Annotated in this window: 54 protein-coding genes and 3 tRNA genes (2 of these 57 cut by a window edge); 32 read left to right on the top strand and 25 right to left on the bottom strand. The window is 68.5% G+C overall.

Annotation, left to right across the window (positions count from 1 at the left end):
- Together M9980_RS06355 and M9980_RS06350 are read left to right on the top strand one after the other, a co-directional pair.
- Positions 1–408: the 3' portion of a squalene/phytoene synthase family protein gene (locus tag M9980_RS06355; protein WP_250754528.1), read on the top strand. It extends 204 nt beyond the left edge of the window; 408 of the gene's 612 nt are visible here — the last part of the coding sequence; its start codon lies off the left edge, out of view; the stop codon is at positions 406–408.
- Positions 409–465: 57 nt separating this feature from the next.
- On the top strand, positions 466–942 hold the full coding sequence (locus M9980_RS06350; RefSeq protein ID WP_250754526.1) for an EF-hand domain-containing protein: 477 nt from the start codon (positions 466–468) through the stop codon (positions 940–942).
- Here the strand turns inward: M9980_RS06350 and trmFO are convergent.
- The 4 genes from trmFO to M9980_RS06330 all read right to left on the bottom strand — a co-directional run bounded on the left by trmFO (position 878) and on the right by M9980_RS06330 (position 4,770).
- Positions 878–2,245, bottom strand: a complete 1,368-nt coding sequence (gene trmFO / locus M9980_RS06345; RefSeq protein ID WP_250754525.1) for a methylenetetrahydrofolate--tRNA-(uracil(54)-C(5))-methyltransferase (FADH(2)-oxidizing) TrmFO — start codon at positions 2,243–2,245, stop codon at positions 878–880. The two genes, M9980_RS06350 and trmFO, sit on opposite strands and share 65 nt — an antisense overlap.
- Positions 2,246–2,623: 378 nt before the next feature.
- Positions 2,624–3,448 carry a fatty acid desaturase gene (locus tag M9980_RS06340; RefSeq protein WP_250754523.1) on the bottom strand — a complete coding sequence of 275 codons (825 nt, stop codon included), beginning with the start codon at positions 3,446–3,448 and terminating at the stop codon, positions 2,624–2,626.
- A 119-nt stretch (positions 3,449–3,567) separates the two neighbouring features.
- Complete coding sequence (locus tag M9980_RS06335; protein WP_250754521.1) at positions 3,568–4,140, bottom strand: hypothetical protein; 573 nt, start codon at positions 4,138–4,140, stop codon at positions 3,568–3,570.
- Positions 4,141–4,224: 84 nt separating this feature from the next.
- Complete coding sequence (locus M9980_RS06330; protein WP_250754519.1) at positions 4,225–4,770, bottom strand: GbsR/MarR family transcriptional regulator; 546 nt, start codon at positions 4,768–4,770, stop codon at positions 4,225–4,227.
- A 44-nt stretch (positions 4,771–4,814) separates the two neighbouring features.
- Here M9980_RS06330 and M9980_RS06325 point away from each other — a divergent pair, with 44 nt between their 5' ends.
- The 3 genes from M9980_RS06325 to M9980_RS06315 are packed head-to-tail and all read left to right on the top strand — an operon-like array spanning position 4,815 to position 6,248.
- Positions 4,815–5,441: a lysoplasmalogenase family protein gene (locus M9980_RS06325; protein WP_250754800.1), complete on the top strand. Its 627-nt coding sequence runs from the start codon at positions 4,815–4,817 to the stop codon at positions 5,439–5,441.
- The gene (locus tag M9980_RS06320; RefSeq protein WP_250754517.1) at positions 5,438–5,842 is read left to right on the top strand and encodes a VOC family protein; all 405 of its coding nucleotides are present in this window, start codon (positions 5,438–5,440) and stop codon (positions 5,840–5,842) included. The genes M9980_RS06325 and M9980_RS06320 overlap by 4 nt, the downstream gene beginning before the upstream one ends.
- Positions 5,817–6,248 carry a DUF488 domain-containing protein gene (locus tag M9980_RS06315; RefSeq protein ID WP_250754515.1) on the top strand — a complete coding sequence of 144 codons (432 nt, stop codon included), beginning with the start codon at positions 5,817–5,819 and terminating at the stop codon, positions 6,246–6,248. The genes M9980_RS06320 and M9980_RS06315 overlap by 26 nt, the downstream gene beginning before the upstream one ends.
- A 131-nt stretch (positions 6,249–6,379) precedes the next feature.
- Here M9980_RS06315 and M9980_RS06310 read toward each other — a convergent pair whose 3' ends face one another.
- The 4 genes from M9980_RS06310 to M9980_RS06295 form a co-directional block, all read right to left on the bottom strand.
- Positions 6,380–7,051 (bottom strand): spermidine synthase, encoded by a 672-nt coding sequence (locus M9980_RS06310; protein ID WP_250754513.1) that lies wholly within the window; start codon positions 7,049–7,051, stop codon positions 6,380–6,382.
- A gap of 97 nt (positions 7,052–7,148) precedes the next feature.
- The gene (locus M9980_RS06305; protein WP_250754511.1) at positions 7,149–7,499 is read right to left on the bottom strand and encodes a DUF952 domain-containing protein; all 351 of its coding nucleotides are present in this window, start codon (positions 7,497–7,499) and stop codon (positions 7,149–7,151) included.
- Positions 7,496–10,261 carry a DNA gyrase subunit A gene (gyrA, locus tag M9980_RS06300; RefSeq protein ID WP_250754510.1) on the bottom strand — a complete coding sequence of 922 codons (2,766 nt, stop codon included), beginning with the start codon at positions 10,259–10,261 and terminating at the stop codon, positions 7,496–7,498. The genes M9980_RS06305 and gyrA overlap by 4 nt, the downstream gene beginning before the upstream one ends.
- Before the next feature lie 252 nt (positions 10,262–10,513).
- Entirely contained in the window at positions 10,514–11,212 is a 699-nt protein-coding gene (locus tag M9980_RS06295; RefSeq protein ID WP_250754508.1) for an SDR family NAD(P)-dependent oxidoreductase, read from the bottom strand.
- A gap of 176 nt (positions 11,213–11,388) precedes the next feature.
- Here M9980_RS06295 and M9980_RS06290 point away from each other — a divergent pair, with 176 nt between their 5' ends.
- Positions 11,389–12,690 carry a tetratricopeptide repeat protein gene (locus M9980_RS06290; protein WP_250754506.1) on the top strand — a complete coding sequence of 434 codons (1,302 nt, stop codon included), beginning with the start codon at positions 11,389–11,391 and terminating at the stop codon, positions 12,688–12,690.
- A 91-nt stretch (positions 12,691–12,781) separates the two neighbouring features.
- Here the strand turns inward: M9980_RS06290 and M9980_RS06285 are convergent, their stop codons facing one another.
- Positions 12,782–13,243 (bottom strand): Lrp/AsnC family transcriptional regulator, encoded by a 462-nt coding sequence (locus M9980_RS06285; protein WP_250754799.1) that lies wholly within the window; start codon positions 13,241–13,243, stop codon positions 12,782–12,784.
- 170 nt (positions 13,244–13,413) lie between these two features.
- Between M9980_RS06285 and M9980_RS06280 the strand changes: the two genes are divergently transcribed.
- From M9980_RS06280 to M9980_RS06265, 4 genes are all read left to right on the top strand, one after another.
- Entirely contained in the window at positions 13,414–15,141 is a 1,728-nt protein-coding gene (locus M9980_RS06280) for a sensor histidine kinase (protein ID WP_250754504.1), read from the top strand.
- Positions 15,142–15,143: 2 nt separating this feature from the next.
- A complete protein-coding gene (locus tag M9980_RS06275) occupies positions 15,144–16,181 on the top strand; it encodes a polysaccharide deacetylase family protein (protein ID WP_250754502.1) in 1,038 nt (345 codons plus the stop codon).
- Positions 16,172–16,248: transfer RNA gene (locus M9980_RS06270), tRNA-Ile, on the top strand. The genes M9980_RS06275 and M9980_RS06270 overlap by 10 nt, the downstream gene beginning before the upstream one ends.
- 218 nt (positions 16,249–16,466) lie before the next feature.
- Positions 16,467–16,543, top strand: a tRNA-Pro gene (locus M9980_RS06265).
- Between the two features lie 5 nt (positions 16,544–16,548).
- On the opposite strand, the gene M9980_RS06260 is transcribed toward M9980_RS06265, so the two are convergent.
- The 7 genes from M9980_RS06260 to M9980_RS06230 form a co-directional block, all read right to left on the bottom strand.
- On the bottom strand, positions 16,549–17,310 hold the full coding sequence (locus M9980_RS06260) for a phosphoadenylyl-sulfate reductase (RefSeq protein WP_250754500.1): 762 nt from the start codon (positions 17,308–17,310) through the stop codon (positions 16,549–16,551).
- Positions 17,303–17,728: a DUF934 domain-containing protein gene (locus tag M9980_RS06255; RefSeq protein ID WP_250754498.1), complete on the bottom strand. Its 426-nt coding sequence runs from the start codon at positions 17,726–17,728 to the stop codon at positions 17,303–17,305. The genes M9980_RS06260 and M9980_RS06255 overlap by 8 nt, the downstream gene beginning before the upstream one ends.
- Positions 17,721–19,346 (bottom strand): nitrite/sulfite reductase, encoded by a 1,626-nt coding sequence (locus tag M9980_RS06250; RefSeq protein WP_250754496.1) that lies wholly within the window; start codon positions 19,344–19,346, stop codon positions 17,721–17,723. Before M9980_RS06250 ends, M9980_RS06255 begins: the two co-directional genes overlap by 8 nt.
- Complete coding sequence (locus tag M9980_RS06245) at positions 19,346–19,642, bottom strand: DUF2849 domain-containing protein (RefSeq protein WP_250754494.1); 297 nt, start codon at positions 19,640–19,642, stop codon at positions 19,346–19,348. The genes M9980_RS06250 and M9980_RS06245 overlap by 1 nt, the downstream gene beginning before the upstream one ends.
- The gene (cobA, locus tag M9980_RS06240; protein WP_250754493.1) at positions 19,639–20,427 is read right to left on the bottom strand and encodes a uroporphyrinogen-III C-methyltransferase; all 789 of its coding nucleotides are present in this window, start codon (positions 20,425–20,427) and stop codon (positions 19,639–19,641) included. The genes M9980_RS06245 and cobA overlap by 4 nt, the downstream gene beginning before the upstream one ends.
- A gap of 99 nt (positions 20,428–20,526) precedes the next feature.
- The gene (astD, locus tag M9980_RS06235) at positions 20,527–21,954 is read right to left on the bottom strand and encodes a succinylglutamate-semialdehyde dehydrogenase (protein ID WP_250754491.1); all 1,428 of its coding nucleotides are present in this window, start codon (positions 21,952–21,954) and stop codon (positions 20,527–20,529) included.
- 42 nt (positions 21,955–21,996) lie between these two features.
- Complete coding sequence (locus M9980_RS06230; RefSeq protein WP_250754490.1) at positions 21,997–23,364, bottom strand: protein adenylyltransferase SelO; 1,368 nt, start codon at positions 23,362–23,364, stop codon at positions 21,997–21,999.
- An 18-nt stretch (positions 23,365–23,382) separates the two neighbouring features.
- Between M9980_RS06230 and M9980_RS06225 the strand changes: the two genes are divergently transcribed.
- The 5 genes from M9980_RS06225 (at position 23,383) to M9980_RS06205 (ending at position 26,812) form a co-directional block, all read left to right on the top strand.
- Positions 23,383–24,276, top strand: a complete 894-nt coding sequence (locus M9980_RS06225; RefSeq protein ID WP_250754488.1) for an alpha/beta fold hydrolase — start codon at positions 23,383–23,385, stop codon at positions 24,274–24,276.
- A gap of 34 nt (positions 24,277–24,310) precedes the next feature.
- Complete coding sequence (locus tag M9980_RS06220; RefSeq protein ID WP_250754486.1) at positions 24,311–25,069, top strand: SDR family oxidoreductase; 759 nt, start codon at positions 24,311–24,313, stop codon at positions 25,067–25,069.
- Positions 25,066–26,181, top strand: coding sequence for a glycoside hydrolase family 130 protein (locus M9980_RS06215; protein ID WP_250754484.1), 1,116 nt, complete (start codon positions 25,066–25,068; stop codon positions 26,179–26,181). Before M9980_RS06220 ends, M9980_RS06215 begins: the two co-directional genes overlap by 4 nt.
- Positions 26,178–26,690: a 2'-5' RNA ligase family protein gene (locus tag M9980_RS06210; protein WP_250754483.1), complete on the top strand. Its 513-nt coding sequence runs from the start codon at positions 26,178–26,180 to the stop codon at positions 26,688–26,690. The genes M9980_RS06215 and M9980_RS06210 overlap by 4 nt, the downstream gene beginning before the upstream one ends.
- Positions 26,691–26,735: 45 nt before the next feature.
- Positions 26,736–26,812 (top strand) — tRNA-Met (locus M9980_RS06205).
- A 14-nt stretch (positions 26,813–26,826) separates the two neighbouring features.
- On the opposite strand, the gene M9980_RS06200 is transcribed toward M9980_RS06205, so the two are convergent.
- A complete protein-coding gene (locus M9980_RS06200; RefSeq protein WP_250754481.1) occupies positions 26,827–29,661 on the bottom strand; it encodes a M16 family metallopeptidase in 2,835 nt (944 codons plus the stop codon).
- Between the two features lie 261 nt (positions 29,662–29,922).
- Between M9980_RS06200 and M9980_RS06195 the strand changes: the two genes are divergently transcribed.
- Both M9980_RS06195 and trxB read left to right on the top strand, forming a co-directional pair.
- Positions 29,923–30,705, top strand: coding sequence for an enoyl-CoA hydratase-related protein (locus M9980_RS06195; RefSeq protein ID WP_250754479.1), 783 nt, complete (start codon positions 29,923–29,925; stop codon positions 30,703–30,705).
- Positions 30,706–30,727: 22 nt separating this feature from the next.
- The gene (gene trxB, locus M9980_RS06190) at positions 30,728–31,696 is read left to right on the top strand and encodes a thioredoxin-disulfide reductase (protein ID WP_250754477.1); all 969 of its coding nucleotides are present in this window, start codon (positions 30,728–30,730) and stop codon (positions 31,694–31,696) included.
- Positions 31,697–31,760: 64 nt separating this feature from the next.
- Here trxB and M9980_RS06185 read toward each other — a convergent pair whose 3' ends face one another.
- Genes M9980_RS06185 through M9980_RS06175 form a run of 3 tightly spaced genes read right to left on the bottom strand, consistent with a single transcriptional unit; the run spans position 31,761 to position 33,552 of the window.
- Positions 31,761–32,582: a hydrolase 1, exosortase A system-associated gene (locus tag M9980_RS06185; protein WP_250754475.1), complete on the bottom strand. Its 822-nt coding sequence runs from the start codon at positions 32,580–32,582 to the stop codon at positions 31,761–31,763.
- On the bottom strand, positions 32,570–33,283 hold the full coding sequence (locus tag M9980_RS06180; protein WP_250754473.1) for an alpha/beta hydrolase family protein: 714 nt from the start codon (positions 33,281–33,283) through the stop codon (positions 32,570–32,572). The genes M9980_RS06185 and M9980_RS06180 overlap by 13 nt, the downstream gene beginning before the upstream one ends.
- Positions 33,280–33,552 carry a phosphopantetheine-binding protein gene (locus M9980_RS06175; protein ID WP_250754471.1) on the bottom strand — a complete coding sequence of 91 codons (273 nt, stop codon included), beginning with the start codon at positions 33,550–33,552 and terminating at the stop codon, positions 33,280–33,282. The genes M9980_RS06180 and M9980_RS06175 overlap by 4 nt, the downstream gene beginning before the upstream one ends.
- A gap of 91 nt (positions 33,553–33,643) precedes the next feature.
- Here M9980_RS06175 and M9980_RS06170 point away from each other — a divergent pair, with 91 nt between their 5' ends.
- From M9980_RS06170 to M9980_RS06115, 12 genes are all read left to right on the top strand, one after another.
- Positions 33,644–35,131, top strand: a complete 1,488-nt coding sequence (locus tag M9980_RS06170) for an AMP-binding protein (protein WP_250754470.1) — start codon at positions 33,644–33,646, stop codon at positions 35,129–35,131.
- Entirely contained in the window at positions 35,128–36,327 is a 1,200-nt protein-coding gene (locus tag M9980_RS06165; protein ID WP_250754468.1) for a pyridoxal-dependent decarboxylase, exosortase A system-associated, read from the top strand. Before M9980_RS06170 ends, M9980_RS06165 begins: the two co-directional genes overlap by 4 nt.
- Before the next feature lie 168 nt (positions 36,328–36,495).
- Positions 36,496–37,071, top strand: a complete 576-nt coding sequence (locus M9980_RS06160; RefSeq protein WP_250754798.1) for an XrtA/PEP-CTERM system exopolysaccharide export protein — start codon at positions 36,496–36,498, stop codon at positions 37,069–37,071.
- Positions 37,072–37,073: 2 nt separating this feature from the next.
- On the top strand, positions 37,074–38,621 hold the full coding sequence (locus M9980_RS06155) for an XrtA system polysaccharide chain length determinant (protein ID WP_250754466.1): 1,548 nt from the start codon (positions 37,074–37,076) through the stop codon (positions 38,619–38,621).
- 8 nt (positions 38,622–38,629) lie between these two features.
- Positions 38,630–39,544 (top strand): AAA family ATPase, encoded by a 915-nt coding sequence (locus M9980_RS06150; RefSeq protein ID WP_250754464.1) that lies wholly within the window; start codon positions 38,630–38,632, stop codon positions 39,542–39,544.
- Positions 39,541–41,145 (top strand): hypothetical protein, encoded by a 1,605-nt coding sequence (locus tag M9980_RS06145; protein WP_250754462.1) that lies wholly within the window; start codon positions 39,541–39,543, stop codon positions 41,143–41,145. Before M9980_RS06150 ends, M9980_RS06145 begins: the two co-directional genes overlap by 4 nt.
- A gap of 46 nt (positions 41,146–41,191) precedes the next feature.
- A complete protein-coding gene (locus M9980_RS06140) occupies positions 41,192–42,244 on the top strand; it encodes an ExeA family protein (protein WP_250754797.1) in 1,053 nt (350 codons plus the stop codon).
- Positions 42,245–42,248: 4 nt separating this feature from the next.
- Positions 42,249–43,082: an XrtA system polysaccharide deacetylase gene (locus M9980_RS06135; RefSeq protein ID WP_250754460.1), complete on the top strand. Its 834-nt coding sequence runs from the start codon at positions 42,249–42,251 to the stop codon at positions 43,080–43,082.
- Positions 43,079–44,146, top strand: coding sequence for a FemAB family XrtA/PEP-CTERM system-associated protein (locus tag M9980_RS06130; RefSeq protein ID WP_250754458.1), 1,068 nt, complete (start codon positions 43,079–43,081; stop codon positions 44,144–44,146). The genes M9980_RS06135 and M9980_RS06130 overlap by 4 nt, the downstream gene beginning before the upstream one ends.
- The gene (locus M9980_RS06125; protein ID WP_250754456.1) at positions 44,146–45,411 is read left to right on the top strand and encodes a TIGR03087 family PEP-CTERM/XrtA system glycosyltransferase; all 1,266 of its coding nucleotides are present in this window, start codon (positions 44,146–44,148) and stop codon (positions 45,409–45,411) included. Before M9980_RS06130 ends, M9980_RS06125 begins: the two co-directional genes overlap by 1 nt.
- Positions 45,408–46,937: an exosortase A gene (gene xrtA, locus M9980_RS06120; protein ID WP_250754454.1), complete on the top strand. Its 1,530-nt coding sequence runs from the start codon at positions 45,408–45,410 to the stop codon at positions 46,935–46,937. Before M9980_RS06125 ends, xrtA begins: the two co-directional genes overlap by 4 nt.
- A complete protein-coding gene (locus tag M9980_RS06115) occupies positions 46,938–48,818 on the top strand; it encodes an XrtA/PEP-CTERM system amidotransferase (RefSeq protein ID WP_250754452.1) in 1,881 nt (626 codons plus the stop codon). It begins immediately after the preceding gene.
- 138 nt (positions 48,819–48,956) lie between these two features.
- Here the strand turns inward: M9980_RS06115 and M9980_RS06110 are convergent, their stop codons facing one another.
- The 4 genes from M9980_RS06110 to M9980_RS06095 form a co-directional block, all read right to left on the bottom strand.
- Positions 48,957–49,142 (bottom strand): hypothetical protein, encoded by a 186-nt coding sequence (locus M9980_RS06110; RefSeq protein WP_250754450.1) that lies wholly within the window; start codon positions 49,140–49,142, stop codon positions 48,957–48,959.
- The gene (locus tag M9980_RS06105; RefSeq protein WP_250754448.1) at positions 49,135–49,578 is read right to left on the bottom strand and encodes an MAPEG family protein; all 444 of its coding nucleotides are present in this window, start codon (positions 49,576–49,578) and stop codon (positions 49,135–49,137) included. Before M9980_RS06105 ends, M9980_RS06110 begins: the two co-directional genes overlap by 8 nt.
- 177 nt (positions 49,579–49,755) lie before the next feature.
- Complete coding sequence (locus M9980_RS06100; RefSeq protein ID WP_250754446.1) at positions 49,756–50,835, bottom strand: 1,9-bis(guanidino)-5-aza-nonane synthase; 1,080 nt, start codon at positions 50,833–50,835, stop codon at positions 49,756–49,758.
- A 133-nt stretch (positions 50,836–50,968) separates the two neighbouring features.
- Positions 50,969–52,198 (bottom strand): type III PLP-dependent enzyme, encoded by a 1,230-nt coding sequence (locus M9980_RS06095; RefSeq protein WP_250754445.1) that lies wholly within the window; start codon positions 52,196–52,198, stop codon positions 50,969–50,971.
- Between the two features lie 162 nt (positions 52,199–52,360).
- Here M9980_RS06095 and M9980_RS06090 point away from each other — a divergent pair, with 162 nt between their 5' ends.
- Together M9980_RS06090 and M9980_RS06085 are read left to right on the top strand one after the other, a co-directional pair.
- The gene (locus M9980_RS06090; RefSeq protein WP_250754443.1) at positions 52,361–53,332 is read left to right on the top strand and encodes a threonine ammonia-lyase; all 972 of its coding nucleotides are present in this window, start codon (positions 52,361–52,363) and stop codon (positions 53,330–53,332) included.
- 192 nt (positions 53,333–53,524) lie between these two features.
- A complete protein-coding gene (locus tag M9980_RS06085; protein ID WP_250755079.1) occupies positions 53,525–53,686 on the top strand; it encodes a hypothetical protein in 162 nt (53 codons plus the stop codon).
- A 554-nt stretch (positions 53,687–54,240) separates the two neighbouring features.
- On the opposite strand, the gene M9980_RS06080 is transcribed toward M9980_RS06085, so the two are convergent.
- Positions 54,241–54,897, bottom strand: a complete 657-nt coding sequence (locus M9980_RS06080; RefSeq protein WP_250754441.1) for an alpha/beta hydrolase — start codon at positions 54,895–54,897, stop codon at positions 54,241–54,243.
- A 117-nt stretch (positions 54,898–55,014) separates the two neighbouring features.
- Here M9980_RS06080 and M9980_RS06075 point away from each other — a divergent pair, with 117 nt between their 5' ends.
- Positions 55,015–55,825, top strand: the 5' portion of a protein-coding gene (locus tag M9980_RS06075) for a cysteine desulfurase family protein (protein WP_250754796.1). Its footprint extends 296 nt past the window's final position; 811 of the gene's 1,107 nt are visible here — the first part of the coding sequence; the start codon lies at positions 55,015–55,017; the stop codon falls past the right edge of the window.

The raw sequence follows: 55,825 nt of genomic DNA, 5'->3' as shown, positions 1-55,825 counted from the left end.
GTCGTGCCGCGGGTGCCGGGGGCGATGCTGGCCGGGATGGTCGAGGGGTGGGAAGAGCTGCTGGACGCGGGCGATGCGGGCGAGGCGGGGATGCTCGATCGGTATGCGGCGGGGCGGGGCGGGACGCTGTTCGCGACGGCGGCGCGGCTGGTGGGCCCCGAGGACGCGCGGGTGCGTGTCGCTGGCGAGGGCTGGGCGCTGGCCGATCTGGCGGGGCGTGCCCGCGACTCACAGCTGGCGGCGCGGGCGAGAGCCGCTGGCAACGAGCGGCTGCGCGGGCTGACTGCGGCGCGATGGTCGCGGGCGCTGCGTCCGGTGTCGGCGATGGCGCTGCTGGCGCGGATGCCGGAGGCAACGCCCGCGGCGCGGATCGGGCGGATCCTGCTGCATCGGCTGACCGGAAAGTAGCTTTCGGAAGCATCGGCCTTGCGATAGCCTTGCCGCTCAACGGCGGGAGAGCGGGCGATGCTGCGGTATCTGGCGGGCGTGGTGTCGGCGTTGCTGCTCGTCGCGGCGGGGGTGTTCGTCTATCGATCGAGCGCCACGGCGGAGGCACCCGCCACCCCGATGCCGCGCCAGGCGTTCGCCGCCGAGGTGCAGGAGGGTGCCGCCCCGGTCGAGGAAGAGCCACTGCCGCAGGCGAGCGCGCTGACCCGCGAGCAGAAGCGTTTCAACCGCGTCGACAAGGATCGCAGCGGGGTGATCGCGCGCGACGAGTATCTGGCGCCGCGGCGCAAGGCGTTCGCGAAGCTGGACGTCAACGGCGACGGGCGGCTGTCGTTCGACGAATGGGCGATCAAGACGACCACCAAGTTCGCCGGTGCGGACAGGGACAAGTCCGGCACGCTGACCCCGGCGGAATTCGCGACCACCGCGGTCAAGCGGTCGCCGCGGGCGCGCCTTCGCTGTCCGCCGCAACAGGCTCCGAACGAGGCGGATTGAGCCAGTCCGCCAGCGCCGCGCGGGCGCGGTCGGTGTACATGCGCTTGCGATCCGCCTTCTTGGTGCGGCCGGTGATCGGCGGGAACAGGCCGAAGTTGACGTTCATCGGCTGGTAGGTTTCGGCCACTGCCGCGCCGGTGATGTGATGGAGGAGGGCGCCCAGCGCCGTCTCCACCGGGGGCGGCGTGATCGCGCGGCCCAGAACCTCGGCTGCGGCGAAGCGCCCGGCCATCAGCCCGACCGCGGCGCTTTCGACATAGCCCTCACACCCCGTGATCTGCCCGGCGAAGCGGATGTGCGGGCGCGCCTTCAGGCGCAGTTCCGGATCGAGCAATTCGGGCGAGCGGATGAAGGTGTTGCGGTGCAGCCCGCCCAGCCGCGCGAATTCGGCATTCTGGAGGCCGGGGATCGTGCGGAACAGACGGACCTGTTCGGCGTGCTTCAGTTTGGTCTGGAAGCCGACGATGTTCCACAGTGTGCCCTGCGCATTGTCCTGGCGCAGCTGCACGACCGCATAGGGCCAGCGCCCGGTGACCGGGTGGTCGAGGCCGACGCCCTTCATCGGGCCGTAGCGCAGCGTCTCCTGCCCGCGTTCGGCCATCACCTCGATCGGCATGCAGCCCTCGAAATAGGGGACGTTCTCCCACTCCTTGAACTCGGTCTTTTCGCCCGCGATCAGCGCGGCGTGGAAGGCGTCGTACTCGTCCTTCGTCATCGGGCAGTTGATGTAATCGTGGCCCTCGCCCTTGTTCCAGCGGCTCTGGAACCACGCCGTCTCCATGTCGATCGAGTCGCGGTGGACGATCGGGGCGATGGCGTCGAAGAAGGCGAGCGCGTCGCTGCCGGTGGCGCCGGCGATGCTGTCGGCCAGCAGCGGGTCGGTGAGCGGGCCGGTGGCGACGATGGTCAGGCCGTCGTCGGGCAGCGCCTCGACGCGCTCACGGACGATGGTGATGTTGGGATGCGCCTCCAGCGCGGCGGTGACGCCCGCGGAGAAGCCGTCGCGGTCCATCGCCAGCGCCGAGCCGGCGGGCACCTTGTGCGCGTCGCCCTCCCGCAGGATCAGCGAGTCGAGCGTCCGCATTTCCTGATGCAGCAGCCCGACCGCGTTCGACGTCGCATCGTCGGAGCGGAAGCTGTTCGAGCAGACGAGTTCGGCCAGGCCATCGGTGTGGTGCGCCGGCGTGGTCGCGCCCGATCCGCGCATTTCGGAGAGTTTCACGCGGACCCCGGCTTCCGCCAACTGCCAGGCCGCTTCCGATCCGGCGAGACCGCCGCCGATGATGTGAACGTCGAATTTCATGAAGTTTGCGCTTGTGACCTGTAAAACGGGAAAAGTTCGAGGGGTTGGGTTCGATGGGGCGGCATAGGCTTTTGGGGCGGGGTAGGACAGTGCTGGCGTGGTTTATGGGGTGAATGCGTGCCGACCCCGCAGCTACCCGCACAAACGCTGGCCCCAACCCATCCGTTCGCCTCGAGTAGACGTCGAGCTTGTCGAGACGACGTATCGAGAGGTCAATGCCTCATGGAGAGGACTTCTCGATACGGGCTCTCGACAAGCTCGATCCCTACTCGAAGCGAACGGGTTTGGTTGGGGTAGGGTTGGTGGTGAAAGTTGGTGCCGGGGCTTGGGGCTTGGGCTTGGGCTGAGGCGGGGTTTTGGGGCTGAGTGCGTTGGGGACTAATCAAATCCCTCCGGCACCACCCGTCTCGCGCTCGCCGTGAACTCCGGCGCGACCGCATCCAGCCTTTCCGCCAGCACCGCCAGCCGCTTCACGGGGACCGCGGGGAACAGGTGATGTTCGAGGTGGAAGAACATGTTGTAGCTGACCATGTTGACCAGGCGGCTGCGCTGGGTCCGCGCGACCGGGCCGTCGTCGGCGCAGTCGTGGTGGGTGATCCACACCGCGAAGAAGGCGGTCAGGCACTGTGCGATCAGCATCGCGAGGATGTGGAAGGCGAGCACGCGCCACCCGGTCGCGAGCGTGGCGGCAAGCACCGCGGCATTGAGGGCGAAGTCGATCCGCATCCGGCGGCGCAGCGCCGGGCCGCCGGCGCGCCATGCCGCCAGATGCATCTCGACGGGGAATTTGGGACCGTAGAGCAGCACCCGCCAGCCGGGCATCGCGCCGGCCTTACCCTCCAGATCGTCGGGCTTGCCCACATGGGTGTGGTGGTGGAGGTGGTTCCACGCAACCGCGCTGTTCGATCCGAGCATCAGTGCGCTCAAGACATGGAGGACGGCGCGGTGGCCACGTTCGCCGAAGCCGAGGTTGCGGTGGATCGCCTCGTGATTCAGGCGCAGCGCGGTCAGGAAGATCATGAAGGCGCAGGGGAAGGCGACGAGCCACCAGCCGTGTGCGGCGGCGATCCATGCCACGGCGATCCAGGGGAGGGGGTGGAGGCATTCGACCACGCCGTCGGCGGGGCGCATCGCGGTGAGGTCTCGCCACGCGACGCGAGTGAGGAGGTGGCGGGTGGGGCGGGCGATGCGGGCGGCTTCCACGGATTCTCTCCCTTTGTGAACTACCGTCCCCGTTTGCCCTGAGCGACGTCAAAGGGCGTGTTCCGGGGCATGTGCTTCGACTTCGCTCAGCACAAACGGGTTGGGGGCGAAGCTACGGTTCAAGCGGGCTCTGCCCCTTCCCAGCGGATCACCGAGCGGGCGATGCGGGCGCTGGCGGCGGAGGTGAAGATCAGAGCGGTGGCTGCGACCAGACTTTCGTTGGCGAACATCGCGGCTATGACGATACCGATCGCGGTGCCGACCGCGGTCCATAGCAGCGGGCGGCGCCACGGGGCGCGGGTCAGGCCGAGTTCGCCAAGGATCAGCGTGCCGAAAGTGACTGGGATCGCCGCCAGGAAAGCCCCGATTGCCATCGTGAACGGTGCGAGAAACAGAGATATTGCGGCCACGCCTAGTCCGGCGACCATACCCGAGCGACCGGCTACTTCGGCGAACATCGTGAACGCGAGAAAGATCGGCCCCGCCGTCAGGCACGCCATCGTCGCAGCGGTCTTGCCGTGATGGACGCTCGGCGGATCGATGTCCTCGAAGCGCGTCACCAGGGTCCACTGCGGCGCCGCGCGATCCGGCGTCGGCAGCAGGTCATCGGCATCGGGGGCGAGCCAGAAGGCGTCCGGACAGGCGCGGTAGAGGGGGCCGTAGTCGCGCTCCCAATCGAATGCCGGTATCAAATCCGTCTTGACCGGCTTTTCTGTAATTACAGAAGCCGTGCGGCGTGTCGGATTGATTGTCGGCATTGCTAACCTCCTGTGCGATCAGGCTTTGGGCTTCTTTCCCGGGATCAGGCGGGCGACCTTGCCGCCCAGCTTCATCAGCGTGACCAGCGTCGGCTTGGGCAACACGCGGACCTGGTCGTACCAGGTGCCGAGCGTCCCGATGAAATCGTGCATCCGCCCGATGCGTTCGCGGATGTGGGGCGGGGCCGTCTTGTCGGCCGCCAGGCGCGCGGTGAGTTCGCCAAGCAACTGGATGGTCGGGTCGATCTCGCGGCGCTTGCGCTCCTCGGCGATGCGCATCAGCATCTCCCAAAGGTCGGCCTCGGCGACGAAATGGTCGCGGCGATCACCCTCTACGTGGACGCGGCGGACGATGCGGTAGCCTTGCAGTTCCTTCAGCGCGGTGGATACGTTGGAGCGCGCAAGGCCGAGCGCGTCGACGATGGCGTCGGCGGTCTGCGGCTGGTCCGAGAGGTAGAGAAAGGCATGAACCTGGCTGACCGAGCGATTGACGCCCCATTGCGTGCCCATTTCCCCCCAGTGGAGGATGAAGGCCTTTGCATCGGGATGGTCGGTCGGCTGCATCTGTCGTCCACTTCTGTAATTTCAGAAATTACGGCAGAGTCGTGATGGAGTCAAGCGGCGCGGTGCGCTGGGTCTGGATCGCGGCGATGGTTGCGGGGGTCAGCTACTCGCTGGCGGCGTGGAGCGGTTGGGACGGCGGCTGGGTGATCGCGTGGAAGGGAGCGGGCGTAGGCCTGCTGGCGGTGTGGGCGGCGGTGCAGGCGCGGGGGACGGACGGGTGGCTGATCGCGGGCATGCTGGCGCTGGGGGCGCTCGGCGATGTGTTGCTGGCATCGGTTGGGCTGACCGTCGGCGCGGTGGCGTTCCTGGCGGGGCATGTCGTCGCGATCATGCTGTATCGGCGGTACGCGAGGGGAGCCTTGCACGCGCCGGTTCTGGTGATCCCCGGCGCCACGATCGGGCTGGCGGCGGCGCTGACGCACGACGTCGGCGTCGCGATCTACGCCGCCGGATTGGGAACGATGGCGGAGTGCGCGTGGGGCAGCCGCTTTCCGCGTCGGGTGGCGTGGGGCGCGGTGCTGTTCGTGGTCAGCGACGTGCTGATCTTCGCGCGCATGGGGGTGCTGGCGGACAGCATCGTGCCGACGTTGCTGGTCTGGCCGACCTATTTCGCCGCCCAGGCGTTGATCGCGCACGGCGTCGTGTGGGCGCTGCGCGAGGAGGCGGCATGATCGATCATATCGGGGTGGCGGTGGGCGATATCGCACGGTCGCGGGCGTTCTACGAAGCGGCGCTGGCCCCGCTCGGCATCCGCACCCATCGGACCGAGACGAATACGCTCGGGCACGAGGCGGTGCTGATGGGCGACAGCGAGATCGGGTTCGTCATCGCGGGCGGTGAGACGGTGAGCCCCGGCCTGCACATCGCCTTCCGCGCGCGGACGACGGGGATGGTCGACTCCTTCCACGCCGCGGCACTGGCGGCGGGCGGGCGCGACAATGGCGCGCCGGGGCTGCGGCCCCAATATGAGGGGCGCTATTACGCCGCGTTCGTGCTCGATCCCGACTTCATGAACGTCGAGGCGGTGTGCCATCTGGAGAAGCACGGTGACGATCTACACCATCGGTTATGAAGGCGCGACGCAGGGCGAGGTGATCGCCGCGCTGGAGCGGGCGGGGGTGCGGCGGGTGATCGACGTGCGCCAGCTGCCGCTGTCGCGGCGGCCGGGATTCTCGAAATCCTCGCTCGCCGCGTCGCTGGCCGAGCATGACATCGACTATGTCCACCTGAAGGCGCTCGGCACGCCCAAGCCGGGGCGAGACGCCGCCAAGAAGGGCGACCGCTCGACGCTGGAGGCGGTGTACGCGGGGCAGCTCGACCTGCCCGAGGCGCAGGTCGCGGCGGCGCGGATGCGGGCGCTGGCGGCTGAGATGCCGAGCGCGCTGTTGTGCTTCGAGCGGGATCCTTGCGTGTGCCACCGCACGCTGCTGCTGGCGGCGGAGGGTGAGGGGGCCGAGGTGGTGGATCTGGTGGCTTGAGGCGCCCCTTTCCGTTCGTGCTGAGCTTGTCGAAGCACATTCAACGGGCGAAACGCTTTTGACAAGTGCTTCGACAAGCTCAGCACGAACGGGGAGAGGGGTGAGTGCGCCTAGGCGGCGGGTGGCCGCGCCTACCGCCGCGTCGCGAACCAGATGACGTGGCGGGGGCCTTTGCCGTTCTGGCGGGCGCGGACGGCGACTTGGTCGACTTTGAAGTCGATGTCGTTCAGGCGGCGGGTGAAGGCGGGGTCGTCGCCGGCTGACCAGACCGCCAGGATGCCGCCGGGCTTCAGCGCGCGGCGGGCGGATTCGAGGCCGGGGCGGGTGTAGAGCCGGTCGTTCGCATCGCGGACCACGCCGTCGGGGCCGTTGTCGACGTCGAGCAGGATCGCGTCATACTCGCCCGACGCCTCGCCGATGCGCTGCGCGACATCGCCGAAGGCGATGTGCACACGCGGATCGTCGAGGCAGCCGGCCGTCAGCGCCTCCATCGGCCCGCGCGCCCACTCGATGATCTGGGGGACGAGTTCGGCGACGGTCACCCACGCATCGCTCGGCAACGCCGCGAGGGCGGCGCGCAGCGTGAAGCCCATGCCGTAGCCGCCGATCAGCAGGTGCGGCGCGGGGCGAGGCCCGAGACGGTCGAGCGTCATCGTCGCCAGCGCTTCCTCCGATCCGCTCATCCGGCTGTTCATTAGCTCGTTGCGGTCGAGGACGATCATGTGATCGGCGCCGCGGCGGAAGAGGCGCAGGGGCTCGCCGCCCGGGACGGGGGCAGTGTCGAGGAGAATACGGGGGGTCATTAGCTGAAACCGTTCGTCCTGAGCGAAGTCGAAGGACAGGCGCGTCGCGTAGGTGCTTCGACTTCGCTCAGCACGAACGGGGGTTGGGGCTTACGTATCAGCCCGCGACGGGCAGCTGAACCTGTCCGTCGGCGTCGCGTTCCAGTGGGCTGTACGCGATCACCGCGTCGAGCGGCAGGGGTGCGTAGATGTGCGGGAACAGCTGGCCGCCCCGCGATTCCTCCCAGCGGATCGCTTCGCCGAGCGCCTCGACGTCGATTGCGACGACGTGGAGGTCGCTCTGCCCGGCGAAATGCTTGTCCACGGTCTCGGTCAGCTGTGCGGCGGTGGACAAGTGGATGTAGCCGTCGGCGAGGTCGACGGGCGCGCCGGCGAAGCTGCCGTCGGCCTCCAGTGCGTCCATCTGGGGACCGGTCAGAACCTTATAGGCAGTGGTCGGGTGCGTCATTGGCCGTTCTCCGGGCCTGCCGATAGGTCGTCGCCAGTGTCGGCGTCGGGGGTCGGCTCGGCAGGTTCCGCGATATCGGTGAGTTCGCCCGCGATCAGTTCCTCCGCCTCGTTCTCGGGCTCCGGCTCCTCGTCGATCCGTGCAGCAGAGACGACATGCTCGTCGCTGGCGACTCGGAACAGGATAACGCCCTGCGTATTGCGGCCCGTGACGCGCACCGAGCTGACCGTCGTGCGGATCAGCTTCGCCTGGTCGGTGACCAGCATCAGCTGTTCGCCGTTGTGCGCGGGGAAGCTGGCGACGACGGGGCCGTTGCGGTCGGAGCTGACGATGTTGGTGATGCCCTGACCACCGCGATTGGTGCGGCGGTATTCGTAGGCCGAGGTGCGCTTGCCATAGCCGTTGGCGGTGACGGTGAGGATGAATTCCTCCGCCGCCTCGAACTCGGCCATACGCTCGGGCGTGAGCGTGACCTCGCGGTCGCCTTCCTTCCACGGCGCGGCCTTCAGATAATCCTCGCGCTCCTGCGGGGTGGCGGCGAAACCGCGCAGGACGGAGAGCGAGATGACCTCGTCGCCCTCGCCCAGCCGCGCGCCGCGCACGCCGGTCGAATCGCGGCTCTGGAACTCGCGGACGTCGGTGGAAGCGAAACGGATCGCGCGCCCGCCCTTGGTCGCGAGCAGGACGTCGTCGTCCTCGGTCAGCAGCGATACGCCGATCAGGCGGTCGTCGGAGCCTTCCTCGAACCGCATCGCGATCTTGCCCGAGGTCCGAATGTTGGCGAAGGCGTCCATCGAGTTGCGACGCACGCTGCCCTTCGCGGTCGCGAACATGACGTGCAGGTCGCCCCACGCACCCTCGTCCTCGGGCAGCGGCAGCACGGTCGAGATCGTCTCGCCCGCCGCCAGCGGCAGCAGGTTGATCATCGGACGCCCTCGCGTCGCCGGCCCGCCCTCGGGCAGGCGCCACACCTTCAGCCGGTACACCTTGCCCGCGGTCGAGAAGAACAGGACCGGTGTGTGGGTGGAGGTGACGAACAGGTTGGTGATCGCGTCGGCGTCCTTGGTCGCCATGCCGGCGCGACCCTTGCCGCCCTTGTTCTGCGCGCGGAAGGTGTCGAGCGGGGTGCGCTTGATATAGCCTTCCATCGTGACCGTGACGACCATGTCCTCACGCTCGATCAAATCCTCGTCCTCGATCCCGTCGGCGGCGCCGGCGATCTCGGTGCGACGTGGGGTTGCATAGGCGTCGCGCACCGCGACCAGCTCCTCGCGCATCACCTCGTACAGGCGGGCGCGGTTGGCGAGGATTTCGAGCAGTTCGGCGATCGACCCGGCGAGCTTCGCGAGTTCGTCGCCGATCTCGTCGCGTCCAAGCGCGGTCAGACGGTGGAGGCGCAGGTCGAGGATCGCACGCACCTGGATTTCGGACAGGCGATAGGTGTCGCCGGTGACCTCGACGTCGACCGCCTCGACCAGGCGGATGTAGGGCGCGATCTCGGCGATCGGCCATTCGCGCGCCAGCAGCGCCTCGCGCGCCGCCGCGGGGCTGGCCGAGCCACGGATGATGCGCACCATCTCGTCGAGGTTGGTGACCGCTATGACGAGGCCGAGCAAGATGTGCGCGCGGTCGCGGGCCTTCGCCAGCTCGAACTTCGAGCGGCGGGTGATGACTTCCTCGCGGAAGGTCACGAATGCCGAGATGATGTCGCGCAGGTTGAGCAGCTCGGGGCGACCGCCGCGGATCGCGAGCATGTTGGCCGCGAACGACCCTTGCGCGGGCGTGTGGCGCCACAGCTGGTTGAGGACGACCTCCGGGGTCGCATCGCGCTTCAGGTCGATGACGACGCGGACGCCCGCGCGGCTCGATTCGTCGCGGATATCGCTGACGCCCTCGACCCGCTTGTCCTTCACCGCCTCGGCGATCTTTTCCACCAGCGCGTTCTTGCCCTGCTGGTAGGGGATTTCGGTGAGGACGATCGAGCGGCGGTCGCCGCGCTGTTCGGTGATGTAGCGGCTGCGCACGATGACGGAGCCACGACCGGTGGTATAGGCCGAGCGGCAGCCCGACCGCCCGAGGATCAGCGCGCCGGTCGGGAAGTCCGGCCCCGGCACGATCTCCATCAATTCTTCCGCCGTGACCGCGCCATTGTCCATGTAGGCCAGGCAGGCGTCGATGACTTCGCCCAGGTTGTGCGGCGGGATGTTGGTCGCCATGCCGACCGCGATGCCGCCGGCGCCGTTGACCAGCAGATTGGGGAAGCGCGCGGGGAGGACCGACGGCTCCTCCTCCTGCCCGTCGTAGTTGGGGACGAAATCGACGGTATCCTTGTCGAGGTCGTCGAGCAGCGAATTGGCGACGCGGGCGAGGCGCGATTCGGTGTAGCGCATGGCCGCGGGCGGATCCGGGTCCATCGATCCGAAATTGCCCTGGCCGTCGATGAACGGCACGCGCATCGACCAGTCCTGCGCCATGCGGGCCAGTGCGTCGTAGATGCTGCTGTCGCCGTGCGGGTGGTATTTGCCCATGACGTCGCCGACGATGCGCGCCGATTTGCGATACGGCTTGCCCGCGACATAGCCGCTTTCATAGGCGGAATAGAGGATGCGGCGGTGCACCGGCTTCAACCCGTCGCGCACGTCGGGCAGCGCGCGGGCGACGATGACGGACATGGCATAGTCGAGGTAGCTCGACTTCATCTCGTCGACGATCGAGATGGGGGTAATGTCGGAAGGGTCGGCGAGCAGGGTCTCGTCGGTCAAGGTGCCAGTGCTTTCGGTTTGAAACGATCGTTACGGCTCTAGCTGCCGGGCGACACACCAGCAACCCCGCGCGCACGCGTACGCGCGAGGGGGCGGCGTTGCCCCGTCCTACACTCCCGTTCGTCTCGAGTAGGGATCGACCCCGGACTTGATCCGGGGCCGTATCGAGAGAGGCTCTCTTGAGGCGCGACCCTCTTGATACGCCGTCTCGACAGGCTCGACGGCTACTCGAGGCGAGCGGTAGGGTATCTGCTACGGCGCGATCTCGGCGCCATCCCACGCGAAGATGTGCCCGCTGTCCTTGGGCTTCAGTCCGTCGATGACGTCGAGCAGCTGCACCGCGGCGCGATCGGGGGCGAAGAGATTGCCCGGGGCGACGTTGCCGCGGAACGGGGCGGAGAGCGGCGTGGCGACGGTGCCGGGGTGGAGCGCGACGACGATGGCGCGCGGCGACGTGCGCGTCGCCTCGATCGCGGCGTTGCGGACGATCATGTTGAGCGCCGCCTTCGCCGCGCGGTAGCCGGTCCAGCCACCCAGCCGGTTGTCGGAGATGCTGCCGACGCGCGCCGACAGCACGGCGAGGACCGGCGTGCCCTCCCGCGGGAGCAGCGGCAGGAAATGCTTCATCACCAGCGCCGGGCCGATCGCGTTAATGGCATAAGTTTGCGCCAGCCACGCGGGGTCGAGTTCGCGAAACGACTTTTCCGGGCCGTGGGTGTCGTCGTGGAGCAGGCCGGTCGCGATCAGTATCAGGTCGGGCGCCGGACCCGCAGCGACGCGCGCGGCGGCGGCGGCGATCGTCGCTTCGTCGGCCAGGTCGATATGGTCGGCGCCGCCGCGGCTGCGCGCGAAGCCGAGGACCCGCGCATACGCTCCTTCGTCGGCCAGTGCGGCCTCCAGCGCGCCGCCGATTCCCCCCGATGCGCCGATGACGACTGCCGATCCTGCCATCCCGGTGCGCTAGCTGGCCCGCGGTGCGCCGTCAAAGCGCAACCAAGTGGTTCAAAATCGGTTCATTTGGCGGGTGGCATCGCCGCCCCAGGCAGACGCTTGAACGCGGACGGCCCGGTAACTACAGCGGAGCCAACCCCTGGAAGAGGGGATGCCCAAGAGGAGATTTCGGAATCATGAGGCTCATCTCGAAGCTCGCGCTCGCCGCGACGCTCACCGCCGGCCTGGCGACCACCGCGGTGGTGACGCCCGCCGCCGCGCAGAAGAAGGACAAGAAGGGCGGCGATTCCGCCGGCGCCGGTGGCCCGCAGCTGAAGCTGTCGCCCGAATTCCGCGCGCCGCTCGCCGCAGCCCAGACCGCTCTGACTGCAAAGGACACCGCGACCGCGACCGCGAAGCTGGCCGAGGCCGCGCCGTTCGCGAAGACCGAGGACGAGCTGTACGCCTATAACGCGCTGAAGCTGCAGCTGATCGCGCCGGCCAACGACGCCAACGCGATGATCCCGGTGCTCGACGTGCTGGTGAAGAACAGCAAGACACCGGCGACGATGCTGCCGACGTACAACTATTACCGCGGCGCGCTGCCCTTCCAGCAGAAGAAGTACGCCGAGGCGCTGCCGTATCTGACGAAGGCGCGCGACCTGGGCTTCACCAACGAGAACCTGAACCTCCAGATCGCGCTCGCGTCGATGGAGACGGGTGACCTCCAGGGCGGCATCGCCGGCATCCAGAAGGCGATCGACGCCGAGGCTGCCGCGGGCCGCAAGGCGCCGGAAAGCTGGTACAGCGTCGCCATCGGCCAGCTGTACACGAAGCGTGACCCGCAGATGATTACGTGGCTGAACAAGCGCGTCGTCGCCTATCCGACCGCCAAGAACTGGCGCGAGGCGCTGGTGACCTATCGCGACGGCAAGCAGGTGAAGGGTGCGCCGGCGATGGATCGCGGCACGCAGCTCGACCTGTACCGCCTGATGCGCGCCACCAAGTCGCTGGCGGGCCGCGGCGACTATATCGAGTACGCCGACACCGCCTTCTATGCGGGTCTGCCGGGCGAGACGAAGTCGGTGATCGACGAAGGTCGCGCGACCGGAAAGGTGCCCGCGGGCGATACCGCTGCGGCGCGACTGCTGTCGGATGCCAACGCCGGTATCAAGAACGAGGGCTCGCTGACCGGGCTGGAAACGAAGGCGAAGGCCGCCGCCACCGGCAAGGTCGCCCTGCAGACCGGCGACGCCAACCTGGCGCTCGGCAATTATGCCAAGGCGGTCGAGCTGTACAACGTGGCCCTGCAGAAGGGTGGCATCGATGCGTCCGAGGCGAACATGCGCATCGGTATCGCCCAGACCCAGTTGGGTCAGAAGGATGCCGCGCGCACGGCGTTCCGGGCGGTGACAGACGGTACCCGCAAGGAAATCGCCAGCTTCTGGCTGACCTGGCTCGATACCGGCACGGTGGCCGGTGCCGCGCCGGCGGCCTGATCTGCTCGAAGGCATCCAGCGAAAGGGGGCGGCGCAGCGATGCGTCGCCCTTTTTCGTGTGCGGGGGGTGATCGGGTACCCGCTCGCCAGGCTAGCCGACCGGAATGCCGGGCTCCGATTTCGCCGTGCGGATCGTCAGCGACGTCTTCACATGGCTGACATTGGGCGCAGGGGTCAGCTGTGTCGTCAGCAATTCCTGGAACGCCTGCAGGTCGGTCGCGACGATCTTCAGGATGAAGTCGATTTCCCCGTTCAGCATATGGCATTCGCGAATCTCGGGGATGGTCGCGACGTGGCGCTCGAACGCCGACAGGTCGCCCTCGGCCTGGCTTTTCAGGCTGACCATCGCGAAGACGGTGATTGTGTAGCCGAGGCTCGCCGGATTGATCGCGGCGTGATACCCCTTGATCGCTCCCTGTTCCTCCAGCCCGCGGACGCGGCGCAGGCAGGGCGGGGCGGTCAGCCCGACGCGCTCGGCCAGGTCGACGTTGGTCATGCGCCCGTCGTCCTGGAGCAGCGCCATGATCTGCCGGTCGATGCGGTCGAAAGCCATCGTGTGTCGCCCCATAATATTCAGAATCATCAGCCCTACGATAATAAAATTACACGCGAACGCAATTGTCCCACATTGCGACGGGCAAAATTTGGCGGTTTCACCCGCAGACTCGCGGAGTTAAGAAATTCTTACGACGCGGGCCGCCCCGGCGTCGGCGGGAGACGAGAGTGCGCTTCGACGATGCCCTGACGACGGTGATGTCGGCGCCCCTGGCGAGTCCCGCGTCGGTGCAGGCGGCCTGGCGCCAGCTGGTCGACCTGGCGGGGCGCGGGCGCGTATCCTCGGTCGAGGCGGCGGTGGCGGCGCTGGCCGACCTTCAGGCGGAGGTGCCGCTGGCGGTGCGCGCGGCGAGCGCGCGGGCGCTGATCGGGGCGCAGCCGCCGCTGGCGCTCGTCCGGCTGCTGGCGCGCGACGACATGACGGTGGCCGCGCCGGTGCTGCGCACCGCGACGCTGGCGCACGCCGAGTGGGTGACGCTGCTCCCCGAACTGGGCCCGGCGGCGCGCGCGATCCTGCGCCATCGCCGCGACCTGCCCGAGGGCATGGCGCATGCGCTCGACAGCTACGGCACGGTCGATTTCGTCATCGAGGGCGCGCCCGGTACCGCTGCTATCGCGACGCCAATATCGCTGCCCGAAGCCGCGACGCCGTCGCCCGCACCGGCGACGATCCCCGGCGATCCGGGCGCGTTCGTGTCGCTTGGGCGGATCGCGATGGGCCTGCCGGTGGTCGCGGAGGCGCTGCGCCGCGAGAACGACAATGAATCGCCGCTCGCGGCGGCGGATCATCCGTTCCGCATTGCCGACATCGTCGCGCGGATCGAGGCATATCAGAAGCAGGAGCCGCGCGCGGCTCCGCCGCCGCCCGCGCCCGCGCCCGCATTCGGTGCCGAGGGCTTCCGCTTCGAAACCGATGCCGCCGGCATCGTTCGCTGGGTGGAGGGGGCGCCGCGCGGTGCTATCGTCGGCGTGTCGCTGGCGCAGGCGGCGCGGCCTGGCGCGCCCGGCGTCGATGGCATCGCCGCGGGGGCCTGCCGCCGCCGCGCCCGCTTCGACGCGGCGCGTTTGCAGGTCGGCGCGGGATCGCCCGCCGCCGGATTGTGGCTGATCTCCGCGGTGCCGGGATTCGATCCCGCCAGCGGGCGCTTCACCGGCTACCGCGGCAGCGCGCGCCGCCCGCGCGCCGACGAACTGCCGCGCGCGTCGCAGGCCGCCGCCGCCGATGCGGTGCGCCAGATCGTCCACGAACTGCGCACGCCGACCAACGCGATCTCCGGTTTTTCCGAGATGATCGAGCATCAGCTGCTCGGCCCCGTCGCCGATCCCTACCGCGAACAGGCGGCGACCATCCGCGGCGAATCGCGCCGGTTGCTGGCGGCGATCGACGACATCGACACCGCAGCGCGGATCGAGGCGGGGTCGCTGCCGACGCGCAAGGACAGAGTCGCGCTCGACGCGCTGGTCGCAGAGAGCGTGCGCGACCTGGCGGCGCTGGCCGCGGATCGCGGCGCGGGCATCACGGTGTCGGGCACGGCGGCGCAGGTGGTCGCCGACCGCGATGCGCTCGCCCGGCTGGTCGCGCGGCTGCTGGCGGCGATGCTGGGCGCAGCCGCGGCGGGCGAGGCGATCGCCATCGATATCGCGCCCGCGACCGCCGACCGCGTGGCGCTGGCCGTCGATCGCCCCGCCGCGCTCGACGCCTATCCGGGCGAGACGATCCTGGACATCGCCGCGGAGGACTGCGCGACCTCGCTGCTCGGTACCGGCTTCGCGCTGCGGCTCGCACGCAATCTGGCGCGCGAGATCGGCGGCGCGCTGACGATCGGGCAGCGGCGCTTGACACTCACCCTGCCGCGCGCGGTAGAGCAGGGCATGGAGCAGGCGCAGCACCTCTGAGCGTGGAAGCGCGCCCGCCCTTCCGACCCGCCGTGCCGGCGCCGGGCGCGCGGCTCTGCTGGCCCGCCGAATTCGGGCGCCGCTACACGATCTTCGTCGATACCGAGGAGGAATTCGACTGGGACGCGCCGTTCCGTCGGGACGCGACGGGCGTGACCGCGACCGCGGCGATCCCGGACGCGGCGGCGCGGTTCACCGGGCTCGGCGCGCCGCTCACCTATCTGGTCGACCATCCGGTCGCCACCGATCCCCGCGCCGTCGCCGCGATCGCGCGTGCGCTGGAGGACGGGCGGTCGGCGGTCGGCACGCAGCTGCACCCCTGGGTCAACCCGCCGTTCGACGAAGCGGTAACGCCCGCCAACAGCTTCGTCGGCAACCTGCCGCCGGCGCTCGAGGCGGCGAAGCTCGACGTGCTGACCGCGGCGATCGCGCAGGCGTTCGGGCGACGGCCGGTCAGCTACCGCGCGGGGCGCTATGGCCTCGGCACCGGCAGCACCGCGCTGCTCGCCGACCGCGGCTACCGCATCGATACGTCGATGCGCGCGCGATACGACTTCACCGCGAAGGGCGGGCCGGATTACCGCGCGATCGGCAACGATGCGTTCCGGGTGGACGGGCTGGTCGAGCTGCCGCTGACGACGATCTTCACCGGCGTCGCCCGGCGCGGCGGGGAGTGGCTGCATGCGCTCGCGGGCCGCATCCCCCGCGGCACGGGCCTGCTCGCGCGCGCCGGCCTGCTCAACCGCGTCGCCCTGACGCCCGAGGACATGCCGCAGGCCGAGGCGCTGGAAGCGGTGCGCGTGGCGGTCGGGGAGGGGCTGGCGCTCCTGAATCTGTCGTTCCACTCGCCCTCGCTGGTGCCCGGCCACACTCCCTACGTGCGCGATGCGCGCGACCTGGCGGCGTTCTGGGGGTGGTGGGACGCGGTGCTCGGCCTGCTCGACCGACTGGGCGTGCGCTCGGCGAGCGAGGCGGATATCCTCGATGCTTGCGCGGTCGCAAACACCCCCGTATCGACCGACCACGCTGGGGGCCTGTAGCTCAACTGGTTAGAGCTGGCCGCTCATAACGGCTAGGTTGCGGGTTCAAGTCCTGCCGGGCCCACCAGCGCCGCACGAGAAATAGCGCCGCTATTTCGAGTTTGGGCTGCGCTGCGGACGGCGGGCGCAGCCCGACCGACGACGCGGGCTTTGCCCGCGGCGCGCCCACCGAAAACCCGCATCGCCCGCCGCGGCAAAGCCGCGTCGTCGGACCTTTCGCTGCGCGAAGGCCGTCCGCGCCGGTTGCGTGTCGCGCCCAGCTTCGCTAGGCGCGTCCGCATCCGTCGGGGAGTGGCGCAGTCCGGTAGCGCGCCTGCTTTGGGAGCAGGATGTCGCAGGTTCGAATCCTGTCTCCCCGACCATTTTCTCAAAAACTCGGCTGGTCGTCCTCGCCGGTGTCGGTGTGGATGCCGCATTCGGTCTTGTCCCAGCCGCGCCAGCGGCCCGAGCGGGGGTCTTCGCCGGGCTGTACGCGGCTGGTGCAGGGGGAGCAGCCGATAGACGCGAACCCTTGCGCCTCCAGAGGGTGGCGAGGCAGGGCGCGGGCTGCGAAATGGGCGTCGATGTCGGCGCGGGTCCAGTTTGCGAGAGGGTTGACCTTCAGCCGGTCTCCGTCGACTTCGAACCGGGGAAGCGCGGCGCGGGTGGTCGCCTGGAACGCCTTGCGCCCGGTGATGCTCGCGTCGAACCCGGCGAGCGCGCGCTCGAGCGGGCGAACCTTGCGCAGGTCGCAGCAGCCGTCGGGGTCGTAGGACCAGCGCAGGCCAGCCTCGTCGCGGGCCGCGAGCTCCGTCGGGTCGGGGGCCAGCACGCGCAGATCGGTCAGGCCGAGGCGGGTGGCAAGCGCGTCGCGGTAAGCGAGCGTCTCGGCGAAATGCTTGCCGGTATCGAGGAACAGCACCGGCACCGTACGGTCGACCGCTGCGACGAGATCGAGCAGGACCGCCGACTCCGCGCCGAACGACGACACGATGGCGACGTCGCCCAGCATGTGCTCGCGTAGCAGCGTCGCGAGCATCTCGTGCGTGTCGGCGCCGGTGAACAGGCGATTGAGCCGAATCGCGTCCGCTGCGCTCCACCGGGAGCGGACGTCGATGCGGTCGACGCGGCGTTGGGCGGCCTCAGCCATGACGGTGTTGCCAGACGGGCACGCGCTCATCGGCGGCGCGCTGATAGACGGCGTCGTAGCGGGCGAGGGCGGCGGCGAGGACGGTCTGGTCGATCGGCGCCTCGGGCGCGAAACTGTCGAAGCCGCAGCGGCGCATGAATGCCACCTGGTCGACCAGCACGTCGCCCTGCGCGCGCAACTCGCCGGCATAGCCCGCCTCCCGAAGGATACGTGCCGCCGAATAGCCGCGACCGTCGCGGAAGCTGGGGAAGGCAATTTCGACGAGCGTCAGGTGGGCGAGGTGGGGCAGCAGCGCGCGGGCGTCGTCGCCGGCCTCCAGCCGGACGGCGCCGGCATCTGGCTGGTCGAGGAAGGCCTCGAGCGTGACCGCGGGCTGCTCCTGCGGCGCGGCGTCGCGGTAGTTGAGCAGGTCACCCATAGATCGCCTCCTTGAACGGCTCCATGCCGAGCCGGCGGTAGGTGTCGAGGAAGCGTTCGCCGTCGGCGCGTTCGGCGAGATAGAGGTCGGTGACCTTTTCGACCGCGTCGACGATGCCGTCCTCCGAGAAGCCGGGGCCGGTGATCTTCGCGAGGCTGACGTCCTCGGCCCCAGATCCGCCGAGCAGGAGCTGGTAGTTTTCGACCCCCTTCTTATCGACGCCGAGGATGCCGATGTGGCCGGCGTGGTGATGGCCGCAGGCGTTGATGCAGCCGCTGATCTTCAGCTTCAGTTCGCCGAGGTCGCGCTGGCGATCCACGAAGCGGGTCGCGATCTTCTGTGCGACGGGGATCGAGCGGGCGTTGGCGAGGCTGCAGTAATCGAGGCCGGGGCAGGCGATGATGTCGCTGATGAGGTCGAGGTTCGCGTCGGCGAGTTCGGCTTCGCGCAAGGCCGCCCACACCGCGGGCAGATCGCGGGTGGCGACGTGCGGCAGGACGATGTTCTGGGCGTGGGTGACGCGCAGTTCGTCGAAGCTGTAGCGTTCGGCGAGGTCGGCCAGCGTATCGATCTGGTCGGCGCTGGCGTCGCCGGGGATGCCGCCGATCGGTTTCAGGCTGATCGAGACGATGCTGTAGCCGGGGTGCTTGTGCGCCGAGACGTTCTGGTCGAGCCAGACCGCGAAATCGGGGTCGGAGCGATCGAGATCGGTCGGCAGGTCGGGGACGAAGGCGGGTGGGGCGAACATCGCGCTGACGCGATCCAGTTCGGCCTGCGGCGGGTCGATGCCGAGCGCCTTCACCGCGGCATGTTCCTCGGCGACCTGACGCGCGTATTCTTCGGCGCCCAGATCGTTGACCAGGATCTTGATCCGCGCCTTGTAGATGTTGTCGCGGCGGCCGTGGCGATTGTAGACGCGAAGCGCCGCCTCGAGATACGACAGGATATCGGCTGCGGGCACGAAGTCGTTGATCTCGGGCGCGATCATCGGCGTGCGGCCCATGCCGCCGCCGGCAAACACACGCGCGCCAATCTGCCCGTCGCGCTCCACCAGTTGGATGCCGATATCGTGCAGCCGCATCGCCGCGCGGTCAGATTCCGAGGCTATCACGGCGATCTTGAACTTGCGCGGCAGGTAGCTGAATTCGGGGTGGAAGGTGGACCATTGCCGGATCAGCTCGGCCCAGGGGCGCGGATCGGTCACCTCGTCGGCGGCGGCGCCGGCGAACTGGTCCGAACTGATGTTGCGGATGCAATTGCCCGACGTCTGGATGGCATGCATCTCGACCGTGGCGAGGTCGGCGAGAATGTCGGGCGCGTCGGCCAGCTTGATCCAGTTGTACTGGATGTTCTGGCGCGTCGTGAAATGGCCGTATCCGCGGTCGTATTTGCGCGCGATGTGCGCCAGCATCCGCGTCTGGCGGCTGTCGAGCGTGCCATAGGGCACCGCGACGCGCAGCATATAGGCGTGAAGCTGGAGGTACAGGCCGTTCATCAGCCGGAGCGGCTTGAACTGGTCCTCGGTCATCTGGCCGGCGAGGCGACGCTGCACCTGGTCGCGGAATTCGTCGACGCGGGCATCGACGATCGCCTGGTCGTAGGTGTCGTAGCGGTACATCAGATCACCCAGCTTCCCGCCGCCGGATCGGCGGGCTTCAATGTCAGGTCGGGGCGCACCGTCGGCCCCAGCGCACGGACGCGGTCCTTGATGTGGGCGGGGCGGGGTCCGTCCGCGGTGGCGGTGGCGTCGATGACGTAGGGGGCGTTGACGCGGCGGGCGCCTTCCTCCGCGGTCGCGATGGCAGCGCCGTTCTCGTCGACGTCGGCGGCATCGTCGACGTGGCGCGACCAGCCGGTGCCGGTCCACCACAGCACATCGCCGGTCGGCAAGTCGTTTCCGGTCAACAGTTTCACGCCAATACCTCCGCCTGCGCGGCAAGTGTGCCGAGCCGGTCGTCGGCGTCGGCGAGCAGGACGACTTCGCCGACGACGATGATTGCCGGACTCTGCACATCCTCCCGCCGCATCATGTCGCCCAGGTCGGCGAGCAGGGTGCGCAGCGCGCGGTGGCCGGTGAGCGTGCCCTTCTCCAGCACCGCCACCGGCATGTCGGGGGCGACGCCGTCCGCCATCAACTTGTCGGCGATGTCGGTACAGGTCGCGACGCCCATGTAGATGACGAGGGTGCGTCCCTTGCCGGCAAGGCCCGACCAGTCCTGATCGGCGAGCCCCTTGCACTGGCCAGCCACGAAGCTGACCGCCGAGGACCAGTCGCGGTGGGTGAGCGGCAGCATCGCCTCCGCCGCGCAGCCCAGCGCCGCGGAGACGCCGGGGATCACCTCGACCGGCAGGCCGGCGGCGCGAACCGCCTCCACTTCCTCACCGCCGCGCCCGAAGATGAAGGGGTCGCCGCCCTTCAACCGCACGACGACCTGACCCAGCCGGACGTGGGCGACGATGAGCGCGTTGATGCCGTCCTGAGACAGGGTGTGGCGCGAGCGTTGCTTGGCGACCGAGATGCGGTGGGCATTTTCAGGGGCAAGGTCGAGCACGCGGGGGTCGATCAGGCCGTCGTGAACGACGACGTCGGCGACCTTCAGCGCCTCGACCGCGCGGACGGTGAGCAGGCCGGGGTCGCCCGGCCCTGCGCCGACTAGGATGACGCGCCCGCGCGCGGTGGGATCGAGGAGACTTGCCATGCCGGGGAAATGGGCCGGTCGCCGCGGGAGGGCAATCGACGCTTCCTTGCATGGAGCGTAGCGAAACTTGTCACGCGAGCCGGCGCCGTCGACGCGGCCCTAGCGATCCCCGTCGACGTCGCGCAGGCCAATCCCGATGCTCGCGCGGGCCTGGTCTGCCTCGTTGCTGACGACCGGATAGGCGCAGTAATCGGCGGCGTAGAAGGCGCTGGGGCGGTGGTTGCCCGACCAGCCGATGCCCCCGAACGGTGCGCCCGATGACGCGCCGTTGGTCGGGCGGTTCCAGTTGACGATGCCGGCGCGGATGTTCGCCCAGAACGCGTTGTAGAGCTGGGGATCCTGGCTGATGAGCGACGCCGACAGGCCGTAACGGGTGTCGTTGGCGGTGCGGATCGCGTCGTCGAAGGTCTTCGCCCGGTACACTTGGAGGATCGGGCCGAACAGCTCGACGTCGGGGCTCTCGCCGGCACCGGTCATGTCGATCAGCGAGGGCGTGAGGAACGGGCGGTTGTCGATCGGGCGTTCGAGATGGCGGATCGCACGACCGCCCATCGTCAGCAGCGCGAGGAAGCTCTCGGTCAGCATGTCGGCGACATCATTGTCGATCACCGGGCCCATGAAAGGTGCGGGATCGGCGTGCGGTTCGCCCACGATCAGGCGCGACACGATCTTCTCGATCTCGGCGAGCAGCGGGTCGGCCAGCGTCTCGTCCACGATCAGCCGGCGCGCGGCGGTGCAGCGCTGGCCGGAGGTGGTGAAGGCCGACTGCACGACCAGCACCGCCGCGGCGTAGAGATCGGGCTGGCCCCACACCACGATCGGGTTGTTGCCGCCCATTTCCAGCGCCAGGATTTTCTCGGGCCGGTCGGCATAGAGGCGGTTGAGCGCCAGGCCGGTGCGCGCCGAGCCGGTGAACAACAGGCCGTCGATACCGTCGTGGGCAGCGAGCGCCTTGCCCTCGTCCGGGCCGCCGATGACCATGCGGACGACGCTCTCCGGCACGCCGGCGGCATGGTAGCAATCGACCAGGAAGGCGCCCGATGCCGGGGTCTTTTCCGACGGCTTGAATACGATCGCGTTGCCGGCGAGCAGTGCCGGCACGATGTGGCCGTTGGGCAGGTGCGCGGGGAAATTATAGGGGCCGAGCACCGCGAGCACGCCGTGCGGCTTGTGCCGCAGGGCCATGCGCGTGTTCATTGGCGCGTCGATGCGACGCTGGCCGGTGCGCTCGGAAAAGGCGGTGACCGAGATGTCGACCTTGGCGACGACGGTCTCGACTTCGGTGCGGGCTTCCCACAGCGGCTTGCCGGTTTCGCGGGCGATGGTGTCGGCGAACCCCTCGGCACGCTGGCGCACGACGTTGGCAAAGCGGCGCAGCGTTTCGATGCGGAAGGCGAGCGGTTGCGAGGCCCAGCCGGCCCAGCCTTCGCGGGCGCGGGCGACCTCCTCATCGACGTCCGACGGCATGCCCCGCCACAGGATCGCGCCCGTCGCCGGCTCGATCGATACGATTTCCTGCCCCGCCATGACGCCTCCCTGCCGGGAAACGCCGCTAAAGCCAAGAGCGGGCTAGCGAAGTGCCTCGGCCATCGCGCGAATATCGGCGACCTTGGCGTGGAGCGGTGCCCAGTCGTCGCGACTGTCGATCGCCGCCCAGATCGCCTCGACCTCGTCGATCAGCATGGAGCAGGGGGCGCCCGACCAATAGGCGTGGGCGCGATCCTTGCGCGGGCGATAGGGGGCGACGCGCGCGCGGGGCTCGGCGAAGGACGGCGTGTCGGGCAGGGTGCCGCCGAACGCATCGAAGAAGAAGCGGTCAATACCGATGCCGCTTTCCCTGAGCGCCGGTTCGATCGCCTGGATAAGGGCGCGGTCCTCCGGCCCCCCACGCGGAGTAACGCCAAGCCGCCAGAGCAGCGCGTCGGTGACCGCCGCCTGGTAGCGATCGCCGAAGGTGTCGAGCACCGCGATCAGCGGCTCGGCCTCGACCAGCGCGCGCAGCGACACCGCCAGCTGCATCGTGTTCCAGTGGATCGCCTCGGGCTGGCGACCGAAGGCGTAGAGGCCGGCGTGGTCGAAATAGGCGGCGGTGAAGCCCGGCTCCCACGTCGGCGCGAACCGCCAGGGGCCGTAATCGAAGCTCTCTCCCGTCACGGTGATGTTGTCGGTGTTGAGCACGCCGTGGACGAAACCCGCCGCCATGTAGCTGGCGGCCAGCCGCGCGGTGCGGGCGACGACGGTGTCGAGCAGCTTCACCGGATCGCCCGGCGCGTCGCCGTGGAGGTGGACGAGCACGTAATCGACCAGCCGCGCCATGTTTTCGGTATCGCGCAGATAGGCCAGCCGCTGGAAGGTGCCGATGCGGATATGGCTGTGGCTGAGCCGGACGAGCACCGCCGAGCGGGTGGGTGAGGGTTCGTCGCCGCGCTCCAGCGCCTCGCCGGTTTCGATCAGCGACAGCGTGCGCGAGGTCTGGACGCCCAGCGCCTCGAGCATCTCGGTCGCGAGGATTTCGCGGACGCCGCCCTTCAGCGTCAGCCGCCCGTCGCCCGACCGGCTCCACGGCGTGCGCCCCGACCCCTTGGTGCCGAGGTCCATCAGCCGCCCGTCGCGGTCGCGTGCCTGTGCGAACAGGAAGCCGCGCCCGTCGCCGATGTCGGGATTGTACACCCGGAACTGATGCCCGTGGTAGCGCAGCGCCAGCGGCTGTACGAGGCTTCCCGGCAAGGGCTCGAACCGCCCGAAATGGCGGAGCCACGCGGCGTCCTCGAGCGTGTCGAGCCCGATTTCCGCCGCCGCGCGATCGTTGCGGAAGCGCAGGACGGTTTCGGGGAAGTCCGCCGCCGCCACCGGATCGTAGAAGGCGTCGCCCAGCTCCAGAATCGTGACGGCGCCTTGGAACACAGTGATGTCGCGCGCTTGCGGGAAGTCGGTCATGCGGCGATATGGGTGGCGATGGGCCCGACACGCAATCCCGGTTTCGAAGACGGTCACTGGACGTCGCACGACGGCCTGCGCCTGCATTATCGCGACTATGGCGGTGGCGCGGGGCGCCCGCCGATACTGTGCTTTCCGGGACTGACCCGCAACGTCCGCGATTTCGAAGGGGTCGCGCGGCGGCTGTCGCCCGACTGGCGGATCGTCGCGGTCGAGTTCCGCGGTCGGGGCGAAAGCGCCTATGCCCGCGATCCGATGAGCTATGTCCCGCTCACCTACATGCAGGACGTCGAGGCGCTGCTGGCGGAGCTGAAGATCGACCGGTTCGTCGCGGTCGGCACGTCGCTGGGCGGGATCGTCACCATGCTGCTGGCGGCGGGCGGGGCGGATCGGATCGCGGGGGCGCTGCTGAACGATGTCGGGCCGGAGCTGGACCCCGCGGGATTGCAGCGCATCCGCACCTATGTCGGCAAGAACAGCTGGCACCCGACCTGGCTGCACGCCGCGCGCGCGGTGTGGGAGGCGAACGGCGACGTCTATCCCGGCTATGTGCTGGAGGACTGGCTGGGCATGGCCAAGCGGCTGTACCGGCTGAATTCGGCGGGTCGCATCGTGCTCGACTACGACATGAAGATCGCCGAGCCGTTCCGGGTGCCGGCGAACGAGGCTGCGCCCGACATGTGGGCGATGCTCGATGCGCTGGCGGGGAAGCCGGTGCTGGTGGTGCGCGGCGGGCGGTCCGACATCCTGTCGCAGGCCGCCGCCGACCGGATGGTCGCGCGGCTTGGCGACCGTGCCGAATTGGCGACCGTGCCCGACGTCGGCCATGCCCCGACGCTGGAGGAGCCAGCGGTCGCGCATGCGATGGATCGCCTGCTCGACAAGGTTTTGCGGGAACCGGTGACCGCCTGATCGCTTCTCCCTGGGCATGCCCGAGGGAGAAACCATGACCGACCTGTCCGACGCCCATACCGCCGTCACCAGCCTGAAGGGCAAGCGCGTGATCGTGACCGGCGGCACCACCGGCATCGGTCGCGCGACCGCGGTGCTGCTCGCGTCGGAGGGGGCGAGGGTCTATGTGTGCGGGCGCAACCGCGATCACCTGGCCGACGCGCTGAAACGGATCAACGCGGTCGGCGAAGGCCACGGCACCGCGATCGACCTGGCCGAGCCTGGCGCGGTCGATCGGCTGTTCGACGCTGGCGTCGCCGCACTGGGCGGGATCGACGTTGCCGTCATCAACGCCGCGGTGCCGGCCCAAGGCCTGACCGACATGAGCGCGGGTGAGGTTCGCTACGCGCTGGCTACCGATTTCACCGCCTATGTCATGAGCGCCCACGCCGCGGTGGACCGCATGGGCGATGCCGGCGACATCGTGCTGATCGGGTCGATGTCGGCGCATGTGCTGGGGCCGGGATCAACCGTCTATGCCGGCATGAAGGCCGGGATCGCGGGTTTCAGTGAGGCGCTTCGCAGAGAGCTGGGGCCGAAAGGGATCAAGGTGTCGCTGGTCGAACCCGGCAAGACTGGCGCCGATTTCCAGTATCCCGACATTCCCGCCGAGAAGCAGCGCGAGATGATCCACGACGAGACGATGCTCCGGGCCGAGGACATCGCGGTGGGCGTGCATTTCTGCCTGACCCAGCCGCGGCGCAGCGTCATCCAGCAGGTGACGATCGTCCCGCGCACGCAGGACGGCGAATGATGCACGCCGTTGACAGGCTGGTGTTCGCGCCCGACGACGTCGATCTGGCGCGGTCGCCGCTGCGCGGGCATTTCGAGGACGAAACCTATGTGCTGGGGGCCTTCAACCCCGGCCTGACGCGGTTGCCGAACGGCAATCTGCTGATGATGGTGCGGGTGGCGGAGGCGCTGCGCACGCCGATCGTGGGCGGGCACATCCGGGCGATCCGCTGGGTCGATGGTGGCTATGCGCTCGACGCCTGGCCGCTCGACCAGGTCGACACCAGCGATCCGCGCAAGTTCATGATCCGGGGGGAGGGCTGGAAGGTGATGGCGCTGACCTCGCTCAGCTGGCTGCTGCCGGTCGAGCTGGCTGCGGACGGGCTTTCGGTGGTCGCTATCCATTACGACCGCGCCATAGCACCGCGTGCGAGCTATCAATGCTATGGTGTTGAGGATGCACGGATCAGCCGGGTCGGTGACCGCTGGCTGATGACGACGTGCTCGGTCAGCCCTGAGCGGCATGCGACGACGCTCTATTCGTCGAACGATGTGGTGGAATGGGCGCTGGAGGGCATCGTCCTCGATCATCAGAACAAGGACATGCTGATCTTCGAGGGGCTGGTCGGCGGCAAATACTGGACGCAGACGCGGCCGCTGGGCGACCTGTATTTCGCCTATCCGCCGGACAGCGAATGGCGGGCGGGGCCGTCGATCAACCTCGCGACGTCGCCCGACGCGCTGCACTGGAAGCCCTACGACCGCCCCGGCATCCGCCCCCATGCCGCCACCAATGCCACAGCGCGGATGGGGGGCGGCGCGCCGCCGCTGCTGACGCCGCGCGGGTGGCTGACACTCTGGCATGGGGTCGAGCCGTCGGGGGTGATCGGCATCTACCGGACCTATTGGTCGATCCTTGACCGCGACGACCCGAGCGTCGTCGTGGCGACCGACCACGCGCCGCTGCTGGAGCCCGCGCCAGCGCTGACTGCGCCGCTTGCGGACCAGATGTACCTCGACAACGTCGTGTTCACGACCGGGATCGTCGATGGCGGCGACCATTATGTCGTGGCGAGCGGTGAGGCGGATCTGGCGTGCCGCATCACCCATATCGCGAAATCGGTGTTCGCTTGAGCGAGAGCGCAGCGCCGATCATCGTCACTGCCGTGTTAGGGGCGGAGGATCATGCGCATCTCGACGGCCTGCGCCGCGCGCATTTTCCACTGGAACGCAACCATTTGGCGGCGCATCTTACGCTGTTCCATCATCTCCCGCCCGACGTCGCGCCGGAACTGAAGCAACGCCTGACCGCGCTGACCCGTGGGGAGGCGCCGCCGCGGGCGTGGCTCGGCGGGGTGATGTCGCTGGGGCGCGGCGTCGCGTTCCGCGTCGAATCGCCCGAGTTGGAGGCGATGCGCGCCGACTTGGCCGACGCTTTCGCCCCGCTGCTCACCCCGCAGGACCGCGCCGGGTGGCGCCCGCACGTCACGATCCAGAACAAGGTCGCCCCCGCGGTTGCCGCAGCATTGAAGGCCGAGCTGGAGGCCGGCTTCGTCCGCCGCCCCCTCGCGATCGCTGGCCTCGCCAGCTGGTGGTATCGCGGCGGGCCGTGGGAAGCGCTGTCGGTCCACAAGTTCGCTTGACCCCATCCGCACCCCGACCTATTGGGCGCGCCTTGCCAACGCCGGGGCGGAGTAGCTCAGTTGGTTAGAGCACGGGAATCATAATCCTGGGGTCGGGGGTTCAAGTCCCTCCTCCGCTACCACCGGCGTTGCAATCTCACTCGATCAGCGGCTTCGCGGGCACCGCCTTGCCTAGCCCGAGCGCATCGAGCCGCCCGGCCTGCGTCGCGGCATCCCCCACGATCACGTAGGTCATGCGCGCCGTCGGCAGATACTTCGCCGCCAGCGCGCGGACCTGCTCGACGGTCATCCCCTCGACCACACGGGCATCGCGCAAGGGGAAGTCGGTCGCCAGGCCATAGTCGCCGATCAGCGCCAGCATGTTCAGTTTGTCGCCCAACTGCTCGAACTGGAATGCGCGGCTCTTGGTCAGATAACCCTTGGTCACCGCGAGATCATCGGCGGTGAAGGTACGCGGATAGTCCGCCATGATCGACCGCGCGAGCGTTGCCGATTCGAGCGTGACGTTGGCGCGCACCGGGCTGCTGAGCGTGAACCGCCCGTCATGCCGCCAGCCGGTGAAGCCCGAGCGGATGCCATAGGTATAGCCCTTGCCTTCGCGCAGTTGCTGGGTCAGCCGCGACGCGAAACCGCCGCCGCCGAGGATATAGTTCATCGCCGCCGCCGCGGTGTAATCGGCATCGCCGCGCGCCGGGCCGGGGGCGGTGAAGGTCAGCAGCGACTGCTTGGCGTCCGGAATGTCGTAGAAATATAATCGCGCCTTTTCGGGCAGCGGCAACGGCGCGACGGTCGGCAGCGCCATCGGCGCGGTCGTCCACCGGGTGGCAAGCGGCGCGACCGACGCCATGACCTGGGCCTGCGTCACCGCCCCCGCCGCGCGGAACCGGGCTGTGCCGGGCGAAAGGCGGGCATAGGCGGCCTTGAGGTCGGCCATCGACAGAGCAGCGACCGAAACCTGCGTTCCCAATATGTTGCGCGCGTATATCGATTGTGGACCGTAACTGACGACGTTGGTGACGCGGCTCGCGAGCGCCTGCGGGTTCGAGCGTTCGTCGGCGATCCGCGCCGACACCGCCGCCTTGGCGAGCGCGAGCTCGTTCGCGTCCCAGCGCGGGTCGAGCAGCATCTCGCGCACCAGCGCCATGGTCGCGTCGTAATTGCGGGCAAGCGTCGCGCCGCCGAGCACGATGCGTTCGCGATCGGCGCTGACCTCCACCTTCGCGCCCAGCGATTGGAGCGCCTTTTCCAGCTCGGCTGCGGTGCGCGTGCGGGTGCCGCGGGTCATCATCCGGGCGAGCAGATTGGCGGCGCCGGGCCTGGCCGGATCGTCCAGCAACTGCCCGCCATCGGCCGACATCGCGAACTGCACGAGCGGCAATTCGCGGTCCTCGATCCCCGACACCGACAGGCCGTTGGCGGCGGTCGCCTGCCAGACTGCGGGCAGCGTCACGGCGGGGGCGGGGCCGAACGCCGGCTCCTTCGTCCGATCGATCTTCGACGGCGTGCGGGCATAGGCGGTGCGGCCTGCGGTCTGGTCGACCTCCGCTTCCGCGCCCTGCACGATCGGTTCAGTCGCGGGCACGACCATCGTTGCGCCGGTGAGTGCCAGCGCCGGCTGCCCCTTGGGCACCGCGCTGACCGAGACATTGGGCCGCCCGGCGATGTAGCGGCGGAACACGCGGTCGATGTCGGCCGGGGTCAGCGCGAGGAGGCGACGAAGGTACACGTCGAGAAATTCGGGGTCACCGGTCTGCGCCTCATACCGGGCGATCGTCGTCGCCTTGCCGTCGACATCGCCGATACCAGCATAGATCGCCGCCTCGCGCAGCGTCTTGACGCGGGCGAGCGCGGCAGGGTCGACCCCGGCGGTGCCGAACTGCGCCAGACCGGCATCGATGGCCGCCCGCACCGCGTCGAGCTTGACCCCGTCATAGGCGCGCACGCTCAGCATCGCCTCGCCCGCGATTTCGCTGTCGTAACTGCCCATCGATACGGCGTCGGTCAGCTTGCGATCCTCGACCAGCAGCTTCGTCAGCGGCGCGTCGCGTCCGTCGGTCAGCAGGTCGTACAGCGCCTCCAGCGCGACATAGTCGGGGTCGGCGATGCCGACGGTGGGCCAGGCGATCGTGAGCTGGGGCAGCTTGGCGTAGCTGTCCTCATAGGCGAGCGACTTCGACGCGGTGAGGGCAACGGGGCGCTTGGCGGGCCGCACCGCAATCTCGCCGCGAGGAATCTCGCCGAAGTATCTGGCAACCCACGCCTTCGCCTGCGCCGGGTCGAAGTCGCCGGCGATCGTCAGCGTCGCGTTGTTGGGCGTGTACCAGCGGCGGTAGAAGTCCTGCACGTCGCTCAGCTGCGCGGCATCCAAATCGGCCATCGATCCGATAACGGGCCAGTTATACGGGTGGTCGGCGGGGTAGAGCGCCGCGGTCAGCAACTCCTGGACGTGGCCGAACGCGCGGTTGTCGACCGACTGGCGCTTCTCGTTCTTGACGACCTGCTTCTCCTTCTGGAGCACCGCGGGCGTTACCGTCTTGATGAAATAGCCGAGCTTGTCGGCCTCCGCCCAGATCATCTTCTCCAGCGCGTCGCGGGGCACTTCCTGATTGTACACGGTCCAGTCGCGGCTGGTGCTGCCGTTGGCGCCGGTGCCGCCGACCCGCGCCGACAATTTGTCGAGCCCGCCGGGGCCGAGGTTTTCCGAATTCAGGAAGAACAGATGCTCGAACATGTGCGCAAAGCCCGTGCGCCCCTTCACCTCGCGCGACGAGCCGACATGCGCCGCGAGCACGACCGAGACGACCGGATCGGAGCGGTCGATGTGAAAGATGACCTTCAGGCCGTTGGGCAGCGTGTAGCTGGTCGCGGGCAGCACCTTCGCCGGCTGCGGCGCGGTCGTGCGGGCGGTGGCGGGCGCGACGATCGCGGTCGATAGGGCGAGCGCGGTGAGCAGGCGGCGTGCGTTGGTCATGGTGATCCCCGATTGATTGCTGCCAAGGTGTCGCGTGGGGGCGCGGCGGTCAAACCCTTACATCCGTTCGCCTCGAGTAGTCGTCGAGCTTGTCGAGACGACGTATCGAGAGGTCCTTGTGCGGGGAGACGATCTCTCGATACGGGCTCTCGACAGGCTCGATCCCTACTCGAGACGAACGGATTGAGGTGGGTCCGCGCCGACTATGCGCCGCCCGTCGCGTCGCATATGCGTCTCGCGAGAATCGAACGGGGAGGCGGCATGACCTATGAGACGATCCTGAGCGAGCGGCGCGGCGATGTGCTGGTCGTCACGATCAACCGGCCCGATCGGCTGAACGCAGCTCCTCCGTCGACCTTCGACGAGATCCGCGACGCGCTCGCCAATCTGGACGGTGCGCGCGCGGTGTTGCTGACGGGCGCGGGGCGGGGGTTCTGCTCGGGCGCCGACGTCGCGGGTGGATCGATGCAGTCCGATGACCCCGCGCAGGCGACATTTGCGGCGCTGACCGAGCATTACAACCCGACCTTGGCTGCGATCGCGGCGCTCGACGTACCGGTGATCAGCGCCGTGCGCGGGCCGGCGGCGGGGATCGGGTGCAGCCTGGCGCTCGCCGCCGACCTCTGCGTCGCCAGCGAAACCGCCTATTTCCTGGAGGCGTTCGTGAACATCGGGCTAGTGCCGGACGGTGGCGCCAGCTGGATGCTACCGCGGCTTATCGGACGGGCGCGGGCGCTGGAAATGGTGCTGTTGGGCGAGCGGGTGCCGGCGGCCAAGGCGCTGGATTGGGGCATGATCCACCGGGTCGTCGCCGACGATGCGCTGGATGGCGAGGCGTTTGCGCTCGCCGAGCGGCTGGCGGCGGGGCCGACGCTGGCGCTGGGTCTGATGCGGCGCGCGGTGGGCGATGCGCTGGAGAGCGGGTACGCCGCCGCGATGGCGCGCGAGGCGGCGGACCAGCGCACCGCGCGCAGCACCGCCGATTCGATCGAGGGCGGCATGGCTTTCCTTGCCAAGCGCAAACCTGCCTTTCGCGGACGATAAAAATCTCTACATCGGCGCCACTATGACCATTCACACCACCAAGATGCTCATCCTCGGTTCCGGGCCCGCCGGCCTCAGCGCCGCGATCTACGGCGCACGCGCGGGGATGGAGCCGATCGTCGTGCAGGGCATCCAGCCCGGCGGCCAGTTGACGACCACCACCGACGTCGAGAACTACCCCGGCTTCCGCGAGGTCATCCAGGGCCCGTGGCTGATGCAGGAGATGCAGGCGCAGGCCGAGCATGTCGGCACGCGGATGATGTGGGACACCATCGTCGAGGTCGACCTGACGCGACGCCCGTTCCGCCTGGTCGGCGACGGCGGCGACATTTACGAGGGCGACGTGCTGGTCATCGCGACCGGCGCACAGGCCAAATGGCTGGGGCTGGACAGCGAGGAAGCGCTGAAGGGCAAGGGCGTCAGCGCGTGCGCGACGTGCGACGGTTTCTTCTATCGCGGCAAGAAGGTCGCGGTGATCGGCGGCGGCAACACCGCGGTCGAGGAGGCGCTGTACCTGACCAACCATTCGGACGACGTGACGTTGATCCACCGCCGCGACACGTTGCGGTCGGAGAAGATCCTGCAAGCGCGGTTGCATGCGAGCGACAAGATTTCGGTGCTGTGGAACAAGGAAGTCCATCGCTTCGTCGGCGGCGGCAGTCCTGAAGGACTGGTTGCCATCGAGTTGAAGGATACCAAGACCGGCGAACTGTCGATGCTGGACGTCGACGGCGGCTTCGTCGCGATCGGCCATCACCCGGCGACCGAGTTGTTCCGCGGGCATCTGGCGCTCGACGACGACGGCTATATCGCGGTCGAGACGGGATCGACACGGACCAGCGTGCCGGGCGTGTTTGCGTGCGGCGACGTGATGGACAAGGTGTACCGCCAAGCGGTGACCGCGGCAGGAACGGGCTGCATGGCGGCGCTGGATGCCGAGCGGTTCCTGGCCGAAGCCGAGTTCGAGGCGGAGCGCGAAGCGGCGGAGTAACGGGCCGTCTGGTGCTCCCGCGCAGGCGGGAGCCTTGGGCGGCGTAGCGCTGCGCTCCAAAGCCCTAGTCTTTGGCCTCCCCAGGACCGCCATCCATACTCTTCGCTGCCGCTAGCACCTGCTCGAATAGCCAATCCTTGTCCGCCGCGCTCGCATAGCTGTGGCTGTCCGACGCGATCGTGCGGATCGGCAGCGTCGGTGCGCCGCGGCATTTCGCCCAGGCATCCCGAAAGGCGATCGCGGTATTGTCGCGCTCGGCCAACAGGATCGTCGCCGGGATGTTCGAGTTGGCAAGCGCCGCAGCCATTCGATCTACGAGGTAGCGATCTTCCGACCGGCTCTTGGCAATCTTCGCCAAGCCACCGAAAACTTTCGCGATATTGACGCCGCCCTTGGCAAGTCGCAGCCATTCGCGCGGATCGCGGAGGCGCTCGGCATAGCGCGCCTTGATCGCCGCAGCAGCGGGGAGGGTGTCTTCGGTGCCGCCGGTCCACGGATTCGACAGCAACAGCGCGTCGATCCCGGCCTCGGCATGAAACAACGCCAGCGCACTCGCCGCGTCGCAATTGCCGAAGCCGAGAATTGTTTCGGTCTCGGTTTCATTGCCGAAAACAAGCGACGCATTGAAGATATCGTGTTTGCTGCCAAGGAATCCGGCGTTTTCGCCGCTGGCGTCGCCGATCCCGCTACGATCGAAACGAAATGCCGCGACGCCGTTCGCTGCCAGGTAGTGGGCCAAAGCTGCCATCCCGCGATGTGCGCCGATTCTAATCTCATTCCCGCCCGACACTATCAGCACGCCAACGCGAGGCTTCCCGCCGTCTGGCACATCCAGCGTGCCAACAAGGCGGTTTCCCTTTGAAGCAAACTCAATCAGCCGGCGCATGACCGCACCCAAGCTGCAATATCATCGGCGAGCGTTTCCGCTAGCGCCGGATCATTGTCCGGCTCCGCGCGACGCCAGAGCGGTGCGCCGTTAATCTTTCGGTCGGCTGGCCGGGCATCGCTGTCCATGCGGAGCACGCGACGCGGGATTTCAGCGTGATCAAAAGGCGACGCGCCCGAGATGTCAGCCAGCATCGCGCTGGAAATGCGATTGCCGGCGATTATTATGGGATCGCCCTCAGCACCGATGATGGTGTGGACGTCGTACCGCTCGGCGCGTCCGACTTCAGCATTCTTCATTCGCACCAACTCGCGTAGGAGGTCGCCGCCTGATTGCGGCGACAGGTGCCAGCGACCAAACATCAGAGAGAATGCGTCGATAAGCGCTCCACTTCGCAAGCCAACGGCGTAGGTCTGACGACCAGACGCGTCAAAATGCAGCACCAGGCCTTCATGCGCTTCCCGCATCATGAGAAGCGTCGCATCCTCTGTCGCGACCAGGCTCTCGCCGGTGCCCGGCAGGTCGGGCAGCACGCTCGCCACGCCGCGCTGCGCCAGCGCGCGCATGATCGTGACGGCGAAGGTGCGGGTGCGGTTGGCTTCTTCGAACAGCGGCAGCGCGACGATCACGACCGGGCCGTCGTCGGGGCCGAGGCGGATCATCGCCTCACGCCCGCCGGACCAGTCGTAATGGTCGATCACCCAAGCGCCTTGCGCATGGCGAATCCGGTCAGAGCGCCGAACGTCTCCAGCGTGTCGCCGTCGATGTCGTCGTCGTCGATCAGGATGCCGAGGCGATCCTCCATCTCGGTCAGCACGCCCGCAACCGCCATCGAATCGAGTTCGGGCAACGCGCCGAACAGCGGCGTGTCCTCGCGGAACTGCGCAGCGCGCTCCGCGCTGACGCCCAGCACGTCGCGCAGCACCGCGCGCACCGTCTCGATGATTTCCGGCGCACCGTCTGGCAACACGTCGCAGCAAGCCCCTGTTATGTCCTCGGGCGGGCGATAGTTTGCGGGAGGCCGCTTGCCAAGGGCGGGCGGTTCGCGCCACGTGGGCCGCATGGTGGCGCTCGATCCCGTCCCTCGTCCGATCGACCATGTCCTGCGCGGGGCGGGCGACGCCGTGGCGCTGGAGGATCGCGCCGGGACGCTCACCTACCACGCCGCCGAGGATGCAGTCGCGCGTATGGCGGGGTGGCTGGCGAGCCTTGGCCTGCCGCCGGGCAGTCGCGTCGCCAGCTGGCTGCCCAAGATGCGCGACGCCTGCCTGCTGCCACTCGCCGCGCCGCGCGCCGGGCTGATCCACGTGCCGATCAATCCGGTGCTGAAGCGCGCGCAGGTCGCCCATATCCTCGCCGACAGCGGCGCCGCCGCGCTCGTCAGCCAGGCGAGCCGCACCGCCAGCCTGGAGGCCGGCGATGTGCCGGCGGGCGTGGCGGTCCATGATGGGGCGGGGGCGGGCGTTGCCCTGCCGCCGTCGTCCGCCGCAACCGACGATCTCGCCGCGATCCTCTACACGTCGGGGTCGACCGGGCGGCCCAAGGGCGTGATGCTGACGCACGCCAACCTCTGGCTTGGTGCGGTCAGCGTCGCGCATTATCTGAAGCTCGCGCCCGACGACCGCGTGCTCGGCGTGCTGCCGCTCAGCTTCGATTATGGGCAGAACCAGCTCTTCTCGACGTGGGCCGCGGGCGGTCGGGTGATCCCGCTCGATTACCTGACCGCGCGTGACGTGGTGAAGGCGGTGGGGCGGCATGACGTCACCACGATCGCCGGAGTGCCGCCGCTTTGGGTGCAGCTGCTGGAGGCCGACTGGGGCGAGGCGGCGGGAAAGCTCCGGCGGCTGACCAACTCGGGCGGTGCGCTGACGCCGCGACTGGTGCGGGCGCTGCGCACGCGGTTTGCAGAGGCCGATCTTTACCCGATGTACGGACTTACCGAGGCATTCCGATCGACCTTCCTCGCGCCCGAACTGGTCGACGACCATCCCGATGCGATCGGGCGCGCGATACCCTTTGCGGAGGTGATGGTGGTGCGCGGTGACGGTGAGCGGGCGAGGACGGGGGAGCCGGGCGAACTGGTCCACGCCGGGCCGCTGGTCGCCGCGGGCTATTGGCAGGACGCCGCGCGCACCGCCGAGCGGTTTCGCCCCGCGCCCGCCTGGTCGAAGAGCGGCGGCACCGCGGTCTGGTCCGGCGACACGGTGGTCGAGGGGGCCGACGGTCTGCTCCGCTTCGTCGGGCGTGACGACGAGATGATAAAGGCCGCCGGCAACCGCATCAGCCCGACCGAGATCGAGGACGCGGTGCTGGGCGGCGGAGAAGTCGCGGAGGCGGCGGCGTTCGGCGTGCCCGACGAGCGGCTGGGGCAGGCGATCGTCGTCGTGGCGCGCGGGGACGGCAGCGGCGAGGATGCGCTGCGGGCAAGGCTGCGGCGCGAGCTGCCAAGCTTTATGCAGCCTTCGCAATATATTTGGAGGTCAGATTTGCCACGCAATGCGAACGGCAAGCTCGATCGCACCGCGCTGAAGGCCGAGGTACAGTCGTGAAGCCGATCGGCCCGATCCCGCCCGAATTCGCCGCGCCGGGCGCGCTGACGATCGCCGGTCGGAGCGCCGAGGATTGGGTGGCCGCGCATGGCAGCCCGGTGTTCGTGTACGATCCCGCTATCGTCGCGACCCGCATCGCGACGCTGCGCGCGGCGATGCCGGCGGGGCTCGACATCCATTTCGCGATCAAGGCCAATCCCTTCCCGCCGCTGCTGGCGGCGATCGCGCCGCTGGTCGACGGCCTCGATGTGGCGTCCGCAGGCGAACTCGCGAAGGCGGTGGCGGTAAAGCCAGCGTCGGCGATCAGCTTCGCCGGGCCGGGCAAGCGCGATGCGGAACTGGAAGCGGCGATCGCGCTGGGCGCGACGATCAACGTCGAGTCGGAAGGCGAGGCGACGCGTGCGCTCGCCATCGGCGACCGGCTGGGCATCGCGCCGCGGTTGGCGGTGCGGGTCAATCCAAGCTTCGAGCTGAAGGGCAGCGGCATGAAGATGGGCGGGCGTCCGGCGCCGTTCGGCGTCGATGCTGCGCGCGTCCCGGCGCTGGTACGCCAGATCATCGCGAGCGGCGCCGACTGGTGCGGCTTTCACATCTTTGCCGGGTCGCAGGCGCTGGATACGCAGGCGATCATCGAGACGCAGGCGGCGACCGTCGCGCTGGCGGCGGAGCTTGCCGAGCAGGCGGGCGCCCAGCCGCCGCTGGTCAACATCGGCGGCGGCTTCGGCGTACCCTATTTCGCGGGCGACACGCCCGTCGACGTGGCCGCGATCGGCGCGGCGCTCGGGCGATGGCTGCACCCCGGCACTCGCTATGCCATCGAACTCGGGCGCTGGCTGGTGGCCGAATGCGGCGTCTATCTGGCGCGCATCGTCGATCGGAAGGAGAGCGGGGGCGAGATATTCCTCGTCCTCGACGGCGGGCTGCACCACCAGCTCGCCGCCAGCGGCAATTTCGGCACCGTGGTCCGCCGCAACTATCCCGTCGCGCTCGCCCGCGACGTCGGCGGCGCGGCCACCGAGACGGTGTCGATCGTCGGCCCGCTCTGCACCCCGCTCGATCGCCTGGCGGACCGCATTGCCTTTCCCCGCGCCGATGTCGGCGATGTCGTCGCGGTCTTCCTGGCGGGCGCCTACGGCCTCACCGCCAGCCCGCACGACTTCCTCGGCCACCCGAAGCCGCCCGAAATCCTCGCCTAACGCTATCTTTACCTGTCCGACCCATAGCTGGCGCTGTCCTGCGTGGGGTCCGTGGCAGTCTTGCGCCGCGGGCCGTCACGCGCAGACGGAGATTTCGCGATGCGTTCGGGCCGATTTGCCAAGTCCTTCCTCACCTCCGGCGCGCTCGCTGCGCTGCTGACCGGCTGCATGGGCGGGGGCGCACGGCCCGAGCTGCCCTCCGCATCCTTCGTCACGCAAAAGGAAGGTCCCGGCGAGCAATATGTGATCGGCCCGCTCGACCAGCTCCAGGTCTTCGTCTGGCGCAATCCCGAGCTGTCGGCCAAGGTGCAGGTGCGCCCCGACGGCCGTATCACCACGCCGCTCATCAACGACATGCCCGCGGTGGGGAAGACGCCGGCGATGCTGGCCGACGACCTGAAGCTGGCGCTGGGCGAATATATCAAGGATCCGATCGTCTCGGTCATCGTCGAGAATTTCAGCGGCACCTACAGCCAGCAGGTCCGCATCGTCGGCGCGACCGAGAAACCGGCCTCGATCCCCTACCGCGCCAACATGACGCTGCTCGACGCGATGATCGCGGTCGGCGGCCTCAGCGAATTCGCGGCGGGCAACAAGGCGCGGCTGGTCCGCTTCGACCGCGAAACCGGCAAGCAGAAGGAATACGGCGTCCGCATCGGCAAGCTGCTGAAGGACGGTGACGCCGCGGCCAACGTCCGGCTGGAGCCGGGCGACGTCATCATCATCCCGGAAAGCATGTTCTGACGATGGGCAGCACGGTCTTCGATGAGCTTCGCGCCGCGCTGCATGCGGTGTGGATCAGGCGCTGGGTGGCGCTGGCGGTCGCGTGGGGCATCTGCCTTGCGGGGTGGCTGGTCGTGTCCCAGATCCCCAACCAGTATGAATCGCACGCCCGCGTGTTCGTGCAGCTCCGTACCGTCCTGCCGACCGGCAGCGGCGTGACCCAGGCGGAGCAGACGCGCGACATCGATCGCATCCGCCAGACGCTGACCTCGTCGGTGAACCTCCAGAAGGTCGTGCGCGGCACCGATATCGCCCAGACGGTCGCGACCGATCGCGATGTCGCCGACCGGGTCGCAAGCCTGCAGAAGGCGATCAAGATCACCGCAGCGCAGGACAATCTGTTCGAGATTTCGGCGACCATCGCCAATGCCGGCGCGTCCGACGCCGCCAACGCGAAGCTGGCGCGGCAGGTCGTGCAGAAGCTGATCGACATCTTCGTCGAGGACAATTTGTCGAACAACCGCGACCAGACGTCGCAGTCGCTCCAGTTCCTCGACCAGCAGCTGGCTGCGCGCCAGACGCAGTTGCAGGATGCCGAGGCCAAGCGCGCCGAATTCCAGGCGCGGTTCCTGGGCTCGCTGCCCGGCACCGGCAGTCTCGACGATCGCATGTCCACCACCCGCTCTCAGCTGGCGCAGATCGACAGCGATCTCGCCGCCGCCCAGTCGAGTCTCGCCGCGGTCACCAGCCAGATGGCGGGGACCAGCGCGTCGGTGGCCGGCGTCGGCGGCACCGCGACCGCAGGCCCGGCCCGCGCCCGCGTCGCCGCGATCCAGGGCCAGCTGGCCGAGGCCCGCGGCCGCGGCTGGACCGACAGCCATCCCGACGTGATCGCGCTGAAGGCGCAGCTGGCCGCAGCCCAGTCCGCCGCACGTGGCGAGCCGGTGAACGTCGGCGGCGGCACGGGCGGATCGCCCAATCCGCTATACCTCTCGCTTCAGGCGATGCGCGCCGACAAGGCGTCGCAGGTGGCCGCGCTCCAGCAGCGCAAGGCGCAGATCACGGCAGACCTGTCGACGTTCGACGCCCGCGTCGCCCAGTCGCCCGGCGCGGCCGCCGAGCAGAGCGCGATCGACCGCGACTATGCGGTGCTGAAGGACCAGTATAGCAAGCTGCTGGCCGACCGCGAGCAGGTCGCGCTGCAGAATCAGGTTCAGACCCAGACCGATGCGGTCAAGTTCAGCGTGATCGACCCGCCGACCAGCCCGCGTGCGCCGATCGCACCCAATCGTCCGCTGTTCCTGACCGGCGTGCTGATCGTCGGCCTGTGCGGCGGCGTCGGCGCGGCATGGGCGCTCGGCCAGCTGCGCACGACCTTCCCGACCGCGACCCGACTGGAGCGCGCGAGCGGCATGCCGGTGATCGGCGCGATCGGCGAAGTCGTAACCGCGGCGCAGACGGCGCTGCGCCGTCGCCAGCTGCGGATGTTTGCAAGTGGAGCGGGTGCCCTGGGCGCCGCGTGGGTTCTGCTGATCGGCCTGGAATTCGTCCAGCGCGGCATGGTGGCGTGAGGGAAGCTATGAACGACGTCACACCCCGGCGCATGACCGGCACGCTGATCGAGCGCGCCGCTGCGCTCTACGACCTTCAACCCGACGCCTTCGCGGCGCGGCAGCCCTATGCGGCGGCCCCGGCTTTCGACAGCGGCTACCCCGGCGGCACGCCGCTGCGCGCGGTCGCGCCGGTCAAGCACGACCGCCCGGCCGCGGTCGTCGATCGTGCGGCATTGCAGGAGCGCGGCATGATCGTGCCCGGCACTGCGGTCACGGCGCTCGCCGAACAATTCCGATTGGTGAAGCGCCAGCTGCTCCAGACGTCCCGCAAGGTCGAGGACGCCGACAAGGCGCGTGCGATCCTGGTGTGCTCGGCCCGACCGGGCGACGGCAAGACGTGGTGCGCCGTCAACCTCGCGCTCTCGCTCGCTGCCGAACGTGATGTCGAAGTGCTGCTGGTCGATGCCGATTTCGCCAAGCCCGACGTGCTGCCGACGCTCGGCGTCGTCGCAGACGGTGGCCCCGGCCTGCTCGACGCGCTTGCCGACCCCACCCTCGATGTCGAGACGTGCATCGCCGACACAGACGTGCCGCAACTGGCGCTGCTCCCCGCCGGCACCCGCATGAACGGCGATACCGAGCTGCTCGCCAGCGACCGCGCGCGCGCCGTGCTGCACCGGCTGGTCAGCGCCAACCCGCGCCGCATCGTGATCTTCGATTCGCCGCCCGCGCTGGCCGCGTCGCCCGCCGCCGAACTCGCCGCCAACGTCGGACAGGTGATGCTGGTGGTTCGCGCCGATCGCACCAGCGAAAGCGACCTGCGCGAGTCGGTCGCCCTGCTCGACGGGTGCGAGCATGTGCAGCTCGTTCTCAACGCCGTCGCCTTCCAGCCGGGCGGTCCGCGCTTCGGCGACTATTACGGCCAGGAGTCCGTGGCATGAACCGCCTTGTCCTGATGATCGGCACCGCCGCCGTGGTCGCCGCGGCGCCCGCCGACGCGCAGCGCCGCAAGCAGGTCACTCCCTATATCGAGGTCGGACAGGTGCTGACCGCCGACCTGGACGGGCCGAGCGACGTCCTGACGTACACCAGCATCGCTGCCGGCGTGGACGCTTCCGTCCAGACCGCGCGCGTCGAGGTGCAGGTCAACTACCGCTTCGAGCACCGTGAGGGCTGGGGCGACCGCGTCGAGGATGGCGACATCCATTCGGGTCTTGCCCGCGCCGCGGTGAAGCTCGGCTACGGCCTGAATTTCGAGAGCGGGGCGCTCGCGACGCTGGCGCGCACAGATTTGCGGGGCGCAGCGCCGGGCAGCTTTGCCGGCAACCCGTCGAACCTCAGCCAAGTCTATGCCGCCTATCTCGGCCCGACGCTCGCGACCCATGTCGGCGAGGCGACGCTGAACGCCGCCTATCGCTTCGGCTATACCAAGGTCGAGGAACCGAGCCTGCCCGCGTTCCTGCCGGGCCAGCCGCGGCTCGACAATTTCGACGACTCGACCGTCCACATGGCGACCGCCTCGCTCGGCACGCGCGCGGGAACCTACGCCCCGTTCGGCATGACGCTGTCGGGCGGCTGGGTGCGCGAGGGAACGAGCCAGCTCGACCAGCGGTACGACGGCAAATTCGCGCGCTTCGATGCGGTGCAACCGGTGAGCCCCACGCTCGCCGTCACCGCGGGTGTCGGATACGAGAATATCGAGATCAGCCAGCGCGATCCCGCGGTCGACGCCAGCGGTGCGCCGGTGATCGACAACAACGGTCGTTTCGTGACCGACCCGGCCTCGCCACGGCGAATCGCCTACGACTTCGACGGGCTGTTCTACGACGCCGGGGTGATCTGGCGCCCGTCGTCGCGCACGACGCTGACAGGACGTGTCGGTCGCCGCTACGACAGCATGACCTACCTCGGCTCGCTCAGCTACCAGACGTCGTCGCGCTCGGGGCTCCAGATCGGGGTCTATGATAGCGTGACCAGCTTCGGGCGCGGGCTGAACGACGCGCTGTCGCGGCTGCCGACCAGCTTCGCCGCGTCGAACGATCCCTTCGGCAATCAGTTCGGCGGCTGCATCTTCGCGACCGGCGAGGGGACGAATCGCGGCGCATGCCTTAATTCCTCTCTCGGCGGCGTCACCACCGCCAACTACCGGGCGCGGGGCGTCGATGGCGTGTTCACCACCGCGATGGGGCCGTACACTTTGGGCTTCGGCGGCGGTTATTCGAACCGGCGCTACCTGCTGCCCACACTCGCGATCGGCACGCCGCTGGTGAACGTCACCGACGAGATCTACTACGCGCAGGCCTTCGCCTCGCGCACGCTCGGCCAGCGATCGACGCTGTCGGCCAATGCCTATCTCAACTATTTCGACAGCGGCATCCTCAACGGGTCCGACGTGCTCGCCGCTGGCGCCAATACCTCCTATTCCTACAGCTTCGGGCGCCTGGGCGCGACCGCGTCGCTGGGGGTATTCGGCTACGACCAGGAATTTGTCGGCAGCGACGTGTCGGCGCAGGGCCTGGTCGGCATGCGCTATTCCTTCTGACGATGATCGATACGCGGGCGCGCGACGCCCGGTGGAGCGAGTGACGATGTACGACGAACATTACGGGCTGACCGGGCGCCCATTCCAGCTGACGCCCGACCCGCGTTTCTGGTTCGACACCGCCACCCACAAGAAGGCGATGGCGTACCTCGGCTACGGGCTCAGCCAGGGCGAGGGCTTCATCGTCATCACCGGCGATATCGGCGCGGGCAAGACGACGCTCGTCGGCCATCTGACCGCGACGATCGACCCGGCGCGCCTGAACGTCATCAAGGTCGTGTCGAGCCAGATCGCCGCCGACGACCTGCTGCGCACCGTGTGTGCCGGGCTGAACGTCGATGCCGCCGGCCTGTCGAAATCGGCGATGCTGACCGCGATCGAAAAGGGCCTGCATGCCGTCGCGCGCGGCGGGCGCCGCACGCTGCTGATCGTCGACGAGGTGCAGGCGCTGCCGACCGACAGCCTGGAGGAGTTGCGCATGCTCTCCAATTTCCAGGCCGGCGGCTATGCGCTGCTCCAGATCTTCCTGCTCGGCCAGCCCGAGTTCCGCGACCGCCTGCATGAGGACGGTCTGGAGCAGCTGCGCCAGCGGGTCATCGCGCTCCATCATCTGGGGCCGATGGAGGTCGAGGAAGTCGACCCGTATCTCGCGCACCGCCTGAGCGTCGTCGGCTGGACCGGCCGCCCCGATTTCGATGCCGATGCGGTTGCGGCGATCTATGCCTGGTCGGGGGGCATCCCGCGCCGGATCAATCAGCTGACCGCGCGGTTGATGCTGCACGGCGCGCTCGACGGGATCGACGTGTTCGGGGCCGACGACGTCGCCGCGGTGATCGCCGACATGCAGCGCGATACCAAGCCGGCGGCTGCCACCCCCGAGCGGGTCGCGCGCCCGTTCCTGGTCGATGGCGCCACGGCGATCGACCTGCCCGATGTCACCGACCTCGCTGGCCTGTCGGACGAGCGACTTGCCGCGATCGAGCGGCGGCTGGAGGATCAGGACGTGGCGCTACGCCGCGTCCTGACGTTGCTGGTCGACTGGGTCGAGGGCAGCGGTCCGCAGGCCGACTCCGCCGAGTTGCGCCAGACGGCGGGCTAGCCCCATGCTGAATGCGCTGTCGGTCGATATCGAGGAATGGTTTCAGGTCGGCGCGTTCGAGCGCACGATCGATCGCGCCGATTGGGATACGCTCGAAAGCCGCGTGGCCGCCAATACCGGCGCGGTGCTCGACCTGTTCGCCGCGGCGGGGGTGAAGGGCACGTTCTTCACGCTCGGCTGGGTCGCGCATCGCCATCCCGCTCTGATCCGCCGCATCGTGGCCGAGGGGCATGAGCTCGCGAGCCATGGCTGGGATCATCAGCGTGTCTTCACCTTCACGCCCGATCAGTTCCGCGCCGACCTCGCCCGTGCGCGCGCCGCGCTGGAGGATGCGGGTGGCGTCGCCGTTACCGGCTATCGCGCACCCAGCTTCTCGATCGATACCCGCACGCCGTGGGCACACCCGATTTTGGCCGAGGACGGCTATACCTATTCCTCCAGCGTCGCGCCGATCACGCACGACCATTATGGCTGGGTCGACGCGCCGCGCACCGCGCATCGCCCGCTACCCGACGCGCCGCTGATCGAGTTGCCGATCACGACGATGGCGGTGCTTGGGAAGGAAGTGACCGCGGGCGGTGGCTTCTTCCGCCTGCTGCCGGGGCGGCTGACCGACGGCGCGGTGCGCGCGGCGAATGCGCGGGGCGCGCCGGCGGTGTTCTATTTCCACCCGTGGGAGGTCGATCCCGGCCAGCCGCGGGTGCGGAACGCGCCGCTGAAGTCGCGCCTGCGCCATTATGCCCGACTGGGCGCGATGGCCGGCAAGCTCGAGCGGCTGGTGCGTCGTCACGAGTGGGGCCGCGTCGATGCCGTAGTCGCCGCGGCGAAGCTCGCATGAACGCGCCGCTGCTGACCCGCCCGGTCGCGATCCGCGCCGCCGATGCGCAGGGCGATGCCGCGCGCATCGCCGCCTATGTCGCGGGGCATTCCGGGGGCACGCCGTTCCACCTGCTCATATGGTCGCTGGCGGTGGCGAAGGGCTGCGGGCAGGCGAACCGCTATCTGGTGGCGGAGCGCGGCGATGGGCAGATCGCCGGCGTCCTCCCGCTGACGCTGGTGCGGTCGCGGCTATTCGGCTGCGCGCTGGTATCCGCCGGGTTCGGGGTCGATGGCGGGGTGCTCGCCGATGACGCCGACGTCTCCCGCACGCTGGCGGACGCGGCATGGCGGATTGCCGGGCAGGAGGGCGCAACCTCGCTGGAATTGCGCGGCGGCGACAGCCCGTCCGACGCTTTTCACACCGACACCGCGACCTATTTGGGCTTCGTCGCCCCGCTCGCCGCCGACGACGCCGCGCAGCTCGCCGCGATCCCGCGGAAGCAACGCGCAGAGGTTCGCAAGTCGTTCGACACCGGGCTGACCATCACCACCGGCACTGCGCCCGCCGATCGCGCGGCGCATTATGCGGTCTATGCCGAATCGGTTCGCAACCTCGGCACCCCGGTCTTCCCCCGCTCGCTGTTCGCGGCGGTGCTCGATGCATTCGGGGACGCCGCCGACATACTGACCGTGCGCCACGATGGCCGCCCGGTCGCGAGTGTGTTGAGCCTCTACTGGCGCGGGACCGTTTACCCCTATTGGGGTGGGGGCAACGCGGCGGCGCGCCCGCTGCGCGCCAACGACGCGATGTACTTCGCGCTGATGAACCACGCGCGCGCTAAGAGTTGCACCCGCTTTGACTTCGGCCGATCGAAGGCCGGCACCGGTGCCGCTGCGTTCAAACGCAACTGGGGGTTCTCGGGCGAGCCGCTCGCCTACCATGTCCGCACCGCCGACGGCGCAGCGCCGCGCACGGTCAACCCCCTCGACCCGCGCTATGCCCGCAAGATCGCGGCGTGGAAGCGGCTGCCGTTGCCCATCGCGAACCTGGTCGGGCCGTATTTGTCGCGTGGCCTCGGCTGATGGGCGACGCGCTGTTCCTGGCGCACCGCACGCCGTTCCCGCCCGACCGCGGCGACCGTATCCGGGCGTATAATTTCCTGCGCTACATCGGCGCGCGGGCGCGCGTACACCTGGTCGCGTTCTCGGACGGTGACGAGCCCGTCGATCACACCGCGCTCGACGCGCTGACCGCCAGCCACACGATCGTGCCGCGCACCAAGTCGAACGCCCGTGCCGCCATCGAGGCGCTGGCGACCGGCCGGGCGGTGTCGGTCGCCGCGTTTGACCATCCGGCCCTGCGCGCCGCGGTCTCGCGGGTGCTGGCGACCCAGCCGATCGACGCGATCCACGTCTTCTCCAGCGCGCTCGCCCAATACCTCCCCACGCATACGAAGGCGCGGGTGGTCATGGATTTCTGCGATGTCGATTCGGCGAAGTTCGGCGAATATGCCCGTGAGGCGCGGGGGCCCAAACGCTGGCTCTGCGCGCGCGAAGAGCGCCGCCTGCTGGCCTTCGACCGCGCCATCGCACGCCGCGCCGATGCGTCACTGTTCGTCAGCGATGCCGAGGCCGCGCTATTCGCCGAAATCGGCGGGGGCGGGCGCGTTTCGGTGATCGAGAACGGTATCGATACCGAGTTGTTCGACCCCGCCGCCGACTTCGCAAGCGTAGAAGCGGACGGCCCGCTGATCGTGTTCACGGGGCAGATGGATTACCAGCCCAACGTCGCTGCGGTGACGTGGTTCGCGACCGACATTCTCCCGATCGTTCGCGCCCGCCATCCGGACGCCCGCTTCGCCATCGTCGGACGCGCGCCGACCCCGGCGGTGCAGGCGCTGGCCGGAGAGCACGTGATCGTCACCGGCGAAGTCGCCGAGGTCCGCGGCTGGATCGCCGCAGCCGCCGCGGTCGTCGCCCCCTTACGCATCGCGCGCGGTATCCAGAACAAGGTGCTGGAGGCGATGGCGATGGCGCGCCCGGTCGTCGCCTCGACTCCCGCGGCGGAGGGGATCGACCACGCCGGCACGTTGCGCACCGGCGCCGACGCAAACGAAATCGCGCGCGAAGTAATTGCCTTGCTCGACGATCGCGTGGCCGGCGACCTGCTCGGTCAAGCCGCCCGCGCGCAGGTCCAACGCCGCTATGGTTGGGAGGCGCGCCTGCAACCGCTCGATGCGCTGCTCGGCCTACAACCCAACCCCGTTCGTGCTGAGCCTGTCGAAGCACATGCCCCGGACACGCACTTCGACACGCTCAGTGCGAACGGTGTGGGGAGGCGCAGGTGACCGTTCACGCATCGCCCGCTGCGTTTACAGCGCAACCACTCTCCACGACGTGGCAGCGCCCGCTCGCGCTGCTCGTCTTCGCATGGGGGGCGCTGCTCACCATCTTCCACCGCGACGTCGCCGACCTCGCCTTCATCTACTGGAACTCGACCACCTTTGGCCATTGCCTGTTCGTGCTGCCGGTGATCGCGTGGCTGGTGTGGCAGCGGCGCGGCGACCTGGCGCAGGTGATGCCCGCAGCATGGTGGCCGGGGCTGGCGTTGGTGGTGGCGGGCGCCGGCGGCTGGTTCCTGGGCGACATCGCCGGAGTCGCCTTTGCCCGGCACCTCGGGCTCGTCCTGATGCTGCAAGGGGCCGTGGCGGCCATCCTCGGTCCCAACGTCACCCGCGCGATCCTGTTTCCGCTCGCCTATCTCGTCTTCCTGGTGCCGTTTGGCGAGTTTCTGGAAGGACCGCTGCAGGACGTCACGACGGCGATGACGATGCCGCTGCTCCACCTGTTCGGCGTGCCCGCGACCGTCGACGGCGTGCTCATCACGATCCCCAATGGCTATTTCGAGGTGGCGGAGGCGTGTTCGGGGGCGAAGTTCGTCATCGCGATGGTGGCGTACGGCGCGCTGGTCGCGAACGTCTGCTACGTGTCCTGGGGTCGCCGCGCCGCGTTCGTCGCGATGGCGCTGGTCGTACCGGTGATCGCCAACGGCCTGCGCGCGTCCGGCACCATCTATGCCGCACACCTGACCTCGGTCGAGGCGGCGACGGGGTTCGATCACATCGTCTATGGCTGGGTCTTTTTCGGGCTGGTGATGGCGGCGGTGCTCGCGATCGGATGGCGCTGGTTCGATCGCGATCCTGACGCGGCTTGGGTCGATACGACGCGTTTGCAGACGCCGCCCGCGCCCGCGGATCGCTCGGCGGTGACCGGCGCGATCATCGCCATCGCGGTGCTCGCCTATGCGGTCGGCGCACTGCTCGTCGCCCGCAGCGATGCGCTACCGGCTCAGCTCGAGCTGCCCGATGTGCCCGGCTGGACCCGCGTCGAAGTCTCCACCCGCGCGCCGTGGGCTCCCTGGTATCCGACCGCCGACCACGTCCTCAACGGCCGCTACGCCGATGCGCAGGGGCACGTCGTCGATCTCGCCGTCGCGGTCTATGCCGGCCAGCGCGAGGGGCATGAGCTCGTCGGCTTCGGCCAGGGTCTGCTGCGCGAGAACGACCGCTGGGTGAAGGTGATGGACGAACCGAGCATCGCGGGCGGTCGGGTCGAGCGCATCGTGGCGCCGGGGCCGGTAGAACGCGAGGTCGCGACTTGGTATCGCATCGCCGGAACCACAACGGCGAGTGAGCGACGCGTGAAGATCGAGACCCTGAAGGCCAAGCTGATCGGTGGTCCGCAACGCGGCGTCGCGCTGCACCTATCGGCGGAGGGCGGGGAGGGGCCGGCCCCGCGCGCCGCGATCGCCGCGTTCCTGGCCGCCGCCGGGCCCGTCGATACCCTCGCCGACCGCATCGCCGCGGGGCGATAGATGTGCGGCATCGCGGGCGTTTTCTACCCCGCCACTCCCAAGCCGGTGGACCCTGCGCGCATCGCCCTGATGACCGACGTTCAGGCCCACCGCGGCCCCGACGGCGCCGGCGTATGGACCGCCGCGGGAGTGGGGCTCGGCCATCGCCGCCTGTCGATCATCGACGTCGCCGGATCGCCGCAGCCGATGCAGGCCGGGCCGCTGACCATCGTGTACAACGGCGAAGTCTATAATTTCGCCGAATTGCGCACCGAACTGGAGGCGCTCGGCGCGAGGTTCACGACGGCTGGCGATACCGAGGTACTGCTCCACGGTTGGCGCGCGTGGGGGCCGCGCTTGCTCGATCGCCTCGTCGGCATGTTCGCCTTCGCCATCCACGATGCCGATGCGCAGAGCCTGACGCTGGTCCGCGACCGGCTGGGGGTGAAGCCGCTCCATTATGTCGAGCTGTCCGACGGCGGCGTCGCGTTTTCATCGGAATTGAAGGGGCTGCTCGCGCACCCGCTGCTCCGCCGCGAGATCGATCCGCGCGCGATCGAGGATTTCATGGCGCTAGGTTATGTCCCCGACCACGCCTGCATCGTGGCGGGCGTGCGCAAGCTGCCCGCGGGGAGCCTGCTCACGCTCCAGCGCGGGCGGACAATGCCCGACCCGCGGCGCTGGTGGAATATCGACTTCTCGATCCGTGCAAAGGGATCGACGAGAGACCTGTCCGCCGAACTCGCCGATCGCCTGCGTACCGCCGTCCGCGCGCGCATGGTCGCCGACGTGCCGCTCGGCGCCTTCCTTTCGGGCGGGGTCGACAGCTCCGCAGTAGTTGCGTTGATGGCCGAGGCCAGCCCGCGCGCGGTGCGGACGATGAGCATCGGTTTCAACGAAGCAAGCCATGACGAAAGCGCTTACGCCCGCGCCGTCGCCGCGCGCTTCGCCACCGACCACCGCGAACGCATCGTCGCCGCCGACGATTTCGCGCTGATCGACACGCTGGTCGGCGCCTTCGACGAGCCGTTCGCCGATGCCTCCGCGATCGGCATGTACCGGGTGTGCGAACTCGCCCGCGAGGATGTGACGGTGGCGCTGTCGGGCGACGGCGCGGACGAGGCGTTCGCGGGTTACCGTCGCTACAAATTCCACGCCGCGGAGGAGCGGGTGCGCGGTCTGCTCCCCGAACATCTCCGCGCGCGCGTCTTCGGGGCGCTGGGCGGCGCCTATCCGAAGGCCGACTGGGCGCCGCAGGTGTTCCGCGCCAAATCGACGCTGCTGGCGCTCGCCGACGATGGCGCCACCGCCTACGCTCGCGCGGTCGGAGTGACGACGCCCGCGACCCGCGACGCGCTCTACGCCGACCCCTTCCGCCGGGCGCTTGGCGGGCATCGGGGGGAGGACGCAATGATCGCGACGATGCGCGACGCCCCGGCGCGCACCGGCCTCGACGCGGCGCAATATGCCGATCTCCACCATTATCTGCCGGGCGACATCCTGACCAAGGTCGACCGCACCAGCATGGCCGTCAGCCTTGAGGCGCGCGAGCCGCTACTCGACCACCGCCTGCTCGAATTCGCCGCGACCCTGCCGCCGTCGCTGCGCATTCGCGGCGGGCAGGGCAAGTGGCTGATGAAGAAGGCGCTGGAGCCGTGGTTGCCCAAGGACGTGCTCTACCGCCGCAAGATGGGGTTCGTGACGCCCATCAGCGCGTGGTTCCGCGGCCCCCTGGCGGGCCAAGCGGCGGCGCTGGCGAAGTCGCCGGTGCTCGCCACCTGGTTCGACCTGCGCGCGATCGAGCGGCTCGCCGACGACCACCGGAGTGGGCGGGCGGAACATGGCCGGAAGCTGTGGCAGCTGCTGATGCTGGAGCGCAGCGTGGCGCGGGTGTTCGGGTAATCTTCCAACCCGTTCGTTTCGAGTAGTCGTCGAGCTTGTCGAGACGCCGTATCGAGAAATTCTCCGCGACCGATCTCTCGATACGCCTTCTCGACAAGCTCGAAGGCTACTCGAGACGAACGGTATATGTGGTCGGGCTCAATGCAGCTTCGCGATGCTCAGCCCATCCTCCTTCGCCCGCGCCTTCACCGATTCCTCGCTACGCGTCAGCGCCTTGGCGATCGCCTTCAGCGCCATGCCCTTCTTGGCCAGCGTGTGCAGCTTCTGAACCTCGTCCTGCCGCCACGGCTGCTTGTGCCGCTCGAACCCTTCGCCCTTAGCCATGCATGTGCCACCCGAACACGGCCATCGCCGCATGGAGCGTCAGCGCGAACAGGCAAAGGGTCGACAGCGCGAACAGCATGAAGCGCACCGATACCTTGTTGAAGGTCGCCTGCACCAGGCTGTGCGCGATCCGCAGGCCGACATAGCCCCACGCCAGCCACGCGTTGAAGCCGTCGCCGGTCCCCGTCATCGCGATCACCAGCGCGACCGCGTAGAAGATCGTCGGCTGTTCGAGCAGGTGCATGTAGTTGTGGGCAACCCACTGCTTCTCGGGCGGCAGGATAGCGTCGAGCTGCCCCGGCTTGCTCCCGCGCACCTTCGTGATGTCGATTCCCGCCGCCTTCATCGCGGGCAGCCGCGTGACGACCATCCACACCAGCATCACCAGCGTCCACGCGATCAGCACGACCACCGGCTGCAAGATGTCACGACCCATGAAAAAAACCTCCCCCGATTGCGCGGGGGAGGCTGCATCATTCGGTAGTCGAGGGCAATCGCGCGATTGCAAATTCAGTGTGCTCCCGCGCAGGCGGGAGCCCTGGGCAACAATCGGCGGCCCCTGTAACTCTGGGCTCCCGCCTACGCGGGAGCACGGAGTGACTGTCGGTTGGGCTCAGCCGAAAATCGACGCCCACTTCCGCTTCGCCCGGTCCTTCCAGTGCCCGCGATGATAGGCATCGCTCGCCAGCAGCGGCATGACCGACCCGGCCTCGGCGAACACCATCTGCTCGATCCCGGTGTTCACCTTGCCCCACGACGCCGCCTCCTGCAGCGTCGAGGACGAGCACGCCCCGTCGCGGACGTCGGCGACGGTGATCTGCACCGCATACTTGTGAACCGCGACGTCCTCGTGACCCAGGATTTCGGCGCAGACGACGGTGTCCTGGATGAAGTTCTTGGGCACGCCGCCGCCGATCATCAGCAGGCCGGTGGTGCCTGCCTGGATCTTGATCTCGGTCAGCTCGCGGAAGTCGGCGATGGCGTCGAGCACCATGTACGGCTGGCCGGCCTTGGCACGGTCGACCTGGTGCTTGACCAGGCCGAAGCCTGCGGACGAGTCCACGAACGCCGGGCAGAAGATCGGCACGTCATGCTCGTAGGCGAGCTTGACCAGGCTGTTGTCCTTCTTGCCGTGCTCGACGAGGTACTTGCCCATCTCGCGGATGAACGCGCGGCTCGAATAGGGCTTGGCCTCCAGCGTCTCGGCGATCTCGAAGATGGTATGGTCGACGTTCTGAAGCGCTTCCTCGTCGATGTAGGTGTCGTAGATGCGGTCGATGTAGAGCGAGCGCAGCGTGTCGTCGTCCGGGATCTCCAGCGCCTGATAATGCTTGTGGCCAAGCCCTTCGAAGAAATCCATGTCGACGATGGTCGCGCCGGTCGCGACGATCACGTCGACCATGTTGTTGCGCACCAGCTCGGCATACAGGTCCATGCAGCCGCCCGCGCTGGTCGATCCGGCAATCACCAGGCAGACGGTGCAGTCCTTGTCGGCCAGCATCTCGTTGTAGATCTTGGTCGCACGGCCGAGGTCGCGGCTGGTGAAGCTCATGTCCGCCATCGCATCGACGATCGGCCGCGCGTCGAACGACGTGATGTCGATGTGCTTGACCTGCTTCGACAGCAGTTCCGCCTTGCGGGTGTCGTTGATCGGCGGGTTCGCCGCGGCGGTCTTGGTCAGGGTATCGGTCATTTCGATCTCCGTTCCCCTCCCGCTTGCGGGAGGGGCTAGGGGAGGGCGTGTCGCCACTCCGGATAGGAACAAGCCCTCCCCCGACCCCTCCCGCAAGCGGGAGGGGGGAAGAGCGGCGTGAAGCTGAAACCTGTTACAGCGTGACGACGTTCGACGCGACCCGCTCGTCTGCGGCAACGTACAGCGACGCCATCGGTTCGTCGGTAACGATCACCGTCTGGTCCGATCCGAAGCCGTTGAACGTCGTCCGCATCGCGCAGCCATAGGCGCCGAGCATCCCGACCTCGATATAGTCGCCGGCCTGGACGTCTGCGGGCAGCAGGAACGGCCCGGTCATGTGGTCGAGGTCGTCGCACGTCGGGCCGTAGAAGCTGAAGGCCATGTCCTTCGCGCGGCTGTCCGGCTCGCGCAGCAGGCGGACGGGAAAGCGCCAGCCGATGTGCGCGGCGTCGAACAGCGCGCCATAGGCGCCGTCGTTGATGAACAGTTCGTCGCCGCGACGCTTCTCGACGCGCACGATCAGCGACGAATATTCGGCGCACAACGCGCGGCCGGGTTCGCACCACAGTTCCGACGAATAGCTGACCGGCAGCGATTCGAACGCGCGGTGGATCGTCTCGAAATACCGCTCCAGCGCCTGCGGCTCCATGCCGGGATAGACGGATGGGAAGCCGCCACCGACGTCGATCACATCGACCGTCACCGCCGCCTCGACGATGGCTGCGCGCACCCGCTCCATAGCCTGCGCATAGGCGTCGGGCGACATCGCCTGGCTACCGACGTGGAAACAGATGCCGAGCGCGTCGGCCGCCTGGCGTGCCGCGAACAGCAGCGCTTTGGCCTCGTCGGGCATCACCCCGAACTTGGACGCGAGCGACAGCTTCGACAGGTCCGACGACACGCGGATGCGAACGCACAGCGTCAGGTCCGCGGCGGCCACGCCGTTCCACGTCGTCGCGCGGACGATCTTCTCCAGCTCCTCGAGCGAATCGAGGCTGAAGGTGCGCACGCCGTGTTCGAAATACGCCTGGTGGATCGCTTCCTCGGCCTTGACCGGGTGCATGAAGCACAGGGTCGCCTCCGGCAGCTCGCGCGCCACCAGCCGCACTTCACCCAGCGACGCGACGTCGTAATGCGTGATACCGCTGTCCCACAGGATGTGGAGCAGGTCCGGGCTCGGGTTCGCCTTCACCGCATACATCGACCGGCCCGGAAACTTCTCCACGAAGAAGCGGGCGGCGCGCGCAGCGGCGTGCGGACGAACGAGCGTCACCGGCTGGACCGGTGCGCCCTTGGCGATTGCGACGGCGTTGTCGGCCGTCGAGGGGACAGCTAGCCCCAGCGCTCGATGATCGTTGTGCAATTCAAGGGACCTCCAGTGCCAGGGGCACGCCCCCGGTCTTCAGCTACGAAAATCACTGCCTTGCGGTGGAAGTCCCATGGGGCAGCGGAGGCGGGCAAATAGGGTCACCGGACCCCCATGTAAAGAGTTTCTATCGCATCGCTTTTGCGGCAAGGACGAGCCGTGACCATCGTGCGACAACCGACCCGCGCCGGGGTGCGCGACGCCGCGGCAAAGGTGGCGGCCATCCTGCCGCCCACGCCGCTTTTCTTCGCCGAAATCAAGGGGGTGGAGGTCGCCTTCAAGGCCGAGTCTCTGCAACCGATCGGCGCGTTCAAGATCCGCGGCGCGTGGCACCGCCTGACCGCGATCGACGAATCCCAGCGATCGAAGGGCGTCGTCGCCTTCTCCAGCGGCAACCATGCGCAAGGGGTGGCTTGGGCGGCGCGCGAGCTCGGCATGCCCGCGGTCATCGTGATGCCCGAGGATGCGCCGCGCGTGAAACGCGATTCGACCCTCTCGCTCGGCGCCGAAGTTGTCGGCTGCGACCGCGGCAAGGGCGTGCGTGAGAAGATCGCCGCGCATCTGGCCCACGCCCGCGGTGCGGTGCTGGTGCCGAGCTTCGACGACGCCTGGGTGATCGAGGGACAGGGCAGCGTCGGCATAGAGGCCGAGGACCAGTTCGAGGAATTCGGGCTGGACGACGGCATCGTCCACGTCGTCACGCCCTGCGGCGGCGGCGGGCTGGCCGCCGGCCTCGCGCTCGCGCTGCCCGACGCCGCGATCACCGTGGTCGAGCCCGAGGGTTGGGACGACATGCGCCGCAGCCTTGAGGCCGGCTGGATCGAGGAGGCCGCCGACGAGGCGCCCCCCACCGCTTGCGATTCGCTCCAGACGCGGCGGGTGTCGCAACTGACCTTCGACGTCCTCTCCCGCCGATCGGCCACCGGCGTGGCCGTGGCCGAAGCCGAAATCCGCACCGCCCAACGCTGGGCCGCGCATAATTTGCGGATAGTGGTCGAGCCCGGCGGAGCGGTGGCGATCGCGGCGTTGCTCGCCGGCAAGGTGACGCCCGAGGAGGGTATGCTGGTGATCGTGTCGGGCGGCAACGTCGATGCGGACGCTTATGCCGCGGTGTTGGGGCGCGATGACTGATTTCGCCCTATCCCCGCTCGCGCACACCCCATTACCGTGCGTGTCGAGTAGAGACCGAGTAGCGGCGCAGCCGCGTATCGAGGGCTCGTATCGAGACAGCGTTGCCTGGGCGCAGCCTCTCGATACGCGCTTTCGATACGGCCTGCGGCCTGTTCAATCGCTACTCGAGACGAACGGAGGAGGGGGGAGGCAGTGACCAATCTCTTTCCCGCCATCGCCATGCTTGCCGTCTTCGCCCTGACCTTCGGTGGCATCCAACTCCTGCGCCGCGGCAGGGCGGATCGCACGAAGGGCGTGCTGATGCTGGTCTGCGCCGCGGTGTTGCTAGGGAATGTGGCGATCTGGACGGTTTAAAAGTGAATTTTGGTAATTTGGCCCACAAATCGCTCGGGTTTTGCCTTTAACATTAAGACATTTTTCCTAAAGTTTGCATCGATACGATTGCTGTGCTTGCATCTTCTATGCGGCAATCTCTTGAACGTCTTGAATAGGGGAGCATTATGCGGTTGGTCGACCGACGAGAGCCTCTAAAGGCGATGCTGGTATTGATTGCGGTTGTCATAATACTTATAGAATTTTACCTCATTGTGGGCGGCCGATGGATTTTCATAGCTTCATCCGAATATCAAACTAGCGACGCGGTGTCTGAGAGATTCTATCAACGCGACGCCACGGCGCATTGGAGAGTGCTTAATTGCCGCTACTGGACCGGTAGGTCGGCCCAAGAGATAACCTTCGGATCACAGTAGGAGACAGCACCGCGAGAATGCCCGTTCATATTGGCTGCTTCGTGAGTTTGATCTAACTTATCAGCGCTTTTCTAAAAGCACCGCCATCGGCAAAGCCGATGCCGTCGGACGGCGCCGGTAGCGCCGCCGGCCGGGCGTGGCCCAGCTTCGCACTTCGCCTCAGCGAATAGGCGAATTCGGGTCCAGCCGCATGTCCAGATACTTGTCCACGCTGCCCATCAACTGCGGCATTTCGTGTTCGAAGAAGTGGTTCGCGCCCGGAATCGTATCGTGGTGGATGGTGATGTGGCGCTGGGTGCGCAGCTTGTCGACCAGCTTCTGGACCGCGAGCGGGGTGACGACTTCGTCGTTCTCGCCCTGGATGATGATGCCGCTCGACGGGCAGGGCGCCAGGAACGTGAAGTCGAACATGTTGGCCGGCGGCGCGATCGAGATGAAGCCGCGGATTTCCGGGCGGCGCATCAAGAGCTGCATGCCGATCCACGCGCCGAAGCCGAAGCCCGCGACCCACGTCGTCGACGCTTCCGGATGGAAGCTCTGCACCCAGTCGAGCGCGCTCGCCGCGTCGGACAGTTCGCCGATGCCGTTGTCGAAAACGCCCTGGCTCTTGCCCACGCCGCGGAAGTTGAAGCGCAGCGTCGCAAAGCCACGGCGCTGGAACGTCTTGTAGAGTTCCTGGACGATCCGGTTGTTCATCGTGCCCCCGGACGACGGGTGCGGATGCAGGATCATCGCGACCGGCGCGCGGGGGCGGGGGGCGGGGGCGAAACGCCCTTCGAGGCGGCCTTCGGGTCCGGGGAAAATGACTTCTGGCATCGGGCGACCTGCGATCTGAAAAAGGGCGCGGAACCATGCGGACGCATGGCGCGCGAAGAGCACGGCGCTATATAAGGGTGGCGCGCCGACGCGCAATCACTTCGAAAGGCCGCTGCCCTGCCGACCCGCCTGTACCTCGATCACGCCGCGACGACGCCGCTGCACCCGACCGCGGCGCAGGCGGTGACGCGCGGGCTGGCGACCTGGGCCAATCCGTCGTCCCCGCACGCCGAGGGGCGCCAGGCCCGCGCCGCGTTGGAAAGCGCGCGCAACGTCATCAAGGGCGCGTACGGCTGGGCGGGCGAGCTGATCCTGACCAGCGGCGCCAGCGAGGCGATCGGCATGGCGCTGACCCGCGCGCAGGCCGCGAGTCGCATCATCGCCGCGACCGAGCACGACGCGGTGCTGCGCGTCGCCCCCGATGCGATCCGCCTGCCGGTCGGCAGCGACGGGCGAGTCGATCCGCACGTGCTGCGCGAGCTGCTCGCTGACGCGCCCGCCCCGGCGCTGGTCGCGATCCAGTGGGGCAACAGCGAAACCGGCGTGATCCAGCCGCTGCGCGCGATCGCCGACGTGGTGACCGAAGCGGAAGGCGTGTTGTTCGTCGATGCCGCGCAGATGCCCGCCAACTGGCGCGGCGAGGACCAGCCGCAGGACGTCGCCGACCTGATCGCCATTTCCGGCCACAAGCGCGCCGGCCCCGCTGGCATCGGCGGGCTGCTTGTACGCAATCTCGCCCTGCTGCTGCCGACCGGCGGACAGGAGCGCGGCTATCGCGGCGGGACCGAGAATGTGCCGGCTGCACTCGGCTATGCCGCCGCGGTCGCCATCCCCGAGGATCTGGCGGCGATGGCCGGCATGCGCGCGCGGCTGGACGCTGCGATCGCGGCGCTCGGCGGCGAAGTCGTCGCCGGCACCGCCCCGCGCA

The organism is Sphingomonas donggukensis (genome assembly GCF_023674425.1).
Taxonomy (GTDB): Bacteria; Pseudomonadota; Alphaproteobacteria; order Sphingomonadales; family Sphingomonadaceae; genus Sphingomonas; species Sphingomonas donggukensis.
Note: the sequence above shows the minus strand (reverse complement) of the source record. Positions and strands in the feature narration are given on the sequence as shown.

Excerpts from the sequence above, each read along its gene's own strand:
- M9980_RS06115 (WP_250754452.1), top strand. The coding sequence starts at position 46,938 with ATGTGCGGCATCGCGGGCGTTTTCTACCCCGCCACTCCCAAGCCGGTG.
- M9980_RS06105 (WP_250754448.1), bottom strand. The coding sequence starts at position 49,578 with ATGGGTCGTGACATCTTGCAGCCGGTGGTCGTGCTGATCGCGTGGACG.
- M9980_RS06250 (WP_250754496.1), bottom strand. The coding sequence starts at position 19,346 with ATGTACCGCTACGACACCTACGACCAGGCGATCGTCGATGCCCGCGTC.
- M9980_RS06310 (WP_250754513.1), bottom strand. The coding sequence starts at position 7,051 with ATGACCCCCCGTATTCTCCTCGACACTGCCCCCGTCCCGGGCGGCGAG.
- M9980_RS06155 (WP_250754466.1), top strand. The coding sequence starts at position 37,074 with ATGGGCAGCACGGTCTTCGATGAGCTTCGCGCCGCGCTGCATGCGGTG.
- M9980_RS06305 (WP_250754511.1), bottom strand. The coding sequence starts at position 7,499 with ATGACGCACCCGACCACTGCCTATAAGGTTCTGACCGGTCCCCAGATG.
- M9980_RS06330 (WP_250754519.1), bottom strand. The coding sequence starts at position 4,770 with ATGCAGCCGACCGACCATCCCGATGCAAAGGCCTTCATCCTCCACTGG.
- cobA (WP_250754493.1), bottom strand. The coding sequence starts at position 20,427 with ATGGCAAGTCTCCTCGATCCCACCGCGCGCGGGCGCGTCATCCTAGTC.
- M9980_RS06195 (WP_250754479.1), top strand. The coding sequence starts at position 29,923 with ATGACCTATGAGACGATCCTGAGCGAGCGGCGCGGCGATGTGCTGGTC.
- M9980_RS06325 (WP_250754800.1), top strand. The coding sequence starts at position 4,815 with ATGGAGTCAAGCGGCGCGGTGCGCTGGGTCTGGATCGCGGCGATGGTT.
- M9980_RS06200 (WP_250754481.1), bottom strand. The coding sequence starts at position 29,661 with ATGACCAACGCACGCCGCCTGCTCACCGCGCTCGCCCTATCGACCGCG.
- M9980_RS06290 (WP_250754506.1), top strand. The coding sequence starts at position 11,389 with ATGAGGCTCATCTCGAAGCTCGCGCTCGCCGCGACGCTCACCGCCGGC.
- M9980_RS06285 (WP_250754799.1), bottom strand. The coding sequence starts at position 13,243 with ATGGCTTTCGACCGCATCGACCGGCAGATCATGGCGCTGCTCCAGGAC.
- M9980_RS06110 (WP_250754450.1), bottom strand. The coding sequence starts at position 49,142 with ATGGCTAAGGGCGAAGGGTTCGAGCGGCACAAGCAGCCGTGGCGGCAG.
- M9980_RS06320 (WP_250754517.1), top strand. The coding sequence starts at position 5,438 with ATGATCGATCATATCGGGGTGGCGGTGGGCGATATCGCACGGTCGCGG.
- M9980_RS06170 (WP_250754470.1), top strand. The coding sequence starts at position 33,644 with ATGGTGGCGCTCGATCCCGTCCCTCGTCCGATCGACCATGTCCTGCGC.
- M9980_RS06215 (WP_250754484.1), top strand. The coding sequence starts at position 25,066 with ATGATGCACGCCGTTGACAGGCTGGTGTTCGCGCCCGACGACGTCGAT.
- M9980_RS06255 (WP_250754498.1), bottom strand. The coding sequence starts at position 17,728 with ATGGGTGACCTGCTCAACTACCGCGACGCCGCGCCGCAGGAGCAGCCC.
- astD (WP_250754491.1), bottom strand. The coding sequence starts at position 21,954 with ATGGCGGGGCAGGAAATCGTATCGATCGAGCCGGCGACGGGCGCGATC.
- M9980_RS06135 (WP_250754460.1), top strand. The coding sequence starts at position 42,249 with ATGCTGAATGCGCTGTCGGTCGATATCGAGGAATGGTTTCAGGTCGGC.
- M9980_RS06100 (WP_250754446.1), bottom strand. The coding sequence starts at position 50,835 with ATGACCGATACCCTGACCAAGACCGCCGCGGCGAACCCGCCGATCAAC.
- M9980_RS06295 (WP_250754508.1), bottom strand. The coding sequence starts at position 11,212 with ATGGCAGGATCGGCAGTCGTCATCGGCGCATCGGGGGGAATCGGCGGC.
- M9980_RS06230 (WP_250754490.1), bottom strand. The coding sequence starts at position 23,364 with ATGACCGACTTCCCGCAAGCGCGCGACATCACTGTGTTCCAAGGCGCC.
- M9980_RS06185 (WP_250754475.1), bottom strand. The coding sequence starts at position 32,582 with ATGCGCCGGCTGATTGAGTTTGCTTCAAAGGGAAACCGCCTTGTTGGC.
- M9980_RS06225 (WP_250754488.1), top strand. The coding sequence starts at position 23,383 with ATGGGCCCGACACGCAATCCCGGTTTCGAAGACGGTCACTGGACGTCG.
- M9980_RS06125 (WP_250754456.1), top strand. The coding sequence starts at position 44,146 with ATGGGCGACGCGCTGTTCCTGGCGCACCGCACGCCGTTCCCGCCCGAC.
- trxB (WP_250754477.1), top strand. The coding sequence starts at position 30,728 with ATGACCATTCACACCACCAAGATGCTCATCCTCGGTTCCGGGCCCGCC.
- M9980_RS06220 (WP_250754486.1), top strand. The coding sequence starts at position 24,311 with ATGACCGACCTGTCCGACGCCCATACCGCCGTCACCAGCCTGAAGGGC.
- M9980_RS06130 (WP_250754458.1), top strand. The coding sequence starts at position 43,079 with ATGAACGCGCCGCTGCTGACCCGCCCGGTCGCGATCCGCGCCGCCGAT.
- M9980_RS06350 (WP_250754526.1), top strand. The coding sequence starts at position 466 with ATGCTGCGGTATCTGGCGGGCGTGGTGTCGGCGTTGCTGCTCGTCGCG.
- M9980_RS06150 (WP_250754464.1), top strand. The coding sequence starts at position 38,630 with ATGAACGACGTCACACCCCGGCGCATGACCGGCACGCTGATCGAGCGC.
- M9980_RS06140 (WP_250754797.1), top strand. The coding sequence starts at position 41,192 with ATGTACGACGAACATTACGGGCTGACCGGGCGCCCATTCCAGCTGACG.
- M9980_RS06080 (WP_250754441.1), bottom strand. The coding sequence starts at position 54,897 with ATGCCAGAAGTCATTTTCCCCGGACCCGAAGGCCGCCTCGAAGGGCGT.
- M9980_RS06260 (WP_250754500.1), bottom strand. The coding sequence starts at position 17,310 with ATGGCTGAGGCCGCCCAACGCCGCGTCGACCGCATCGACGTCCGCTCC.
- M9980_RS06145 (WP_250754462.1), top strand. The coding sequence starts at position 39,541 with ATGAACCGCCTTGTCCTGATGATCGGCACCGCCGCCGTGGTCGCCGCG.
- trmFO (WP_250754525.1), bottom strand. The coding sequence starts at position 2,245 with ATGAAATTCGACGTTCACATCATCGGCGGCGGTCTCGCCGGATCGGAA.
- M9980_RS06160 (WP_250754798.1), top strand. The coding sequence starts at position 36,496 with ATGGGCGGGGGCGCACGGCCCGAGCTGCCCTCCGCATCCTTCGTCACG.